Here is a 57671-nt window from a genome sequence, read left to right as displayed (position 1 = left end):
TGAAACTACTATTTATAACACTATTTTCCTTGCTTACTGTACCTACGGTATGGCTTGGTAACTTTAATGTGGCCACAAAAGAAGCCACAACATCCCATAAACTAATCTTACTTAACTTCTCAGGCTCAGACTGGTGTGGCCCCTGCATTCGTCTTCGCAAGGAGATTCTGGAATCGGAAACATTTGAAAGATATGCCTCTGATCATCTTGTATTGGTGCGTGCTGATTTTCCGAGACAAAAGAAGAACCGTCTTCCGGCAGAACAGGTGAAACTGAATGAGGCACTGGCTGAAAAATATAATAACGAAGGAAAGTTCCCCTACACCCTACTCATTGATGAACAAGGTAAGGTCTTAAAGTCATGGGATGGTTACCCCAATGAAACACCAGATAAGTTTGTGAAAGAGATTGAATCCATTCATTAAACCAGGTATGTTAGCAGAAGTATCCAGTAATCGAATTCTAAAACTCATGGGCAACCGGTTTGAATTTACAGTAATTTCTGACACGCAGGAGTCTGGTGCCAAAGCAATTGATACTGCTATTGCTGAAGTGCAAAGGATTGAAGAATTATTATCCACTTTTAAAGATACCAGTCAGACGAATTATATTAATAAAAATGCTGGAATTAAACCGGTTCAGGTAGATGAAGAAGTGATTCATTTGATTCAGAGGTCTTTAAAAATATCCGAATTGACTCAGGGGGCATTTGATATTACCTATGGATCTATAGATAAAAGTTTATGGAATTTCGATGTGAATATGACCAGTTTACCAAGCTGCGAAACAGCCCTCCAGTCTGTGAGTCTTATCAATTATCAAAATGTACTAGTTGACCTTGATCACTCGACGGTCATGCTTAAACATGCAGGTATGCGCATAGGTTTTGGTGGAATTGGTAAAGGATATGCTGCCGACCGGGCTATGTTTGTTTTAAAAAACGCAGGCATAAAAAGTGGAATAGTGAATGCCGCAGGTGATTTAATTACCTGGGGCACACAGTTAAACGGAGCCCCATGGACGATTGGTATTGCCGCCCCAGACCAATGCACACGTCCTTTTTCTTCAATAAATATCAGTAATACGGCCATTGCAACATCCGGAAATTACGAAAAGTATGCGACTATAAACGGGAAAAGGTATTCGCACACTATTGACCCTAAAACAGGCTTACCTGTAAGTGGTATTAAAAGTGTCAGCATACTTGGCCCAAGCGCCGAGTTAGCTGATGCAATGGCAACTCCGGTTGTAGTAATGGGAGTTCGGGTAGGACTCGACATGATCAACCAGCTTAAACAAGTAGCCTGTATTATTATTGATGACTTTGACCGCATGTATACTTCAAAAAACATTAATGTTAAACGCTAATATGGAATTTTCAAAAAAAGGAGTTTTCCTGTTTTGTGCAGGACTAATCATGCTTAATCTCCTAAGCGCCTGTAGTACGGTAAAGCCGTATCAAAAAAACCGATTAAATGATGCTGATATGGCTTTATCAGCGCGAAAAATACAAAAGTTCGAACAAAGTTTCCAGTTGTACCGCGAAGGCGGATCAGGTGCTAACGGAGGGAAAAGTGGTGGAGGTTGCGGCTGTAATTAACTATCTGATCTAAACATGAAAAAACTCTATCTGTGTATTGCTGCACTTTACCTCGGTATGTTCGGCACTTATGCACAAAATGTACATCAACTTCCAAGTGGTGATACTTCTCAGTATAAATCACGTAAACTTCATTTCGACGAAGCCAACTTCGTTTCAGCCTATTACCATCAGGATGGTAATAACTCCGCTGTAACCGGTGGTATTGGTACTGAAAAGTTAACCGACATTGCTAATACATTTGACTTGCAGTTGTCTAAGTACAACAAACAAGGCAAAAAAAATACCTTCCTATTTGAGTTAGGCGTAGATCATTATACCTCTGCTTCATCAGATAAAATCGATCCAAATAGTATTTCTTCTGCTTCTATGTCTGATATCCGGATCTATCCATCCGTAAACTGGACGCATTCGAATGATGAAACAGGCAATTCTTATGGTTTTACCGGCTCCTATTCTCAGGAATATGATTACCAATCCCTTGGTGCTGGATTTAATTTAACCCGTTTATCAAAAAATAAAAACACACAGTTTGACTTTAAACTGCAGGCATTTTTAGATACATGGAAAGTCATCCTGCCAGTTGAGCTCAGAACAGATGGTTATGGATCAGGATCAGAAGGCGACTCGCGAGGAGTAGGGTCAGAGCCAAGAAACTCATTCAATGCTTCATTCGGTCTCTCCCAAGTGATCAACAAGAGTCTGCAGGTAGAGTTAATTGTCGAACCCGCTTATCAGCATGGTTTACTGGCAACGAAATACCAGCGAAATTACTTTACAGATGGATCTTTACGCGCAGAAACCTTACCCGACAACCGATATAAGTTACCTATCGGAGCAAGGTTGAATTATTTCTTAGGTGATCGATTTGTAATCCGTACTTTTTACCGGTATTATATGGATAACTGGGGAATAAGGGCACATACTGCAGAAATAGAAGTACCGATTAAATTGAGTTCATTTATATCCGTAAGCCCGTTTTATCGGTATAACAATCAAAAAGGAACGCGCTACTTTGCTGCTTATGGCCAACATGATCCAACTGTACAATACTTTACTTCCGACTATGATTTATCAACTTTAAACAGTAGTTTCTACGGTACTGGGATCCGATTTGCACCCCCTAAAGGTGTCTTTGGTTGGCAACATTTGAATATGCTGGAATTAAGATATGGGCATTATAGTCGATCCACAAATTTGACATCCAATATTATTTCATTAAACTTGAAAATCAAATAATCAGATGGAACCTTTTCTTAAATTCATTTAAAAATTCAATCATGGCAATTATTGAACCTGTCCACAAGGATGTCGAAAATTTACCGCAATATATAAAGAATTCTTCCCCACTCCGATTATGGCATTGGCTTAGTGCCATTGCTATCTCAGGGTCCTTAATTACGGTATTAATCAATTCTACCTTATTTGAGGGACCAGCGATGAGAGCAACGCAGGCTGCTAAAGAGCTATCGCATGAGCTGCAAGAACGTGTTTGGGGTGTGCATATCTACTTTGGATATGCCGTTGCAACACTATTTTTATTCAGGCTTATTTTGGAGGCATTTCAGCTTAGGGATCAAAAATTTTCCATAAGTCTTAAAAAACTCTACCAGAGATTTTTTGTAGCCCGGCAACGCACCTTGTTAGTACGTCATGGATTAACGGTTAAGATTCTATATCTAGTTTTCTATCTTCTATTAACCATCATGGTAGTAACCGGTTTATCCCTCGCATTTCATAACGAACTAGGCATTCCTAAACCATTGAGCCATAGCATAAAAGAAGTGCATGGGTTTTGTATGTATCTTATAATCGCCTTCATTCTAGTACATATTGCAGGTGTGGTTATGGCGGAGAGAAAAGAGAGTAACGGAATTGTATCCGACATGATTAACGGAGGTAAAAATAGCTAATCTTTAATTTTTTAAAATTGACGTAAAAACATAAGTCCAGTATATCCTTGTTGATGTACTGGACTTATTAGTGTATTTACTTGCTTACCATGAAACATTTTCGATTTAATATAGGGATAGACCCAGTAAGAAATTTTAGTGGAAAGAATTCCGTAACCGGCACCCGCAATAACATCACTAAACCAATGCGCTTCATTATACATTCTTAAAGCTCCAGTCGCAGTAGCAGCAGTATAACCCATGATACTGTACCATGGAGATTGATCTTTATATTCCTGATGAAGAAATTCTGCAGACATAAAAGCTGTTGCGGTATGGCCAGAGGGAAAAGAATGGTAATTATCTCCATTTGGACGTAAGCGATGTGTTGCTGACTTCGTTGTGCCAACACTAACACTCATGATTGCCCCAGATAAAAGCAATAAAGCCGAACGATCTATTAAGTTGTGTTTACTTTTGATACCTGCTAAATCCAATCCATAAACCGCAACTATGGGGGCATATTGAAGATAATTATCAGCATGCAGTGCAAAGTTAGGGTGGTCTTCTCTAAGTTCGGCATTCGTACTAAAATCAAGCTGACCTAGTAATTTACTATGTAATGCTGAAAAGCCATAAGCGATAGCAACAGCAGGAACAATTAATCCTTTTAATTGTGGAGATCGATAGGGAGTAAATTCGCTTACATTTAACAGGGTATCTGTTTCTTGAGAATTTATTTTTTGTGCGTAACTAGTTGAAGTGGATAAAGCCAACCAAACTATGATTAGGCTTAATTTCATTTGAATTTGAGTCAAAATAGATATATCATTGTTTATATATCTAAGTTATGACCCAATTCTGAAGAGATTCTGAAGAGATTCTGTAGAGATTAAAATCCTACTCCCCCCTATCGACTTTTAAGTTTAAAAGGAGGATAGGAATCAATCATTAGAACATGGTTTCATTATAGACAGATTAATTAAAAAATTATTGATTATAAATTTGGAAAGGCAGAAATTGATCAGTTCGGCGACATTTGGGAAATTATAAAGTGCGCAATTTACCGTAGGAAACAGTATGGCTACCCGAACCAATTCATATTAGAAAATGACATGAAGCAAGGTAATGTTTATGTGATTTATAGTGGCAACCCGTTGTGCGGTTTAAATAGGATACAAATATGAAGGAAGTAGGGGAAAATAAGTTGTGCATATTACTGCAAAGCAGTAACTTAAGAAAAGATTCAAAGCTTTCTTATATGTACTACCTAAGAACTAATTTCGTGAAGATTCCTGATATTTGAAAATCTGCAAAGCTGATGTTTTAGTATCAGATGGGAACTTCTTCAAGTACAGGCTTTTACATAAACTCTCTGATATTGAATTAGTTGCGCTCTCTATTACCTCAGAGACATTGGGGATTGACTCTGAAAATTTGTTGTTCTCTAAGTTAAGAACTGAATACCGGGCAGATTTTCCCAATCTGATAGACCGGTCACAATATAACCGGAGGCGCAAAAGGCTGCAGGATTATATTGCCCTGGTCGCTCAGCCTATGGCAGAAGTAATCAATCCCAAAAATCATCAATTTATTATTGATTCTATTCCAATACCCATGTGTCAGAATGTGAGGATCTCAAAAACTAAAATGTGTAAAGAAGATCAGGTAAAACCATCCAGAGGACACCATGCTTCGCACAAGCTCCATTATTACGGGTTAAAATGCAACTCATTACTTCTAAAGCAGGAGTGCCTGTTTCAATGGGAATTACAGCAGCAATGTGCATGATATGAATTACTTATCTTAGCTTAAAAAGATGTAATGATCTAATTGTGAGTTAATTGCAGATATTGGATACCTATCTCATCCTTACCAGACATCATTATTTGAGAAGGATAAAATAAAGTTTATTACGCCATTAAGAAACAATATGAAGAAGCTAGTCTCACTCTGGAATCCCGGCATACAGCTATATGAGAAAACGAATTGAAACTTAGTTTTCTCAACTTTGTGATCATCTTTTTATCAAGAGGAATTATGCCAAGTCCTTAAATGGTCTTTTAATCAGAATGTGTTCCAAAATAAGTAGTGTAGCTGTTGTGCAATACATCAATTTCAAAAACAACAAACCCATTAATCATTTAAAACATGCACTGGCGTTTTAAACCGCACAAAGGGTAGTGATAGTGATATTATCGGCTATTGTGCACTTCTTAACTATCAACCTGCATACGCTGAAATATAGGGCAAGTGGTTAACGGTTAGCGATTTTCTTGTTTTTCATAGAGCCGCTATATCAGAAAAGCACCTACGTTAAGGGTTTTCTAAAGTGATAATGAGATTTATTGAATCATTAGCTGTAGGCCAATAGTGTCCTATACGTTTTAGATATTAATAAAAATCTTACCTATAATTGAATTAAGAGGCTATTGGGAGGGTTTCCAAAAAAGAATCCCCCGTAGGCTGTTATTAGGATGCACTTTTGCTGGTTCATCAAATGGTTTATCCAAGCATTTCTGAAAGTTTATTTTAACAAAAATGTTCAGCCTAATGAAGGCGATCAGATTTGATAGGTACCAGTTATACTGAGCCATAGCCTTGAGCGCTTTTAAGATGAGTATCGTAATTAGTGCGGTCCAGATCTGTATCATTACCGCATTTTCTGTTGTTCCCACGAAGGATCTAATATGCAGGTCCTGTTTAATTTCCCTTAAAAAAAAACCTCAACCTGCCAGCGGCTTTTATAAAGTTTGCTAATCGTGTTTGCTGTCCAGGTCATTTGATTGGTAATGAGCTCTATGGTCTGCTTGTTTTTCTCGTCCCAGATTGCCACCCTTCTGAGTTTCTTACCGTATTTTTTTCTTAGAGGCAGGAGTTTTGAGTTCAATCCGTTTATCTATCATGATATGCTGATGCCTGTTTTCAGGAAGGGTGATTTCGCCTTTTTGGTTCGTACTGAAGGTTTTCTTTGTGCCTGATGACAATAAATACACCCTTGCTGTCCCGGACATTCAGCAGATAGAAATCATTGTAAAAACGGTCTGCCACAATCCCTTATGAAAGGAACCTCCTATGCCCCCTTTATCATCGGCCGTTTTGCCATCTGTTATATGCACGTAAGCCGGCAGATTGATCCAATAAGGTATGCATTTTAACACCTCCTTTGGCTGTTTTGTACTTTGTCCAGTCAAATAAGGACAGGCATAGACTAATAGTTGTAGAGTCCAGCAAAAAGATTTTGGACTTGATCCTGAATTTCACCTGCTTGAACCCGGCCTGCTTTTCCAGACTTTCCAGCAGGCAGAAATAATAATCTTTAAACAGGGTATAATCGCTATGCTTGTTCTGGCAGCTGACACTTGATTTTGAAGGTGCCTTTTGTACCCATATGATTTACGTTACCTGTAGCAGAGCGAAGACCATTACCAATATCACGTACCGATTGGCTTTTCGCAAATTGGCGGAAAAAAATCAAGACCAGATGCGTCCAGCTGGTATACCCCTTATTACGCTTGTCTGTTCCTTTTACGGAAGCCAGTTTATTGAACTTTGATCAGTCTAAATGGCTATAATTTGTTAAATAATGTTATATTTATCATCGAGAAAAGAGGATTTTTTTTTAACACGAAGGTGACTTTGTGTTAAAACTTTTCCTATCTCTTTTTTGCGTTTAGGACGCTATTGATTAGATATACATGTCAGGTAAAAATTTCCCGTAGGGAATAAATATCGATAGAACATGAAAATTGCTTGAAACAATTTCCCGTAGAGGATAGACTTAGAAAATATGAATGTCCCTCGACAATTAAAATCGTTTATATATGCTTACTCTATTGATATCTAAGTTCTACGAACTGAATCGCATTAAATATAAAATTTTACATGAAAAGATGGTGAATATATTTTGAGTGTTTATAAACTATAATTCGTATAAAACAATAATACAACCAATAATGAATCAATTAAGTCGTTTTTTACTTTTAAGCATCCTGTTCACTTCATTTAAAATGCAAGCTGTAGAATATCATGTTTCAAAAGATGGTAATGATTTTACAAATAAAGGTACCCAAAGTGCACCTTTTAAAACTATTTCGAAAGCAGCACAAATTGCTTTTGCTGGCGATAAAGTGATTGTACACAAAGGTGTATATCGCGAGTGGGTGAGTCCGGCAAATGGTGGATTAAACAACTTTACCAGAATTACTTATCAGGCTGCCGATAATGAAGCTGTGTGGATAAAGGGCTCGGAAGAAATTAAAAAATGGGTCAAATACAAAGGCAATGTCTGGAAAACAGTTATTGATAATGTTATGTTTGGTAATTTTAATCCCTATCAAATAAAACTTGAAGGCGAATGGTTGCTAAATACTTACGGCATGGATCACCATTTGGGCGAAGTGTATTTAAACGACAAAGCACTGTACGAAACCGATAGTTTGTATAAAGTGATGTTGGAGAGCCCAATGGAGAGAACTGGCAACCCAGAAGCATCTAAATATAAGTGGTACTGCGAAAGCAACGAAGAATTCACCACCATTTATGCCAATTTTAAAGGCCTGAATCCAAACAAAGAATTGGTGGAGATAAATGTTCGTCCAGCAGTATTTTTTCCAAAAAATCAAGGGTTAAATTATATAACCGTTCGAGGGTTCAATATGTGCCATGCAGCAACACAGTGGGCACCGCCAACTTCCGAACAATTGGGTTTAATTGGGCCAAACTGGAGCAAGGGTTGGATTATTGAAAATAACCTTATTTATGAATCGAAATGTTCAGGTATTAGTATAGGCAAAGAAAGAGCTTCGGGGCAAGATATGTGGACAAAAGGCAAACGCAAACATGGAACTCAAACCGAGCGTGAAGTGATATTTAAAGCTTTGCAGTTGGGTTGGAGCAAAGAAATGATTGGTTCTCATATTATTCGTAACAACACAATTCGTGATTGTGGTCAGACGGGTATTGTGGGACATATGGGATGTGCTTTCAGTGAAATTAGCAACAACTTAATTTATAATATCAATACAAAGCGTCAATTTTGGGGTTACGAAACGGCAGGCATCAAACTTCACGTGGGCATTGATGTGCTTATAAAAAACAATTGTATACATGATAACAATCGCGGTATTTGGTTGGATTGGGAGGCGCAAGGTGCAAGAATTACAGGCAATGTGTTGTATAATAATACCGACGACGAAGATTTATTTATCGAGGTTTGCCATGGACCGCTGATTGTTGATAACAATTTGTTATTGTCCGAAAGATCATTGTTAAATGCCTCCGAAGGAACAGCCTTTGCACATAATTTAATCAAAGGCAGTATTCAAATGCGTGGCACAACTCGTTTTATAGCCTACCATTATCCTCATTCAACCCAAGTTATGGGTGTAATGGGTTTCCCGCAAGGCGACGATCGCTATTACAATAATATTTTTGCTGCAGAGCAGGATACTTTTCCTAAAAGTACATTCTCAGGTTTAAATGCGTACAACGAATATCCTGACGCAAGTTACAAATGGAAATTCGGTAAAGGTGCTGGTTATTATGATCATAAGCTTCCTGTTTTTATCAATGCCAATTTGTATTTAAATAAAGCGTTGGCTTCGAAAATTGATATTTCACCTATTGAAAATAAAAACTTAAAACCAGAAATAAGCATTGAGCAAGAAGGTAATAACTTTTATTTGAATATTACTTCCGACGAAACATTTACGAAACAGAATTGCCCATTGGTAACTACTGAAATGTTGGGTGCTTCCTTCCAGGCAGAATCGCTATACGAGAATGCAGATGGCTCAGCCCTGACCCTTGATAAAGATATAACTGGAGCTTGTCGAGATGCCAATAAAGCATTTGTCGGGCCAATAGAAAAACTACAGGTGGGAAAAAATAGAATAAAAGTTTGGGGAAAATAATTGAAAATAATCATTAGTGTCCGGTAAAACCGGGATTAGTATTTTCTAGTTGTCCCATTTGATTTGAAGGGTCCTTTTTTAGTTATTTTAAAAGGTAAGCCCTGTTCTATGTGAAAAGAAAATTTTGATTGCGGACCTGGTCTTCTCCTATAACATTTCTCCAGCACCCTTCCTGATCTTCCAGGAAGGGATAAATATCAATATAATTCATCAGCTGTTTGCGAATCAGTGATACCATATTAGAAAAAGCCCATGCGCGCTTTACCTTGTTTTAACCAATGTGATCAACAGATTAGCCAGCATAGCTGCCCATATTTGTATTTCAATGGCATTCTCATTATCCCCTAAGAAATATTTTAGAGGAAAATTCTGCTTTAGCTGTTTAAAAAGCAGCTCTATTTACCATCTCTTTACAACCATGAACCAACGGTCAGCATAAATTTGTGTTGAATAGAACTCTTTTGAGACAATCTCGCTATGTGTTCTTGGTCTTATCACTTTATTCAAAACTATTGTGGACTATTAGGTTCGAAATATATCAAAAACAAATAACATTGTTATTTAAATAATGCGAATCAGTAGTTGAGATTAGATACAAACTTCAGGTAATAAATAATAAGAATAATATAATGTCTCAATATTCAAGTAATTGACTGTATATCTTTATTTTGTTAACTAGTCGAGTCTTAAAATTATATTAAATATTTGATTACAAAGGGATATTTGGCAATAACATCAACATTATGCTTGCTACCGTAGATTTCATCTTTAAAAGGATGATGAACAAATGGAAATCATCTCTTTTTGACCTCTTTTTTAACTCGCTCAAGCTTGTCATATTCATCTTTAATAAATTGCTTGAAATACAAATAAAATCAGATCCAAAACAAATTAATAACTTTAAAACAAAATGGACTTTTTAAGGCTCGACTATTTAAATATAAAAAGAATATGAGAAGAATTATTGTTGTAATTGCAATTTTCGCTACTATGTCATTGCAAGCGCAACTAAAAACATCGGTTGGGAAGCCTGATTTTTCCGACTGGCAAGGAATTTCAAAAGTCAGCAAAAACGAAGCTGTTTTCAACAGCGGAGAAACTATTCAATACCGTTATCCAGAGGGTAAAACTTACAATACTGGCTTTCGTAAATTTTACGGAAATGCTTCCAACTGGAACATTTATAAAGGATTATCGTTTGAAGTTTATTTAAAATCGGCAACATCTGCCAAAATTGATATTTCTTTAAAAGTGGCGGAAGAGGATGCCGATGATTTAAATCCGATAAGTAAAGCTACGGTTCAAATTCAGGGCAAAGGCTGGCAATCGGTTTATGTGCCTTGGGAAATTCTTGATACAAACAAAGGACAAGTTGAAGGTACACTTCAAGGTATCAAAGAATTGAATATTGTTGCCAATGTAGCTAATAGTTCTAAGTTGAAAATCAGAAATGTAAATATCACAAAAGGGCAATGCATTTCATTAAGTGCGCCTATACAAGGTAAATCCGTTGTTGCCGGAGGAAAGTTAAGCTATGAGTTTGAAATAGGAAATACAACCGATCAAAAGCAAATGGTACAACTTTCTATCCCTAAAATGGGTTGGGAATCGATGAAAACAAAGTTGAATCCTGAATTTGTAGAGCTAGCACCTAACGAAGTAAAAAAGTGTCAACTGGTAGTTGAACTGGCAGCTTCAATGCCGCAAGGTTCGCGTGAAAAACTACTAATCAAAGCCATAGCTAATGGTAATGGAGCATCTGCTACTACGCTGGAATTTATATCTGCAGTTGCTGTACCCTATCCAAATATTGTTTTTAGTGCTGATAAATGGCAGGAAGTAAAAGACAAAATAGTAAAATACGATTGGGCCAAAGAAGGTTTAGCAGAATACGAAAGAAGAGCAACAAAATGGAAAGTGCCCGAAATCGCGGCAGAACTTTCCAATGCCAATGCATACATGGGTCGAAATTTATTTCGTTCGGAAGAAGGAGATGAAGTAATGAATTGTGCTATTGCTTATCAACTGACTTCTAAAAATGAATATGCCAAAAAATGTGCTTTGTTTATTCGTAGGTTGATCAATGTTGAAAATGGTTATCCAACAACTTTAAGGGCTAATAATATCAATTTTGTAAAAGAGGGGGGTTTTTTTCAGAATGTAGCCCGAGCTTATGATATGGTTTATCATAGCGGATTGTTTACCGATCAAGATAGAAAATTGGTAGAAAATACTTTTCGTTTATACATTGAAACAGCTCAAATGGGTAATGCAACCGGTGGTATTGGAAACTGGGATGTAGCCGAGCTTACTGGAGCATTGTATTGTGCTTTAGTTATTCAGGACTGGCATCTGGCAGAAAATATCCTTTATCGTCCAACCGGCATTTATGGTCAGTTTGCGCAGGGAGTAATGAGCGACGGATGGTGGTACGAATGTGCAGTCGGTTATAATATTTGGGTGGCAAGTGAGTTTTCTGAAATTGCTATTGCACTTCAACCTTGGGGAATTAACTTTAAAGATCAACAAATTCCTATTGGAACAACCAAACATTATTCCCTAATGCCAAATAGAATTAAACCGGGATTGTACGGTATGGATTTTATGAAATGGGGAACTATAAATAAAAATGCTGTTGGTGTTAAAGATATGTGGGATGCAGTGGTGCCTATGTTGGATTATCGCGGAGTATTGCCAGCTGTAAACGATGCGAAAGAGGATCAAGTTGCAGGCGAACCTTTCGAGTTGGCTTATTATTTATACCAAGATCCGGAATATGCAGTAATTATCAACCGCAGTAAAAAACGCAGTTTATTGTATGGCGTGCCTAATTTACCTGATGTAGTTTCCGAGAAAGCAAAACAATCTACATTTGCCGATAATATTGGCGTAGTGCAATTACGTACACAAACCAAAGGTCGTGAGCAACGTGAGCAAATTCAAGCTGCTTTGCATTATGGTTCGCACGGTGGTTATCACGGTCATTTCGACCGCACAAATTTCTTGAGCATGATGCGCTATGGTCGTAGTTTTTATAATCCTGAAATGTTTTGGTACGGATATTCTTCTTATTTATATAAATTTTTGGTTCAAACTTCTATCAATAAAAACATGGTGGTAGTTGATCAAAAAATGCAGGAGCCAAAGGAAAGTTTTAAAACGCTTTATTATACTGGCGATATGATGCAAGCTACTGTTGTTGAAACTAATACTCGTTGGAGCAATCCTCCTTATGGCGGTATGCGTTATGGCGATGAACAAGGAATTAGCTTTGAGCAAAAAACCATGTTGGATAATCGATCCATTTTTGTGCCGAAAAATGCTCCAAATTATGGCGAATGTACCGATTATACTGAACCTGTTTTGCAACGCCGTTTGATGGTAATGATGGATGATTATGTAGTGTTGGCCGATTATATGAAAGCCGAAAAAGAACATATTTACGATTGGTTGTTTCAAATTAAAGGCTTTAAAGAAATTACTGCCAACAAAAAAGAATTTATTCGTCATGATAATCAGATGAATACCGATCCGCTGAGTAGTGCGCAATTTATTACCGATTGTAACTGGATTAAAACGGTAGGAAATTCGCGTGCAAAATTTGAAATGTGTTGGGGTAAAGGTTGCGATATTGAAGGCGGTCGTTTGCCGTTTAGCGAAGATGGTCCGTTGAAAATAGATATTTTCAATGCATGGCCGCTGCAAAATGAGATCATGATTGGAACTGCTCCTGAAAGTTTTGGTGTAAACAAAAGACTTTGGTACACCGTAAAAGCAGACAATCAAGTATTAGTAAGCGATAGTACCGGTGCATGGATTTTGGGAAGTAAAGATATATTGTTAAATGTGAAGGGTAAAAAAGAATTGGTGCTTACCACCAAAACTAGCAAACCCGAAAACAATACCATTTTCTGGGGCGACGCTAAACTGATTTTGAGCGATGGTTCCGAAGTGTATCTTTCAACATTGCCTGTAAAATATAAAAACTTGGCTATGCCAGCTGCCAAAGGCAAAGATTATTACAATGGCCCCATAAAAATAGCAGGCGAATTGATGGAAAATTCAATGCCTGGTATGCCCGAAAAACAAAATGAACGTGCTGAAATTACCATTGATTTGAGTGGTTTAAATGCGGTAAGTTTCAAAGCAAAATTGGGTGGTGATTTCCCGTTGGGTGATGAATCGGCTCGTAGGAAAACAATAGCCGTGCGTAGTAAAGGCAAAGATGCACACTATTTGTCGGTTATTGAGCCTTATGAAACTAAATCCGTTATCAAATCGGTTACAGCAAAAAGTGCCACCGTGCTTGTTGTTGAATTATTGGATGGCAGGGTTCAAGAAATAACCCTTTCTGGTTTTGATGGCGATGGCAAAAGCATGCAAGTTTCAACAAAGGAATTTGTTAATGGATCCCTTGTAAGAGAAGAAAATACACATTAAACGATACACAATACAAAAAAAGCTGTAATGATTATCACAAAAAAAATCAAGGTAAGATCAAATCCATTAATTATTGGCATAGCATTATTGTTGATGCTTGTGTTAACCTCATCATTGGCATCTGCTCAAACCACCGTAAACGTGTCCACACTAGCCGAATTGCGTTTGGCAGTGCAATACAGCAATCAACACATCGTTATGAAGCCGGGTAAGTACACCATTACCGAATTGCCCGATCAATCCCGAAATTTCCCTTGCTCAGGGAATAATAACCTCATTGAGATGACTGGCGTTTATATTAAATTCCCAGTAGGCGATGCCAATGGAGCTTATTTTAGATTGACTGGCAACGAGATTACCCTAAGAGGTGGCGAATATGAAGATGTATATAAAAATGGTATGACTGAGGTCACTGATTTTGGCAGTTATAATCAGGATCGTGTGAATTTAGCAAAGGGTCAAAAAGGCGGTGCACTAATCATTATTCCAGGCAATAACAACAAGGTTATATGTATTAAATTGACCGCTAGAGGCTCTTTCCCTTATGGTTATGGAAATATTTACGGTATAGGGGGTGGCAATGCGGCAGGTCTGGACAAGCGATGTGGACTTTTGATCCACGGAAAAAACATAACCATCGATAGCTGCGAATTTCAACATCAGGCATTTGGACATGTCATATATATGGGAGGTGGATATGACAAGGTCTTGATTAAGAATACGCTGATTGAAGGTAGGGTCAGACCAAGTAACGATCTTTATTCTGAAACGAATGATGGTGATCTGCCCAAACGATTTGACTACAAAGTGCAGTTTGATGTTCTCAAAGGACTACCCATTCCCCACGACAAGATGTTGAATCTCACCGAAGACGGCATTAGGGCTTATCCTGGATCAGGTGATGTTACCGTAGAAAATTGCACCATTAAGAAATGCCGGTCAGGAATAAAACTTTATATGACCAGCGGAAAAGCCATAGCCAGAAATTGCACCGTACTTGATTGTATTGTTGAAGGTTATTCCATGCCCAGTGATGGTAAAGTGATCAATTGCAGAGGAAATGCCGCTTATGGACCACTGATCTACATCCACCCTGCCGATAATTTTTATCAGGTTGAAGCGGCTCATCGAAGTGTCATTGAACTTGAATTGTTACCTTCACCACATGCGGTAGGCAATCATGTGATGGCCGCCATTCGTGGAACGAATAACATTTTCAAGTTCACTCAAGCTGCTAGTCCAATTGATGCGGTTTTACGCCCCATTGTGGTGGGTTACTATTCGCAGTTTGAGTTATTAACCACCGAATTCCCGGGTGTACCCAAAGGATATAAGCAAAATTATGAAAGCAACAAAGTCGATTATGAAGCAAAAGAAAATACTATTATAAATGAAACAGAATACCCTGTTATATTGGGTGAGCATTCGGAATACAACAACGTTACAAGCTATGGCAAGATAGTTGATTATGGAAAGAACAATGTAAAATTTCGATAAAAGAGCTTCTAGTTAAAAAAGTTTTCTTAAAATGAGAGAAAACAACATGTAGAAAACACTAACAATAAGAACATGTCACATATCAAAAAAGTTGCCTTATTCGGGTTAAGCATGGCAATGCTTACTTTGGCAAGTGCGAATACAGTGAAAGACTCCCTTCAATTTGGAAATCAACAGTCCGAAAATTTGCATGGCGTTAAAGCTGAATTAAGTGAGATAATTAATGGAAAATTTAATTTATCTGCCAGAAAATTGCTTCCTCCAAAGGAAGAAGGATGGAGAGGAGGTCGGATAAGTTTTAACGTGAACGTAGATCCTGACAATCCCAATTATATAACCGCCAGGTTTTGGGGGGGCGATATAAATGAAGAACAAAGCCGCCTGATGCTATTTATCGATGGCAAACAGGTGGGGCAGCGCCATCTGGGCGAAATCGACCAACTAGATATCATGTATAACTACCCTCGAAATCCCACTAATTTCTTTTATAAAACGTTCCCCTTGCCTGAAAACATGACCAAAGGTAAAAAAAATATTGAACTGGCTATTGAAGCGCAAGGGCCAATTTGGGGGTACGGTGGTACATTTGAGAAATACCAAAAACCAATGACTCAGGCATCTCGTGGTATTTACGCTGTTTACATACATACCGAACCATACCTGGAACTTCTATATAACTCTAAAAACACGGAGGCTTGGGATGATTTACAAACACCGACTGAACCTGGAGAGGAAGTTCTTGACTATGTAAAAGAAAAAGTTAATAAGGCCATTGAAAAAGATTTAAATGGGAAGGATAAAATTGAGGTCGGAGGCATTCACTTTCTGGCTAAAGCATATCTGGTAAAATGGTCGGCAGCCTATAACAAGGCACAGGTTATCGATAAAATTGCAAAGGCAATAAGCATTCATTATGCCGAGTTTAAATCTAATCCCGATATAGTTGGAAAAACATGGGAAGGGTATGGCGCAATAGGCGATGCTATTTCGTTGTTGGCAAAGCCTTTAGAGCCTTATTTAGACAAATCAATTGAAGGCACTGGCAAAAGCACCAAAGAAGCATGGAGTGAGATGTTGCTGGCTTCACGAAATTGGCATATCCAAAACCGTCGTTCCTACACAAATCAATCCATGATTGTTGATTGGTATATATACCAATGCAACCGAGGGATTGCTGTTTTAACGCCCGAAAAAGCGTGGCCCGAAAAAAAAAATACTTCACATATTGTATGAATCCATTGGACTACAACCATGGAGTGGAAGTTGGGATAAAAATGACAATCCATCGTGGTCGAAAGGTAAAGATTTCATGCAACTTACCGACAAGGGTTTAACCAAAGAACTGGGGTATGTTGGAGCTTATGGTGAAGTAAATGACATTGTTTTGGGTATGTATAATTCCAGCAGACCAACTTCGGAAGCGGAAGGAGATCCTACGTTAAAGGCGCAGTTAATAAAAATTGCAAAGGCCAGAACCATATTTCGTTATCCCTTGGTAAATGATTACAACCAACGAACAATGGTTATTGAAAGTATCATTGGATGGAGAGATTGGTACTACCCGGGAAGTGTGGCATATGATCAACTTTCGTCTCGCGATGGTGGCCCTCTGGAAATAGCTGCCGCAACTTTAAACCCCGTTTTGCTTGGATACGGGCAACAAATATTAAACGACAAACAATATTTCAAAACGCTAAAATCAAGAGCGAATGGCAATAGATACAGCGAATTAAGCAGCTTGATGGATGCTCCCCAGGCTTATGCCAAGGTGATGGCGCAAGCTCCTCAACCAGCACGCTTGCCAATGACTCCTGGCCAGCCCGACTTTGTTTTTGCTGATCCTCAGGATGGGGTGTTGGCCTTAAAAAATGGCAACAATGTTATGTATGTATCCTTGTACTGGAGAGCGAGGTATGCCATAAACAATCTTGCCCGGGTACATTACCTGGGCCCTGATTTTGAACGAGATGCCACCATACATATTCATACTGAATTCAACAACAGTGGTTTATTATATACTCTACCCGATCTAACAGATGCACCTTTTAGCAAAGGCAGAGAAAAGGACTATAAAGATGTGGGTATGTACCTTGCAGTAGCTGGCCAACAACAACCGATAGCTAAAGTTCCTGCTGATCAAACCGATTATGAACCCGGTAAAGAGAATATTTTTGCAGGTAAGGGTAACTTTTACACCATGCAATATGGTCCTTATTTAATTGCCATGAATTGCACCAAAGATAAATCATACTCCCTTAAAATTCCAACCAAATTTAAAGGGTCTAAGGATTTGGTAGAAGCCAAAAGTATTAAAACAGACAATATAACTATTAAACCTATGCAAACTGTTGTATTATTTGTTGGATAACAGGATTATTGGGCCAACTCTGAAAAGAATGAAACCTGCATGCAGGTTTCATTTATTCGAATAAATAGTATATTATATTGTTACATTTATTACAAAAACTGAGCGTACGTAAAATGCAGTCGAATGTGTACATTAATGCGTATTCAATGTCAGGATAGGAAGAATATAAATAAAACAAACAATCGAATATGAAACGAATAGTGATACCAATTATCACTTTTTCCTGCCGTTAAGTAGTTCTCTCAAGAGAAAACAAAATGAAATGGTGGAGCGAAGCAAAGTTTGGAGTGTTTATCCACTGGGTTGTTTATTCTGTACCTGCCGGATAAAATAAAGGCCAACCAGTCAAAGCTATCGGCGAATGGATTATGAACCACGGTAAGATTCCTATAGCCGAATACCTGCAGTTTGCTAACGAATTCAATCCAACAGGCTTTCAATACCAATGATTGGGTAAAGATCTCCAAAGATGCTGGAATGATATACATTGTTATCACGGCTAAGCATCACGAAGGATTTGCCATGTGGCCTTCCAAGGTCAATAAATGGAACATTTAGAATGCGACACCATGGCACTATGATCTTTTGCAACAACTTCCAGTAGCTTGCCGTATGGCGGGCATCAAGCTTGGTTTTTATTATTCGCAAGCGCAGGACTGGAACAATGGCGGTGCTACAAATGGTGCCAAGTGGGATCCGGCGCAAGAATACATTATGGATGATTACATTGATAAGACCGCCGTGCCACAGGTAAAAAAGTTACTAATAAATTACGGTTCGAATATCCCTGCTGTGCTGTGGTGGAATACACCGAAAAACAACATCAACCACGAACAAGCCCATAAAATATTTAATACGGTGAAAAACTCCGTCCCGGTTTCCATGGCATCCACGACCGAACAATAGCTCCTGCATCTTCGTGATCCATCAATACCCATTCCTTCTCGCCATTTTTCTCTTCAATGCGCACAAAGTTGTGATCCGCATCACTCGAATTAAAATCTTTGTTGGTAAACCAACCGACAGGCTCATTTGATGTTACCGAAGCACGATTGTAACTACTTTGTTGTTTTAAATAGAATAGCGTTACTGGAAATTTCGCAATGGCATTTCTATCCACCATTTCATTTAAAAGAGATGAATACTAACTACAGGCTTTTTATCTGCCGCTTAATATTGAATATATTTACAAGTAAACAGCAATAATTAAACTTCTAAGTTGCATTTTCATTGATATTTCAAATTGATTTGTTAAAACTTGAAATCTAATATTATTTTGTGTAGATCTTAAAATCTTTATAACGAGCAGAACGTGTAAACATGTGACGTAAGCCAATTCGTCCTTCTTCAGGTGATTGACCTTCCTTCAGCTTCCATGAAAACAACTTGGATTGCTTATTGCCAACAATTTTAAAATACAAATTGGTTTTAGTTTTTATTACTGTTATTTTGTAAGTGACATTGGGCAAAAATAAACCTGTTTTAAATGCAGTTTCAGGTATTTCAGTTTCGCTAAACTTACGACCTTCACTTATTGGATATTTCCGAACCCTGATATAATCGTTTTGGGGATCTTCATTTACCATAGGGAATGCCGCTAAACTGATATGCAACGGATTCATGTAATTGTAATAAATGCCCATTTCAGGTACTTCACGAAGTTTATTCCATTTCGAAATATCTTTATCATAAGGACCCGTTCCAATGCCTTGTGCCTGGATGTAGAGAATATTGACATTCACTACAGCACTGTCGGTACGGGTGTAATAATACTCCAATTTGATATCGCCTTTGTACGATTCTTTACTCCAAAGAACGCCATGATGCGCGTCATTGCGGTTTTTGGGTCCAGCTATAAAATTCATTCCTGAATCCGATTGTTCTACTTTGGCTATCAAACCGTCTTTGAACCAATTTTTCTCCCAGTTTTTTGTGCAAGGATCATTAAGTTTCAACTTCCAATATAGTGAACGGTTCACCATATTGAAAGCTTTTTCATCCTGACTTTTTACACTTTGTAAAAACAAAGCAAGAACGAACACCAAACCAGCATTTAACATCAGCTTGATTCTACTTTTATTTTTGAATATTCATATTTCAAAATTTATAGTGAACGATTTATTTTACAGGACTTAAAACTACTCCTCGCATATTGATAGGGGCCCATTTATCCAAATCGGGTGTAAACATAAGGGTGTAAACACCAGCTTTATCAAAACTAAAAGTTCCAAGCTCCAATGGAACAAACTTACCATAATTTCCACTGGCAGGAATATCTATGCTGTTTTTCTGATTATCGACAGAAACATTAAACATTGAAGGTTTAAGTCCAGCCACTTCGGTTGTTGCTTTAAATTTACCAAGTGTTTTCACAGTGAATGTCCAATATACCATGGCCTTTTCACTTGTCCACATAGCAATGCAATTTTTATCACTTTGATATTCGGCACCTTGTGCATCTAAGTTTTTAAACTGAGCACGTTCGGCAGTTAATTCAAGAATGCCCGCATTGTTTTCTGTAAGTTCAGTTGGCATAACGGCATGAGGCATGTCATTTAAATTCAACACAATAACCGAAGCTATTGAATCTGGTGCATTGCCTTTGAGCGTCACCACAATTCCCGCATCCGTTGTTTGAACTTTAAACTTTTGTTTGGCGTTTGAAAGCAAATAACAAGATTTTGCTTTGTTTTTCAATTGTATAGTCAGTTTCCATCTTTTTTCCAGTCGAAAACATGCAAATAAAGGACAGGTTTTCCTTTAACAACTTTCATGGTAATTCTGCCCCAATCGGGGTTAGTACACGGAGCAGCTTGAGTTCCGTAAATGGCTTCACTGTTTTTTTTCATCCAAGATCCAACGCCTTTCAAGCTTGCAACTGCACCTGGCATCAAAATTCCATCGGCAGTAGGACTTACATTAAGCAAATAGTTCCCGCCTTTACTGGCAACGTCCACCAAATTTCGAACCAATTTAGAAGTTGATTGATAAATGGTGTCAGATTTTTTATATCCCCAACTTCCACTTATTGGTTGACAAATTTCCCAATACTTATCATCCGGTTTCGTCTTTGGAATGCCACGTTCAAAAGTTTTATAATCGCCTTCGTAACCTTCGCCTAAACGGTCGTTGGTAATAATTCCGGGTTGAAGCAATCCGGTGATGCGGTACAAACTATCCACCACTTCTTTGGACATTTCACGCGGCGTATCCCACCAGAAAATAGAGATGGGACCATAATCTGTCAACAATTGATTTACTTCGGGTAATGCTTTTTCGCGCACATATACATCATTGCTAACGTGTTGCATTTTTTTGTCCCATGTGTTTCCCAAACCTCCCGGATGACTCCAGTCCTGCGCTTGTGAGTAGTAAAATCCAAAACGGATTCCTTGCTTTTGACATTCCGTAGAAAGTTCTTTTAAAACATCACGTTTAAATGGCGTTGCATTCACAATATTAAATGGATTGCTTTTAGAATTGAACATGGAAAAACCATCGTGATGTTTCGAAGTTATCACGATATATTTCATACCCGCTTCTTTGGCCAAGCCAACAAAAGCTTTGGCATCAAACTGAGTTGGATTGAACTGATCAGAGAATTTTTCGTATTCACCTAGCGGAATCTCACCTTTGTTCATAATCCACTCAGCACTATTTCTCACTTCCTTGCCATGGTATTGTCCGGCAGGGACAGAATATATTCCCCAGTGAATAAACATACCGAAACGGGCTTCCTGCCACCATTCCATGCGTTCTTCTTTCGGGATTTTATTTTCTATATTTCCGGCTTGGATAAAACCGAATTGCAATAGTAAAATAACTAAAAATAACAGTTTGAAAATTTTGGTCATTGTGTATAAAATTGATTTAAAAAAAGTAGTTTGCAAGAAGTATTTAAAAGGAAATAATTAGACTAATAAATCCATAAGTTTAAACGACATCTGAATCAAAAATAAAATTAAAGCTTAACAACTTTTTTAATGCCATTAAATATAACTTTTTTAATGCTTTCGCTACCCACTTTTTGGATATTGAAAATCATTGGATTTTTAGTAAAATCAATATAATTACCATTTCCTTTGGACATTGTAATTTCATTTTCAGATTCCGAATAGATAAATTTAACCTCCGAATAAATTCCTTTTTCGTAATTATAGCTCGTATTGTCATCTAAATAAAGCGTGTATTCTGCATTTTTGCCCGAATAAATTTTAATCAACAAAGGCTCTTTAGTTGGTTCGTTGGCATATTGCACTTTTGGTCCCATTGGGATGATAGATCCACTTTTTACGTAGACAGGTAATTGATTCAATGGTGTTATAGCATTTACTTTTGCACCACTAGGAATTTTCGTTCCAGTCCAAAAGTCGAACCATTCACCTTTTGGCAAATACACTTCTTTATTTCTCACATTGTATTCAGTTATTGGACAAATCAGCATCGATTCTCCAAAGAAAAATTGATCTTTAATTCCCCAGGTATTTTTATCGTTTGGATATTGATACACCATTGGGCTTAACAACAATTTACCTTGGGTAGTTACTTTCCAGGCTTCTGAATAAGTATATGGCATTAACTGATAACGTATGTCAATAAATTTGCGAGCCATATCTTCAAATTCCTGACCATATCGCCAAATTTCTGTATTTGAAACATAACCATGAATACGAAAAACCGGGCAGAAAGCACCAAACTGGAACCAACGCGTTAATAATTCTTTGTATTCAACATTTGTATACTGATCATCATAAACTGGGTTCAATGATTTCGAATCCCTGAAAAATCCGCCTATATCTGTAGTCCAATAAGGCACACCAGCCATTACAAAATTCAATCCGGAAGCAATTTGCTCGGAGAATTGTCTCCAAGTTCCGTTTACATCACCCGACCACGAGGCCACTCCATAACGTTGTTGACCAGCATAAGCCGAACGAGTCAAATTAAACACCCTCTGGTTAGGAAACTCTTTCCGTTTTCCTTCGTACATGGATTTAGTAACCATAATAGAATACGGATTGGCAACTGCCCCAAATGGACCAACTGCTGTTTGATAATCATTCGCCGGTTTGTTTTCTGGTTCAGAACCATCTAACCAAATAGAAGTAACACCTATGTGAAACATTGAATCACTAATCATTTTGTAATATCTCTTTTGAACATCTTCGTTGTATAAATCGAGGAAGTGAGTTCCGGTCATTACCTGTTTGTCCAAATTATATTTCTTCATCATGGGTTCATTATTCACCTCAGGCCAAACCGATACCATTAATTTGTAATGCATTTTTGTTAATGAGTCGACCATGGATTTAGGGTTCGGATATTTTTCTCTGTCCCACTCCGGACCTTTTGTACCTTTAGGCCAATAAAACCAATCTTGTACAATATAATCAACAGGAATTTCTCTTTTACGATATTCGCGGGCATTTTCCAACAATTCGGCTTGGTCGTGGTATCGTTCACGACATTGCCAAAATCCTAATGCCGATTTATCGAACATAGGAGCTTTGCCAGTTAGTAGCTGATATTGGGAAATTACTTGCATAGGGTTTTCGCCATAAACAAAATAATAATCAATGGAATTTCCTGTTTCGCTGCTGAAAACTGTTTTATTATAATCGGGTTCGTTATAAAGCAAACGTCCCTGCTCTTTTGAACCAGTATTTTGGAACATTACTTTATAGCTTTTACCGGCTTCTAAGTATTTTTTACCAGAAAAACAAACCGGTGCCCAAAAAGTAGTATAGTTAATGATATTTTCACCATCTATATCTACCTGAATCACTGGCTTTTTTGTTCTTTTATTTGCACTATTTGTTTCTGCCATAAAACTATACATCCCTGTTTTTGCAGGAGTAAATGTAGCCTCACGTACGTTCTTTTTTTCGTCAGAAGTGTTTGCAAAAGCAATTTCGTGCTCCGGTAAATTAAAATCAGTCACACTGTAATTGTGCCAATAGATTCCGTAACCTTTGGTAGAAACAATAAAAGGAATGGCAATTTCCTGATTGTCTTGTTGCAAACGAATAGACGTGTTTTTCCAGTTCATTACGCCACTCTGAAACTGACCCAAACCATACAAACCTTCGTCACCTGCCACAAAAGATTGTGATACTAAATCACCTTTTGTGTTGTCTGGTTTTATATATGTTACTTCATTTGTTTCCGATAAAAGTCCTTTACCTTTTTTAGTTTCAAATTCAATAACTCCGTCATTATTCACAATTACTTTTACCAAATCAGTCTTCAGTATGGTTTGTGTTTTATTCTGAGAAACTTTAAATTTGGTTTTCTGCGGTGTTAAAACGGTTACATAATCAGGTAAACTCTGAGCCTTATCGTTATTTTTTAATTTTTTTTTCACATGTATAATGGAGTTATTCATAACTTCCAACTCAATCGTTGATTTAACAAGCTGTATTGTAACCGAATTCTCCATTATTGTAATATCCTGTTTTATATCGGAAGCCAATATCAAAATGGGCATCAACATAATTACCATACTTAGAAAAATGATTTTTTTCATTGCTTTTTTACATTATTTTTCATTTATTTTTTTCTACAGCTTTTCTGAGCTGAGTATTGCAGCAGGAAAACCTTCCTTTTCGGGATATGAGTACCAGGCATAACGTACATTTACAGGTATTGCAACTTCGCTGAAATAAACTTCAACCTCATTTTTAGAAATTATTTTTGCTTCCGCTTTTATCCATTTTCCATCATCACTGGCTATTTCAAACCATGCGAGTGATTCATTCACCGATTCTGCATCATTGGTCAGTTCTTTATGACCAACCATTAGACCCGAACCAACATGACTAAAATACACAAGCATTTTGTTGCCCAACACTATTGAATTTTTATAAAGAGGACCTGTTTGGAGTTTTTAGTTTCATTTTCCAGGTACTATCGACCTTAGCAATCCCTTCAGATTTAGCCCCCCAACTGGTAGTGATGGTAATTTTCTCGTTTGGATTAGCCCAGCCCCACACCGGATTATTACTTTCGCGTTGTACAACCATTTTATCTGCAAAAAGCCAGTTTAAACGTACTTTTGCATTTGTTTGTTGTAATGATAATACAAAAACTAAAATATAGTAATACTTTGAATTTCATAATGATAAATGTATTTTGATACAAAAACCATAGAATTGAATTTTTAATCCCCTTTAGGGGTATGGGTTTGTTTTTCTAGTTTCGTAACACAAATGAGTTGATTGATGTTGGTAGTAGTTTTACATTCAATGATTTTGCACCAACCTGAACATTCAAAGATTCTTCAGTTTCTTTGGGATTATTGATCAACAATAAAACTCTACCATCTTTTAATTTGAAAGCAATGTGATTTTCACCTGTCGACGATTTTAATAAATGATCGCCCGGTTGCACAAAATGAGAGAAGTGTTTGAACAAATAAAATTCGTCGGTATATTTTACCGTTTTTTCGTTTTTATCAATTACCACCATAGAATTTTGAGGCCATCCCCATGCGCTCATGCCATTCTCGTCCAATATCATGTTCCAATACATATATGAACTTACTCCATTGTTAAAATAATGTATCATGGTTCCCCATGATCTTTGAAGGGAGGTCCAGTTATTTTCACCCTCGCCACAAATATTCTCGGTTTGCATAAAGTTATATTGTGGATAATCTTTGCTTATTGTAGGAATGCATTTAGAACCAGCCCATTGGAATCCAACTCCCTTGATGTATTTTGCTGCTTTTTTATCATCCAAAATAGTTTTTACATAGTTTGGATTTGCATAGTTGATAGTACCCAACCAAATTTCAGTACCCAATGAATCTTTTTCCATTTGAGGACCCATAAAATCTTTAATAAAATAGGCTAAATCTTCCGGACGCCAGGTACATGCAGGCCAGTTAGGTGTATATGCTATTTCGTTTTGAGGCATTATAGCATAAACATTAACACCTTCAGCTTTATAGGCTTTTACGAATTTAGAAAAATACAAAGCATAAGCTTTCAAATAGCGTTCCTGCATTTTAAAAGCGGTGGCATTATTCAAAATTTGAGCACCATCGGTCATTCTATTACCACCTGTACGTCCATTTAAATCACCATTTCGCATTGAATAATGTTCATTCACTTTCATCCATGCCGGTGGTGTCCAGGGTGATCCCCATAATTTCATATCGGGACGAACTTTTAATGCTTCTTTAATATATGCCATTAAAATAAACTTATCCCGGTCGATATTAAAATCACGCATAACGAAATCTTCAGGTACATCATCAAAAGAATAATAGCTTAGTGCATAATCACTTGCGCCAATAGGCATACGTCCCATCGACAAATTACAACCTTCTTTTGAAAAAAGCGATTCAATTACTTTTTTAGCTTCTGCGTCAGGAATTGTTTTAAGAGATGTCCAGCCCATTTCATTGAATGCGCCACCAAAGCCATCTATTTTCTGTAATAAACTGTCAGAGTAAATAACAATATCGGCTTTTACCTGATTTTTGTTAATCGATGCAGTTGGTTTTTTAAGCTCTACCCAATGTTTAGTTGGTGTTGAATAAATTTGTTCTATATCTTGGACCTTATCTTTGACCTTATCTTTTACCTTTGATTTACTTACGCCAAAGGCACTCATACACAATAATAAGCCGCAGAATAGGGAGGCTGTTTTTAAAAGCATTGTCTTCATGTTATAATAAAATTATTTATGATTTATTTTTTTGTTATTAATTCATTTGATTCAAGATTACAGAACCTTAGTCAACTAATAATAGTAGACTAAGGTTTAGTACGTAAGAATTAGGTTTTACACTAAATATAATGAAGTCTATTCATTTCACATCAATTCAAATTTATAATAATGCGCATTTAACAATCGAGCAAATTGAACAACCTCTCATTGCTATGGCAAACCGTGTCAAAGCAATTCTCTACTTCCATATTAACGGTGTATTTATAACAATTGCTAATTTACTCTTGACAGTTTCAAAGCATCATGTACACTCAGTTTTGGACGAAATCCATAACTGGTGTTTGAGAAAAGGGATTCGTAAACCGGAGATAGTATTTGTGCTATGGATTGCTGAATAACACTATCAAAAACAGGTGGTATTACCAATTATCGTTTCTACCCTCCTTCTTCTGGTATTTCTACGCGCCTAAGAGTTTAGGTTTGTAATTTCCCCTGATTATAGATTGTAGTAATTCATCTTTGTGGATTAATAGATAGTCAAGGTCATCTACCTCCAGTCCATCAACGCCGCCGTCCATAATATCCTTGTTAATTTTGAACTGTCAAATACAATCTTCATGCTCGGCGCACTACAAAAACCCGGCAGATCAAAATGACCTGCCGGGTAAGAAAAGTATAATTTAAAAAAGGATTACCAAATTGGATTTTGTTTTAAATTAGGATTTAAAGTTATTTGATCTGAAGGAATTGGATCCAAATAGTTTTTAATTGTAAAATTACGATTGCCAGCTGGATCAAGAATTAAAGCTCCGGCTTTGGTAGTTGCAATACCACTATAACTCGATACACTTTGTTCCGATGTCGTTAAACCGTTTGAAAAACCACTAGCGAGATAAATAGGAGTTCCTGTTTTTGGATTTAATACTGTTGCGTACTCAGTACCTGCGATATAGCAGGAACATACGTTTTTATTCAATTCTTGAGGAGCTATATTCCAACGTTTTAAATCATCAAAACGGAAACCTTCACCATCTAATTCAATAGCACGTTCTCGACGTATTTCACCTAACATGTTCATATCTGGAAATGGTGCAATCAATGCATTGGTTAATGATGCCACACCGGAACGAGCTCTTATTTTATTGATAGAGAGATTAAGATCGGCATCCGAAATAGAACCATTGCCTAATTCGCAGGTTGATTCTGCATAAATGAGCATCACCTCCGCCAATCTTATTTGGGGATAATTAAACGACTCCGTAAGATCTTCCCGTAATTTATATTCCGTCACAAATTTATTTCCCATATAGCCAACACCTCTACCTCCAGTCGGAGAAGTCAATACAGGAATATAGCGATAATCATATCCTGTTCCAGCAGTTGCAAACGTTTTTGAATATTGGGCACCACCACCAGTTGTGGCAGAACCATATCCCCAATATTGTTGCAATGGAATGTTAACAAAACTCGTTAAACGAAGGTCACGGTTCGTAAACTCAGAAATCATGCTTGAATATCCCTGAAATACTGCAGAATGTTGCACAGGTAAACCATCGGTACACAAGTACATATCCATCAATTTCCGTGACGGACCAACAGGGTGAGAATGTGAAAGGTTCTTTCTAATTTGTCTTAAAGTAAAATCATAAACTGTTTGGAAAATAAATTCATGATTGTCAGCTTTAGTTAATCCTTTCGGATTAGAACCCGCATCTTCTAAGTTATACAAATAAAATAGATGACTATAATCAGTAGTTCCACCTTGAACTATGTCTGAACGATGATCCCACAAATAGAAATAAGTACCACTTATTACTGCCAATGATAACGACTTTGCTTCAGTTAACATACTCGTTACGCTTGGATAATCTGCAGGTTTTGCAGAACCAACTCCACTTGTAACCCCATCACCATCGGTAGTTGTAGCAACATATTTATCCCAAGTAGCTTCGTAAAGTAATACACGGGCTTTAAATGATTGAGCTGCAGTGATTGAAAGTTTACCTTGACCAGTAAGACCAAGCGTACTAGCAGTTGGCAAGCCAGCAATGGCCATATCCAAATCTTTCAAAATCTGTGATACTACTTCGTAGCGGCTATTTCTTTTGGCATAAACCTCTTCAGAATTTACATCGAGCGATTTGGTTACAATGGGTACACCACCAAATCGTCTCAGTAAATTATAATGATGCCATGCCCTGAAAAAGTAAGCAGTAGCTAATGGAACAGCAATCTCTGTCTGATTCCCAGGATAAATAGCAGCCTTTTCGATTAGTTGATTAACCGCCCTGAGATTACTGTAATTTTTTGTCCAGATGGCATCAGTGGTTGGAATAGCAGTTAAACCTCCCCCATATACAGGAGTTACAGATAGATTATTTGATAAATCCGACCCAGCATCTCCTTGAGTATGCTGGTCTCCATCATAATCAAAACCTAAACGGGTGTAAAAATTATTGGAAGCATTTGTAAATTGAGTTGCATTCTTATAATATACTGCTTCACTAACTACAGATTGTGGATCTTGATCCAAATATTCCTGACAACTACTCAGAAAAAGTCCTGAAAGCAAAATGGTCAGAAAAGTTATATTAAGATATTTATTTAATGTTTTCATATAATTAATATTGTTATTTATGATTAAAATGTAACGTCTACACCAAACAGCAATGTTTTAGTATAGGGCAAAATAGTTCCGTTAGTAGCGCTGCTATTCATTTCAGGATCCAGACCATCTTTCACGTTGGAAATAACAAATAAATCGTTGCCGGTAACAGAAAAACGAACCTTTTCAATCCCTGCTTTGTCTACAATATTTTTTGGAAGGGTATATCCCAACGTAAGCACTTTGGCACGCAGATAACGCGCATGGATTACATTAATATCATTGGTATTAGAATAATTCCATGTAGTGACAGCACCATTGTTTGCGTAAGTCATTATTGGATATGGAGCATTGGTGTCGGTTGTTGTCCATGTTTTGCCTAAAAAAGTAGAATTTTGGTTTGCAAACCAGGTTACAAAAGGACCTGATAAATATCCGGTTCGGACTATATTTTGCTGTCCAACTCCTTGTAAGAATGCGCTAAAATCGAATCCTTTATAGTCCAGTCCAAGGCTAATACTGAAATTGTCGTGAGGATTTGCATCACCCTGATAAACCAAGTCAGCTGTACTAATAATACCATCATTATTTACATCAACACGTTTAACACTCCCTGGAACCAGCCTATAGGCACTTGTATAAGGAGCAGCATTCAGTAGTGAATTAGATTTCAACACATTTTGATTGGATGGATCAACAAAACTATACTTATTATAATAGTCCAACACATCATTTTCCGATTGCAAATATCCGTCTGTTCTGTAGGCATAAATTGCATTCAGAGGTTTCCCTTCAACAATTGAATTAGTTCCATAAGATATGGCTGTTTTGCCGGTCATTTTGGTTACATTACTACGGCTATCCCAATACATAAATCCAATATTATATTTTAAATCGCCAATATTGTCTCTCCAATTCAAAGTAAATTCCGTACCATCATTCGTAAAGTCGCCACTATTAGTGGAAGGAGCCGTTGCACCCAATACTTGTGGGTAAGTAACATTGACCAACATTCCAATATTTTTACGATGATATAATTCAATAGTTCCACTTAAACGGTTGTGTAATACTGAAAAATCTAGCGCGTAGTTAGTGTTTGCTATACGTTCCCAGGTACGCTCGGTTGAGGTCATAGAACCAATATAGGCTGTGTTTGCCCAAGCCGGACTGGAACCAAACAATGCAGTTCCTGCACTTATATTGGATATATAGTCATACTTGCCAATGCCAGTAACAGATCCGGTTTCACCGTAAGAAGTACGAAGCTTCAAATTGTCAAAAATTTCAAGATCTTTTATAACACCCAATTCCGAAAGGCGGATACCTGCAGAAGCACTGAAAAAGTTTTTCCATCTGTAATCTGGAGCTAAACGTGATGAACCATCACGACGTCCCAAACCTTCTAATAAATAGATACCATTATAATCATAATTTACTTTACCAATGTAGGACATCAGCCCAACGGCACTTGCCCCTCCACTTGTTGTCTGTGTGGTAACATCACCGGTATTTATATCATCCAAATCATCAGATGCCATATTCTTACGGGACATAGTATATGAATTTATCTGGTCCTGTTCTGCTGTAGCACCAATCATTAAGCCTATATTGTGTTTGTCAATTGATCGATTGTAATTGGCTTGAAGAACGTGATTTTGAAAGAACTGAGTGTCCTGATCATTTTTTACACCTGAGCCTAATAAAGTGGTCGGTGTATAGGAAACAGTTCCATCCCAATCGTACATGGTTACAGAGGTTGTTCTTGTTGTAGCGATGCTATTGCGTTCACTAATATTTCCAAGGTAATTCAGCGACAATCCTTTTATATACTTGTTGAAATCTAATGTTATCTTTCCTCCTAAACGAAATATTTGATCAGTTGTCTTTGTACGGCCCCCTTGAGACAATAAAGCCAATGGGTTATTACCACCAAATATATCGTAAAATTCTCCCTGTGGGTTATACAATGGGAACATAGCCGCATCATGTACACCTGTTCCAATACCTTGAGTTGGCGAATTAATGAATCGATTGTCATACGAAACATTAAAATCAGTGCTTAACAAGTCGTTTAATTTATAAGTTATATTAGTTCGGAAATTATATTTTTTAGCACCATCATAAACATAAGCTATGGGTGATCTTTCATCCGAATATCCTAATGACGATCTGTAAGTAACCTTTTCATTACCACCTGAAAGTGAGACATCATGTCGTTGCGATGCTGTTGTCCCATATATTGCATCGTAATTACTAACATCAGCAAATCGTTGATTGATCCATGTGCCTCCGGTATATGCATTTGGTGACATTGGAAAAGTACCATCAATAATATCTAACAGATTTTGTCTTGTAAAAAAGCGATAATTTGGGGATCCTGTTTGGGCCGCACCAGTAGCATCCACATACGAAGGTGCTCCATTATCTCCTGCTTGTAACCACATCTGAGACCACTCTTTAAAGTTTGCAACCGGAAATGAATTCGGATGGTTTAGTTGATACACTCCACTATAGTTTATTTTAGGAGCACCTGTTTTCCCTTTTTTTGTAGTAATAAGGATAACTCCTCCTGCTGCTTTTGTTCCATAAATTGCTGCAGCACCATCTTTTAACACTGAGTAAGTTGCAATATCATTTGCATTTATAGTAGAAAGTTGCCAAAGTGGAATTTCTAAACCATCCAGCAAAATAAGAGGGCTCACACCATTCACAGATATATCCCCACGAATTTGGATTGCAATACCTTCATTTCCGGGGCGCGATGATGTGCGAGTAACAACCAATCCCGAAACTTCTCCCTGTAAAGCCAGGGCTGCACTTGAAGTACCTTTTCCTTTCATTACTTCATCACCGCTCACTTGAGAAACTGAACCAGTAAGTGTAGTTTTTTTTTGCGTACCAAAACCAACCACTACAACTTCATCAAGCGCTTGCTTATCATCTTTAAGTTGTACCATAATGTTGGACTTACCATTTAGTGCAATTTCTTGCGTTTGAAATCCAATGTAGGAAATCTGGATAGTTTCTTTTCCCGTTCCTTTAAGTTTAAAGGAACCGGAAACATCTGTCACAGTACCGGATTTTGTCCCCTTTACTCTGATAGTTGCCCCTATAATAGGTTCACCTATTTGATCTGTTACTTTTCCGGTAAATTCACTTTGTGCAAATGCACCAAATGAAATACACATAAAGAGTAAAAGTATCAAGTTCATTTTGAAAGAAAATGTGTCTCCTTTCTGAAATTGCAGACTGTGTTGCATCATAATAATTAGAATTTATAGTTAACGATAATTTTTGGCTTAATACGTTTAAATATTAAGACCAGTATATAGAATAAATTGATATTGACATTTCTAACGAGGCTCCAATATGTGCCAATTAATTTTTAAGGCAAATTTACGCTTATTAGGTCTATTAGTTTATTCTAAATACTTATATTCGAGTGGAATCGGAAAAAAACTGCAAGGCAACATCCCTTTTTTTATAATTGAAGTCATTGTCGAATTAATAATTTATTTTTTCGCAGTAGTATGCTTACAATTCATACTGCTGTAAATTGGTATTTCAAAGATACTAATACTAAACCGATTTAGAAAACGAATCTCCAAAAAATAATTTCACATTTCCCATTCTTTAAAGAATAATTTGATGTAAATTTTATTCAAAATTGATTAATCCGAATGATATACTTTATATAAAATTTTTATCATTTAACTCAATCGTTATTTAGAATAAATCAAAGTTTCAAAACCAAGTTGATCAGAACCAACGCTATTAGGCCCAAAATTACCACCACCACCTTCGGACCGCACTATATATGTAATGACCAATACGGCTCTCATAGGAGCATTTAATTGGAAATTACAATCTACATTGGTTTGTACTCCTATTTTAGTCCCTTTGACTTGTAGAGATGCACCTATAACAGGCAAATTATCTTTTGCATTACTAATTTTTCCCTTTACGACCTGTTGTGCATAGGCCGGTATGTTTGTCCATACCAAAAATAGAAAGAGAAAACATAAGCTTCTTTGTAAAATACTATTCATATGTAATTTGATTTATCGGTTAAAAGTAACCTTAAGTTCCTTCTAATCATTGATTTATTATATTTGATAAATGATTTTCAAATATAATAAATCATAAATCGGTTTAGTATTATTCTTAAATTTTTCCATTTTTTAATTGAATAATCCCTTCTCACCACTTAATATTTAAAAATTTTTCAGCTTTTATTGCCATTATTATATCAATTAGTAAATTATATTCTCTTCCTATTATCTTTAAATTCAGGGCAGACTCTTAAAATTTTGGCACCTTTAAGGTACCACACAAAAAAGTATGCTTAAAGGTGCAACATTTTCCGGACAGCCTGTATTCGCCCAATTGACTGGCATGATCAATAGGTCAACATTTGCCAGCCTGATACCAGAGCGTGCAGCTGACTAATACCGCAAACGTTGCAAATCTTAGGAACACTTGATGTGTATGCTTTACTGTATCATGAACAATTGCCCATCATATTTTGAAAATTCCAAAGCAAACAATTGTCAACTTTACTTTAGGCTTTCGGGAAATTGAAAAACTAAAATAGCTCAATACAATAAGCCAATTCCCTCATTTTTTTTGAATGAAACCCGCTTTCCTGGCAAAACATCCTGGCTCACCTGCTTTGATTTTACCATTTTAAAATTCAACTTAGCCTGTTCACTGAACCGCGAATCCAGACCCAGCATCAGGAGATTCCCTTTATAAAACATCACGTTGATCTTTTCTTCCCTGCCCGGATAATCAGATGGTTGCACATCAACTTTCTTTAAAGGATAATCTGATGGTTTTTCGGATTGAAACACACCTATAATTGCACAGGGACTAAAAGCTACATTATTTAACAAAATACGCTCATTAGTTTGGCTTATTGTGGAGTACAGTATCAGCGACATACTCACCAATGCTAAACAATCCTCTGGCACTGCCTCCGTAAAAGTAATAACCTGCCCTTCGAAACTTTGATACCCTTCCAGATCAACATCCTGAAAGCCCAAATTCATATAATACTCTTCCCTGAAGTTAAATGCTACCAGCATTAGCCTTAAACGGTGTTTCATATAGGCTCCACTAACTCCTTTGGGCCTTTTAATCCCTGATTGAGTGTTCAAAGAACCCAAAGTAACACGCACCAAACCTTCAAGATCTTTACTTACAGAATGGCTCATCTGCAGCACATCATGCAATTTACTATTCGCATTAAAGTCCAATCCTTCAATTAAAGACAAATCTCCATCATGAAAATCCCTTTTCCCCTTCTCTCCACTCACATTATTCAATATCGACCGGTACACCATTTGCGTACTCCTGTAAGCTGCCGTCCCATCCTTAAAGAAATAAGCCGGTTGAAATGCCGTCCTGATAACCGCTGCCGAAGAACTCGAAAGTCCAAACTCAGTAGCACTCCTTTTAGTTTTTTCAGTTTGTTTAAATGACTTTGCTTTCCCCTGGATAATGTTCTTTCCCCGGTACTCCCTGTAAATCACCGAACCTGCAGTTCCATGTACCATTCCTTTATTATCTATAGTTGCCATACTGCTTATATATTTCAGCAAAGTAACCTCTAAAGATTCATATGGAGAAAAGAAAGCCTAAATCTTCTCATATCTTCCACAATACAACATAAAACAACCAAAAAGGACAACTTAACCAGAACACCCATACAATGACTATCATTCAAAGCAAAAACAACCTATTAAAATGCCCCTATAAGTCCGACTTAAACTACCCTACTTCGGTCTCATTCTGGATTCTTATTGCATTCTTATCAGCATCATTATATGCAACTCCAGCACTCTACCATTAACTCCTAAACTAAATCCGTATATAGACACAGCGAAATTCCCCCTCCTCTTCACCTCCATTCAACCCATTTTCCTCAATCACCATTATTTTAACTATTTTCACAAAAATTATCCGATGGTTCTTCATGCAATTATTGTTGATGACGAAGAGTACAGCAGAAAATCACTGTATTTCTTAATTCAGGAACACTGTCCGGATGTTCAGGTTGACTATATTGCTCAATCCGTTCAGCAGGCTAGAGAATATATTGCCAAGCATCCTGTTAACCTTGCCTTTTTAGACATCGCTATGCCCTGCGAAAATGGCTTTGAGCTATTCTCCACACTGCATCAAGAGGATATCATGGTAATTTTCACCACTGCGTATGATCAGTATGCCTTAAAAGCTATTAAAGCAAATGCGCTGGACTATCTTTTGAAGCCCATAGATATTGATGAATTAAAGGAGTCCGTTCAGAAAGCAGTAAAACTGAATGAGCTGATTGCATTAAAGAAGACAGGAGGAACCCCTTCCCATCCTGGTTTACTTGCCGAAAACACGAAAGATATCAACTGGTCTTCTAAAATTACCATCCCTCATACCCATGGATATAATGTTATTGATATAAAAGATATCATGTACGTGGAGGCGGACAGCAACTACTCCATATTTCATTTAAAAACCAGCGAAAAAATCATCACTTCCAAGCCTCTTAAGGAATTTGTGATCTTACTGGAAGCAAATGGTTTCATGCGCATTCATAAATCAATTATCCTGAATTTTAATTTCCTGAAAGAATACTCCAATAAAAATGGCTTACAGGTGGTATTGAAAAATGATACTTATCTTCCCGTTTCCAGAAGAAAGTCGAATGAGTTTCAGGAAAAATCCAAACTTTATTTCAAGAAAAACACCTAACCATGCATCGGCTTTTTAAAGATATTGGTTTCAAAGGGTTGATCAGGTACTTATTACTTAGCCTGCTATTTTTAAGCCGTATTCCTGTTTTTGCCGAGACCCTAAATTTCAAAAACTATACGGTTAAAGATGGCTTAGCAAATTCAAATGTCTATTCTATATTTCAGGATCGGAAAGGTTTTATCTGGATCGCCACGGAAGGTGGTGTCAACCGGTTTGACGGGGAACGCTTTGAGCTTTTCACGATGGATAATGGCCTGTCGGATAATGAAGTACTTGAGATCCATCAGGATTCTAAAGGGAAAATATGGTTTTTAACCTTAAATGGCAAACTGAGCTACTACTGGAATGGTAAGTTTTATAATGCCAGTAATGATCCGGTACTAAAAAAAACTGCGGGTCGGGGCAGTTATACTTCTTTTTTTGAAGACTCGACTCATCGCCTTTGGTTTTCGACTAATCGAAATAATATCCTCTCCATAGATTCTGGTAATAAAGTCAGCTTCTTTTCTTCCACTACGCATTCCTTTGTCAATGCCTTTCTATTTGAAACACTTCAACATCAGATAGCTGCTCTTTCGGAACACTGCTTGTATTATTTGGAGAATAATAAATTCATCAAAAATCCACTGAAGGACTACCCTCTTTCATCCAAATCTATCACACACGAAAGTACATCTCAAGAAGTTTATTTTCTCTCGGCCACACTGCTTCTTAAGATCCGTGGGAAAGAAGCCATTCCTTTGGCAACGATCAAAGGCCTAAAGAATTGGGACGTGGGGAGTTTCATCCTGGATAAAAAGGAAATGTGGATTGGTACCATGGGTATGGGTTTATACCGCTACAAATCATTTGACAAGCAACCTGAACATTATTTAAACAATTATACGATATCGCATATCATTCGGGACAAGCAAGGTAATACCTGGTTTTCCACCATTGGAAACGGCATCTTTATGTTGCCTTATCATAATAACTTTACCCGGCATATTACGGAAGAAGATGGCTTGGCAGCTAATGCGATTAACCAGGTATTTAAAATTAATGACAAACTTATTCTGGGTTATAATAACGGAAATGTCGATCTCATTCAGCATAATAAAGTAAAGAAATTTGCACTGCATTCTGATCATTTATATAATCCGGTTCAGGACTTTTTCTTTGAGAAAAAAAACGGTTCGTTTTGGTATGGATCTGAAAACAGCCTGATTGAGATCCAAAAAAATGGGGAACAGCAACATTATTTAAATGATCCTAAATGGGTATCCTATGCGTTAAAATCATTTAGCCTGAGCAGTTCGAACAAAATAGCTGTTGCTTTAGCATCAGGTGTGTATATTTTAAATAAGAATTCAAAAAAAGGATCTTCCTATCCTCCTGCCAACTTGCTTAAATCAACAAGTTTTCCTAATAGGGCCTATTGTGTTTTTTACGACTCACATAACGGATTATGGTTTTCAAACATACAAGGATTACATTATTATCAGTCTGGCAAACTGGAATATGTATATAAAAAGTATCCATTGCTTCAACAGCGGATTACGGATATTGCTGAACTTCCGGGAAACATGATCGTATGTTCTACATATGGTTTTGGCGTCCTGGTTCTCAAAAACTTTAAACTGATCCACATTATTACCGCTAAAAACGGTCTTTCGAGTAACATTTGCAAAAATCTGTTTGTGGAAGGCACTGCTGCCTGGGTAGTTACGGGTAAAGGAATCAGTAAAATTAAATTTAATTCTACTAGTTATTCTATCGCAAATTACAACTCAGAAAATGGCCTTCTTTCTAACGAAATCAACGATTTATATGTGGATCATGATACTGCTTATGTGGCAAGTAACAGCGGACTGACAATTTTTAAAGAAACCAAAAGAACCAGGCAACTTTCTTTGCCTGATGTCATCATCAGGTCGATTGAGGTGAATAAAAACCAGCTTACATTAAAGGAGGCTCAGGATTTACATTACCAGCAAAACAACATTACCGTTAATTTCATCAGTCTGGATTTTACGCATCCCCTGGAGGTGATCTATAGTTATCGCCTGGATAAACGTTCCCCATGGACTGAAACTATTGAGAAAACTATCGAGTTTAGTGCGCTGGAGCCCGGTCAGTATACTTTAGAATTAAGGGCAAGGAGTATGAATACGGCCTGGACAAGGCCTACCCAGCTGGTTATATATATCAGTGGTCCCTATTATAAAACCTGGTGGTTTATAGCGGCTTTACTATTGTTAGTAACACTCATTTTATTTTTGCTAATCCGCTATTACTATCGGGTAAAACAAAATAAGGAAAAAGAGGAGCTTCTGGTGAAGTCGCACATTATGTCCTTGGAGCAGCAGGCATTACAAGCGATGATGAACCCGCACTTCATCTTCAATGTGATGAACTCGATCCAGTATTTCATTAATACCCGGGATAATGCAATGGCAAACCAGCTCTTAACGGGTTTTGCCAGACTGATCAGAAAAAATCTGGATATCTGTACCAAAAGCTATATCAGTGTGGAAGAAGAACTCTCCTATCTGAAGTTATATCTTTCATTGGAAAAGCTTCGATTTGGTGAAAAAATGAGCTACAACATCCAGGTGAATACAGATATCGATCTGCAGGAGACTTATATCCCTTCTATGCTGTTGCAACCCTATGTGGAAAATGCAATTTGGCATGGATTGATGCCTATGGACAACCCCGGGGAGATTAATGTAACGTTGACGAATAATAAGCAAGAGCTTCTTTTAATTATACGGGATAATGGCGTGGGAATTGATAACTCCATCAATTCAAAAAGCAGTGATCACGTAAGTAGGGGCATGAAATTGACTCAGCAACGCATCAGTTTGTTGAATAAGTTCAATCAGGATAGTATCTCTATTTCCGTGGCTCAAATGGATTCAGGGGGTACAATAGTGCGGGTTAAAATTTCTTTAAAACCGTTTACTCAATCATAATGACCGATTACTCATTGAGAAATAAAAATTTAATGGTCAGACTTTATACTTGTGCTGTTCATCGCAGGATGTAAAGAAATTTAAGATATTTTTATCTAAGTGTGTGTTTAGCGGTTGAAGCTTCCCAAAAGTTTCACCGCTTTTTTATTTATAGCCTACTCCGTTTTTTCTTTTTCGTACCTTTGTTTGCTTTGGAAGAACTAATTTTACATGTTGAAGCTTTGATATTCGCCTCTGAGCAAAGTATTTCTGCGAAGGATATTTGCCCTATACTGCTGGAGGTTCATGAGCAAGTACTTTCAGAGCAGGAGGTTGAAAGCATGATCGCCCAAATTAAGCAAAAATATGATCAGCCTGAATTTGCCCTGACACTTGTCGCTTTAAATGGTGGTTACCAGTTCTTAACCAAACCCACCTATTATAAAAGTATCAATCAGCTCCAGGTAAACCGGTCTAAAAGAAAATTAAGTCAGGCTGCAATGGAAACGCTCTCTATAATTGCTTACCGGCAGCCGGTTACTAAATTGGAGATTGAACAGATCAGAGGCGTAAATTGTGATTATACCATTCAAAAACTGCTCGAGAAAGACCTGATATCGATTACCGGAAAGGCTGAAAGTGTAGGAAAACCAATTTTGTATGGCACCAGTACCCTATTTATGGATTACTTTGGCATCAACACATTTGCCGACCTTCCGCAATTAAAAGACTTACCTACAGAGATTAACGAGATTGGAAACTACAAGGATGACTGATGCCCCTCTACCCTTATTATAGAAAGGTTTTATTTAATTCAACGATAACAACAAAACGAATATAATTTATTGATTTATTGCTATTTTTATGTGAAGCAACAAGGCTTGAACTTATTGATTACTCCATTCAAAATTTAGAGCAAAGAGCATTATGAAAAATTCAGCAATTGACCCCCAAAAATTAGATAACGAACTTTTTACCGATGACGATGATGATTTTGAGACCTCTATTGACGACATTGGGGGATTGGATGATTTTAGCGACTTCGATGAGGAGGATGATTTTTAAACATTGAAATTTATTACGCATCGTCTTCATTCAGGATCTGCAAACCGATGCATGCAGAGGATACACCTGACAACCTGTTAAATATGATTATTACTGAAGTAAAAGAAAAAAACGCAAAGAAGCAATTTTTAGATGTAGCGAGAATCATATACAAAGACTGTAAAGTGTGGGTGTCCCCTCTTGATAATGACATTGAGGCTGTTTTTGATCCGAAGAAGAACAATTTTCATAAGCATGGCAGAATCACCAGATGGGTTTTAAAAAACGCATCTGGTGATTCTATAGGGCGCATTGCTGCCTTTATTAATGAAGAAAAAGCCTTTACTTATGCACAGCCTACGGGTGGAATTGGTTTTTTTGAATGTATTGATGACCAGCTTGCGGCCGATCTTCTGTTTGACACAGCAAAAGCCTGGCTAATCGAAAATGGTATGCAAGCCATGGATGGACCAATTAATTTTGGTGAGAATGATACATTTTGGGGTTTGCTCGTGGAAGGCTTTACTCAACCTTCATACGGAATGAATTACCACCATCCTTATTATAAGAATTTGTTTACTCATTACGGCTTTGAAGCGCTTTATGAGCAAATAACGAATCATCTGGACTTGAGTAAACCTTTTCCTGAACGTTTTACAAAAATTGCCAATTGGGTGATTAAAAAGCCGGGGTATACGTTCAAGCCTTTAGATCCTAAAAAATTAGATGAGTTCGCTTTGGATTTCATGGAGATTTATAATGATGCCTGGAAAAACTTTGATAGTTTCGTACCGATTAAAAACTCTACGATCATGGAGACTTTCAATCAGATGAAGATCATCATGGAGCCTAATCTGATTTGGTTTGCTTACGTCAACAATGAGCCTGCATCATTCGTGGTTATTCTGCCTGATGCGAACCAGATTATTAAATCTTTTAAGGGAAAGCTTGGAATTATTGAAAAATTGAAATTTCTCTATTTCAGATGGAGAGGGGTGTCGCGTATGCGTGCGATTGTGATGGGAACAAAACAGGCCTATCAGAAACATGGGCTGGAATCAGCCTTGTTTATTAAACTTGGTGAATATGTTTTGCCTCGCAACCAATATCATGAACTGGAACTGTCCTGGGTAGGTGACTTTAACGATAAAATGCTTTCGTTGCATGAAGCCACTGGTGCTTCTTTTGGAAAAAGACATGTAACTATGCGTAAAATATTTTAAATAATGTTCCCGATAATATTATCGGGAACATTATTAAGACAATACTTTAGATTGTCTTAGTTCATCGAATAGATCAATGATCTTTTTTTGTAAGGCAATAATTTCAGATTCTCGCTCCCTTAATTTTTTATTACTGGTTTCCAGGTCAGAAATATACTTTTCCTGTTCTTCAGTATCGTTATAAGTAAGTAATTGAATAATTGACAAGTTAAATAACTTGGCAATTTGTTCGAGTCTGGATAAATTGATATCTGTTATTCCCGTTTCAATTTTTGAAAATGCAGGAATTGAAATATCCAACCGCTTCGCCACATCCTCCTGACTCCAGCCATTCTGGTGGCGCAGAAGTCTGATTTTCTTTCCTAAAGTGTTCATGTTTGTATATTATATTGTTTTGCCTGAGCAATGGTACGTTGGGCGATCCGATCTAAATCCAATCCACCAAAATTACCAGAACTCATAAGAAGCAAGTTTTTCCCTTTATAATTAATACAACTCAAAAACTCGTCCAATATTTCACAATTGTTAAAAAATAGTAACTTATTATTACCAAAAGCTTCTTTAACGACTGATTCGTCGTATGGTTCCAACTGTTTTTCTTCGAAAGTTTTTTTATTTATAAACACAACAGGCAAATCGGCACGATCCATACTGCCCTTATATTCGGCCAGAAAATTCTTGTTTAAACTACTAAAAGTATGTAATTCGATCACAGCCACTAATTCGCGGTCTTCAAACTGATCCTTTACGGCCTGTATGGTTGCTTTAAGTTTTGAAGGGGAATGTGCAAAATCTTTATATACTGCAGTGTTTCCACTACTGGCTAAAAGTTCCAATCTCCGCGATGCTCCTTTAAAGGTCCCTATAGCCTGATAGAACTGGTCGTCGGAAATCTCAAGCGCTTTGCAAACGGAATGAGCAGCTTCCATATTGTACAGATTGTGAGCACCAAATACAGATAAAGGAACTTCTTTTCCTTTGTAATTGAGGTAAGTGATGCCTTTTCGGGTGACACTTTCAATAGCGGTGTATCCTTTTTTGGTTAACGGTGACTCATCTTTGTCTATAACAGATTGTACCGTTTCATCATCCTGGTTATAGAAAACTGTTCCGCCGGGCTCCATCGTTTTAAGGAACAAACTAAACTGCTCTACATAATTTTCAAACGTAGGGAAAACATTAATGTGATCCCAGGCTATTCCACTTAAAACGGCAATATCGGCATGGTATAAATGAAACTTAGGTCTTCTGTCTATTGGTGAGGACAGATACTCGTCCCCTTCAATAATAATTAAAGGGGCATCTGTAATTCGCACCATCGTCTCGAATCCGGCAAGCTGAGCGCCTACGAGGTAATCAAAATCGGTTCCACATGCATGTAATACATGCAGGATCATGGACGTAATAGTAGTTTTTCCGTGACTTCCACCAATAACAACACGCTTTTTATTCCGCGATTGTTCAAAGATGTATTCCGGATATGAATATACTTTAACTCCCAGCTCCTGTGCTTTTAACAGCTCAGGGTTATCTGGACGCGCATGCATCCCCAAAATAACAGCCTTTAAACCAGGATCAATCCGGTCGGGATCCCAACCCAACTTAGCGGGATAAATACCATGCTTTTTTAGTCTGGATGCAGAGGGTTCTTCAATGGTATCGTCTGAACCGGTTACATGGTAACCTTTTAATTTAAGTGCAATAGCAAGATTATGCATTGCACTACCTCCGATTGCAATAAAATGTACGCGCATAAAAATTAAATTTATCCTTTTACTAATTTCAGGGAAGCCCAATCATCGGTCAGTTTCTGATCGGATAGAACAAGCGAATGTTTCCCGGCTTCCTGAAGGAGCATTTCGCAGTCGGCTTTAAAAAATCCACTCAGGATCAATATTCCTCCTTTTACCAGAGCTTCCGAATAACGCTCCATCTGGTCTAATAAGATATTCCGGTTGATGTTGGCCAATAAATAGTCATATTGAACCGCTGGAATGGCTTCTTTTGACCCTAACAGGACCTTAATGAAACCTGCACCATTATGACTTGTATTCTCTAGTGTACTGTCATAACAAAGCTCATCATAATCAATGGCGGTCAGATCTGTCGCTCCTCTTTTTGCAGCCAGTATAGCCAGAATACCAGTTCCACAACCCATATCCAATACGCTTTTACCTACGAAATCCATTTCTAAGATAAACTCCATGACCATGGCAGTGGTTTGATGATGCCCTGTACCGAAAGCCATCTTAGGATCGATTATGATCTCGTAGGGGTATTCGGGATGCGGCTCATGAAAGGTAGCACGAATGTAGCAGGCATCTTTGATTGTTAAAGGTTCAAAGTTACTTTCCCATACTTCATTCCAGTTTTTTCCCGGGATCAGATTTTTCTCGTAAGAGAAGTCAAATTGCTCCTTAAAGGGGGATAAAACTTCGTCCATGTTCAGACTTTTAGCTTGTTCAAGGGAAATGTAGGCCTTAAATCCGGTTTCCGACTCTTCAAAAGTGTCAAAACCTGCTTCTCCTAATGAATGGATAAGCAGGTCCTGATGTACTTCGTCTGTTGGTTTTACTGTGAATACAAACTCGTAATAATCCAATTTTTATTTATTAAAGACTTTAGCAATATCGGTAAAATCACGTGATTTAAGTGCAGCTCCACCAATTAATCCACCGTCAATATCTTTCTGAGAGAAAAGCTCAGCAGCATTTTTAGGGTTACAACTTCCACCGTATAAAATTGTAGTGTCTTCAGCTACAGCATCACCATATCTGGCTTCAATTTCTTTACGGATGAATGCGTGAATTTCCTGTGCTTGTTCCGGACTAGCTGTTACACCTGTACCGATAGCCCAAATTGGTTCGTAAGCCAATACCAGGGTAGAAAAATCACCTGCTGACAAGTCAAATACACCATCAGTAAGTTGTCTTTTGATGACATCGAAATGGCTGTTGGCATTTCTTTCCTGCAAAGTTTCACCGATACAAAAGATTGGTTTTAATCCGGTTTTGATAACCGCTTTTACTTTTTCAGCTAATAACTGATCCGTTTCGCCAAAATACTGGCGACGTTCTGAATGGCCTAAGATGACATATTCGGCACCTACAGATTTTACCATAGAAGCGGAGATTTCACCTGTATACGCTCCTGATTCTGCCTGGTGACAGTTTTGTGCGCCAACACTTACGTTAGTAGATTGGTTAGCCATTTGGCTCAAGCTATAAACATAAAGACTTGGAGGACAAACTACTAACAGTTGATCGCCGATAATTTCATCCTTAGCCATGTTAAGCACTTCAGAGAACAAACTAAGTCCTGCTGAATAATCAAGGTTCATTTTCCAGTTTCCTGCAACAATTTTCTTTCTCATAATTTTAATTAAAATTTCTATAATGTTTAGTTAAGTCAAATACTTCGGACAATATTTTCCTGTCTATATCGTCCAGGTCTTTATTCCTGCGGTCAAATACACGCTCTATAGTTTCCATGGCTTTATCGAGCTGGTATTCTATACTATGTTTTCCTCCGCCCCATGAAAAGTCAGGTACAAAGTTAGCAGGAAATCCAGCACCGAAGACATTAGCGCAAATCCCGACTACTGTTCCGGTATTAAACATGGTATTTATACTACACTTTGCGTGGTCGCCCATCACCAAACCACAGAACTGTAAGCCAGTGTTTCGATAGTGACCTGTGGAATAATTCCACAATTTGACGTCAGTGTAGTTATTTTTAAGATTTGAGTTATTGGTATCTGCTCCCATGTTACACCATTCACCGATGACGGAATTTCCAAGATATCCTTCGTGACCTTTGGAAGAGTTGCCCAGGATCACTGCGTTATTCACTTCCCCTCCTATCCGGCAAAAAGGGCCGATGGTGGTTTTGGGATAGATCTTCGTGCCCATTTTGAGTTGCGACCCTTCGCATAAAGCAAAAGCTCCCCTAACCATACTGCCTTCCCAGATCTGTGCGTTTTTACCAAGATAAATAGGGCCGTTCAGGGTATTTAAAATGCTGCATTCGACCACTACACCTTCTTCTACGAAAATATTATCTCCAAGAATGGTGTTTGTACCGCTTAAAGGAGCAGAACTTCGGTTGCTGGTCAGCAATTTAAAGTCGCGGATAATTTCTTGACCGTTATTGATGAAGATATGTTCAGGATAAACGAGACGGGTAATAGAAAGCGGGTAATGGATGAGTTTAAAGCCATCCAGATTCAGATCGGGAATACCACTTTGTGCTACCCCGTTTTTTACGGCGATTAAGACTTCCTGTGTATATAGCGCATCTCCGTCTTTCAGCGCAGTTATGGCTTCCAGGAGTGCGTCATCCGGACAGACAGATCCATTAATAAATATATTATCGGGTGTAGGGTTAAACGGGAATTTTTCCTGGAGATAGGGCACCGTCAGATAAGCTGTATCACTTTTAAGATATTTAGCCCATTTTTCAGCTATTGTAAGTATGCCAACCCTTAATAGTGCTATTGGCCGCGTGTATGTTAAAGGTAACAGACTATCGCGTGCAGAATCATCAAATAAGATAATGGTCATTAGGGCAAAAATAAAAAAAGTCCCGGCTGTATACCGGGACTTTTAAAAAATATTTTGATAAATATTACTTTTTAGGATAACGTGTACGGAATTTATCGATACGACCGGCAGTATCTACCAGCTTCATCTTACCTGTATAAAACGGGTGAGAGGTATGAGAAATTTCCAATTTAATAAGAGGGTAATCATTACCGTCTTCCCATTTAATGGATTCTTTTGTGTCAATACAAGATTTTGTAATGAAAGAATAGTCGTTTGACATATCTTTAAAAACAACTAATCTATAATTTTTTGGATGCAAATCAGCCTTCATGATCTAAACTTTTTCAGGGCGCAAATATGAAATAAATTTTCATTACATCAAAATGTAATTGCCATTTATTTAAATTGTTTACCGGTTTAAGTTGCAAATATAGAATAATCATTCATTATGTCAAACTTATGACCCCTTTATGCGTCATTAAAATGACTAAAGCATTTGTTTTGTTAACTTTGTGTTGGTTTAAACTTGTACTATACACTATGAATCTTCCTGTTTATCTGGATAACAATGCGACTACACCGATGGATCCTGAGGTGCTTGAAACGATGTTGCCTTATTTTATGCAGAAGTTCGGTAATGCTGCCAGTAAGAATCATTCATTTGGCTGGATTGCCGAAGAGGCTGTAGATCATGCACGGAAACAAATTGCGGCTCTGATTAACGCGCAGGAAACTGAACTGGTGTTTACTTCCGGGGCGACAGAGGCTGTAAACCTGGCCATAAAAGGAGTTTATGAAATGTACAAAGGCAAGGGTAATCATATTATCACCTGTGTTACGGAGCATAAAGCGGTGTTGGATACTTGCAAGCATCTTGAGCAATCTGGCGGCAACATCACTTATCTCCCGGTAGATGAAGATGGATTAATCATTCCTGAGGAATTGGAAAAGGCGATTACTCCTCAAACTATACTGATTGCGATCATGTATGCGAATAACGAAACGGGAGTTATTCAACCCATAAAAGAGATTGCTAAAATTGCGAAAAAGAATGATTTGTTATTTTTTTGTGATGCTACACAGGCTGTAGGTAAAGTACCTGTAGATGTGCTGAGTGATGGGATCCACCTGATGGCCTGTTCAGCTCATAAACTGTATGGTCCTAAAGGAGTTGGCATCTTATATGTACGCAGGAAAAATCCGAGAGTTAAAATCACGGCGCAGATTGATGGTGGTGGTCACGAAAGAGGAATGCGTTCCGGAACTTTGAATGTCCCGGGTATTGTAGGCTTGGGTAAAGCCGCTGAACTCTGCTCGCAAAAATCAGATTCCGAGACGTTGCGGATTACTTTTTTAAGGGATAAACTGGAAAGGGCTCTTTTGCAGATTGAAGCTACTTTTGTAAATGGAAGCAGGACATCGCGGTTACCTGGTGTATTGAATATATCATTTCAGCATGTAAACGGACAGGCGCTGATGATGGCACTAAAAAACATTGCGGTATCATCGGGTTCAGCATGTACATCTGCTTCACTGGAGCCTTCTTACGTGTTAAAAAGTCTGGGATTATCGGACGATCTTGCACATTCGGCTATTCGATTAGGAATTGGCCGTTTCAATACTGAAGAAGAGATTGATTATACGATTGAACAAATGACAAAGGCAGTAAATCATTTAAGAGCAATTTCTCCACTTTGGCAGATGTACAAAGATGAAAATGAGTTAAATAAAGTATAATTTTTTGTAAATTTGTAAACATACAGAATAGCTAAACGGATACATCCGTTTTTATTCTGCACATATTAAAAAGCAAATAAAAGAGTATGATAACAGTAACAGAGAAAGCAAAAGCTAGAATCGACGATTTGATTAAAACATCGAATTATGATGAGTCTTACTTCCTACGGGTTTCTGTTCAGGGTGGCGGATGCTCAGGATTATCTTATAAGATGGATTTTGATAACATAGCGAAATCTGATGATCAGTTTTTCGAGGATAAAGGTTTAAAAATCGCCTTGGATATGAAATCGTTCCTTTACCTTGCCGGTACAGAGTTGGATTTCACAGATGGGTTAAATGGTAAAGGTTTTAATTTTATTAACCCGAATGCAACCCGTACATGCGGTTGTGGGGAAAGTTTTTCCGTTTAAAAATACCAAATTTCACATATAAAGGGGCTTTATGCCCCTTTTCGTATATAAGGCATAATTTATGTACCTTGTATTACTAACCTATTATACGTAGATGCATTTAAAAAGCAAATATAATACTGTACCTTCCCTATTGCGTAATGTAGTAGCAAATATCCATCCTGAAACTAACACCTTCCTGATGGATAAGGTGGCTGATAAATGGCTTAACATCAGCTATAAGGAAACACTTGATCGGGCAGATGCGGTATCTTCCTATTTTTTGGGAATGGGAATCTCAAAGGGAGATCGTTTGGGTTTGATTCTGGAAAACTCGCCTGCTTATGTGTATTACGATCAGGGACTTCAGCAAATTGGCGGGGTAAATGTATCCATCTATCCTACCCTTTCGGAAAGTGAAATTGAATACATCATCAATGATGCAGGATTAAAAACCATCATTGTCGGTACTCCTTTTCTGCTTAAAAAAATCTTAAAAATTGCTAATAATTGTCCTGGATTGGAACGTATTATTCCAACCTTTGACGATTTCGATAAACATACTGTAGATCTGAATATCACTGCGGGAGTAATTGGCTTTAATCAGTTAATAAAGGAAGGAAAGGCCTGCCTGAATGACCGGAAACAACAGATTGATGCCTGCAGGGAAGCGATACTGCCTACTGACTTATCTGCGCTGATCTATACCTCCGGAACGACAGGAATTCCTAAGGGAGTTATGCTGACTCACGGCAATTTTGTCGAAAATGCAAGGGTATGTCTGGAAATGATTACCATAGTAGACAAAGATGATTTGTTTTTATCCTTTTTACCCCTCTCCCATGTGTTTGAACGTACGTGTAGCTACCTGATCTGTTGTACAAAGGGCTGTAAAATTGCTTTTGCACAAAGTTTGGAACTGCTGGCGCGGAATATGGAAGAAGTGAAACCTACGATTATGGCTTGTGTGCCCCGACTTTTGGAGCGGATCCACGACAAGTCCATTAAAACAGGAACGCAAGATGGCGGTATTAAGGAAAAAATTTTCAATTGGGCCCTGCAGATTGGAGAAGAATTCAGAAAAGCGAAAGCAACCGATAGTAAGCCGGGTATGTTGCTGAATATGCAACAATCAATTGCTAATAAACTGGTGTTCAGCAAAATAAAAGAAAAGACAGGGGGACGGTTAAAGTTCTTTATATCCGGAGGGGCTGCTTTACCTAAAAATATAGGTGAATTTTTCGGTAATCTGGATATTGTGGTACTGGAGGGTTTCGGGTTAACGGAAACATCACCGGTAATGTCAGTTACCGAATTTGACCGTCAGATCTATGGTACAGTTGGCCGGATTATACCGGGTATTGAGGTGGGAATTCAAAACGTAGACAGCAAGAAGATCTATACTATACAAACGTATCTTACTTTCAACAAAGACTTTGTATCTCCGGAAGGAGAAATTATTGTAAGGGGTCATTGTGTAATGAAAGGATATTGGAACAAACCGGAAGAAACTTCGATTGTGATTGATCAGGATGGCTGGTTTCATACCGGTGATGTAGGTCAGTTTTATGAGGGAAATCTGAAGATCACCGATCGGATAAAAAACATACTGGTCAACTCTTACGGGAAGAATATCTACCCTACTCCTGTAGAAAACACCTATTTGAAAAGCACTAAAATTGAACAGATTTTCCTGATTGGAGATAAACGGGAATATATTACGGCGATTGTTGTTCCTTCAAGAGAGGCTTTGCAGGAAACTTTTGGCTATAAGGATGAATTTTTCCAGGAGCCTGAACTGTTTATAGAAGATGAAGCAGTGGTTTCCTGGATTGCTCAGGATATTAAAAGGCTTTCCAATGAGCTTGCTAAATTTGAGCGAATTAAACAGTTTAAAGTGAAACGGAACCCGTTTTCTATTGAAGCTGGTGAGATGACTCCATCCTTAAAAGCAAAGCGAAAAATTATAGAGAAAAAATATGCAGAGGACATCGACACACTCTATATGGAGGAAAGTTTCGGTGAGTAATGCTTATACATGAATTTTACATAAGTTTGCAAAAATTACAACATAATGAGTATTGGTTTGTCCGAACAGGAAATTATACGCCGTGAGGCTTTACAACAGCTCCGCAATCTAGGGATCAATCCTTATCCTGCTGAAGCTTATGAAGTTAATGTTACTACTGAAGAAATCCTTAAAAATTACCCTGAGGATAAAACTTTATATCAGGACATTAGCTTTGCCGGTCGGATCATGAGTCGCCGTATTATGGGAAGTGCTTCATTTGCAGAGCTTCAGGATTCTACCGGAAGAATGCAGGTGTACATTAAACGGGATGAAATATGCCTGGGAGAAGATAAAACACTTTACAATACGGTATTTAAGAAACTATTGGATATTGGAGATTTTGTTGGTGTGAAGGGATATGTTTTTACTACCCAGACTGGTGAAATTTCCATTCATGTATTAGAACTCAAGTTATTATCTAAATCGCTTAAACCACTACCTATTGTAAAACGCGATGAGGAAGGAAATATATTTGATGGATTTACTGATCCTGAAATGCGGTACCGTCAGCGTTATGTCGATCTTACGGTGAATCCTGATCTGAAACAAATTTTCATCAATCGCTCCAAAGTGATTAGTACCATGCGTAATTATTTTGACGCACAGGGATGGATGGAAGTGGAGACGCCTATTTTGCAACCCATTCATGGTGGTGCAGCTGCAAGACCTTTTAAAACGCATCACAATACGCTGGACATGCCTTTGTATCTTCGTATTGCGAATGAGCTGTATTTAAAACGTCTGATTGTTGCCGGATTTGATGGTGTATATGAATTTGGTAAAATGTTCCGGAATGAAGGAATGGACCGGACGCATAATCCTGAGTATACCGGCATGGAGATTTATGTAGCCTACAAGGATTATATCTGGATGATGGGCATGGTAGAAGAGTGCCTGGAGAAAGTAGCCTTAGCTATTCATGGTTCCACTAAAGTAACGGTGGGTACATATGAAATTGACTTCGCTGGTCCTTATGAAAAGCTGACCATGTTTGAGTCTATTAAGAAATATACAGGTGTCGACGTTTCAGCACTGGATGAGACAGGCTTACGACAGGTTTGTATTGATTTGAAGCTTGAAACAGATCCATCTATGGGTAAAGGCAAGCTGATTGATGAGATCTTTGGTGAGAAAGTGGAAGGAAATTTGATTCAGCCTACTTTTATCACTGATTATCCTTTGGAGATGACTCCTTTAGCAAAGAAACATAGAAGTAAAGATGGCCTTGTTGAACGGTTCGAAATATTTGTAAACGGCAAGGAAATCGGTAACGCTTATTCCGAGTTAAATGACCCTATTGATCAGCGTGAACGGTTTGAAGATCAGCTGTTGTTGGCCACTCGCGGGGACGAGGAAGCAATGGCAACGGATGAGGACTTCCTGAGAGCATTGGAATATGGAATGCCGCCAACTGCTGGATTAGGATTTGGAATTGACCGCCTGGTGATGCTGATGACCAATCAGAGCACGATACAAGAGGTACTCTTCTTTCCTCAGATGCGCGCAGAGAAAAAAATGAAAGTAGCTTCTGTAGCTGATTATGAAGCTTTGGGTGTTCCAACCGAATGGGTCCCGGTATTATTAAAAATGGGATTCAATACTGTGGAAGAGCTGAAAGCGGCAAATCCGAATAAAGTATTCAATGATTTAGGGGGAATGCGTAAGAAACTAAAACTGGATATCGCTATTCCTTCGAAGGAAGCGGTGCTGGAATGGTTTGAATAACTAAAAGAATTTAACTTAAACTTAAAGGCCTGTAAACACTAAGTTTACAGGCCTTTCTTATTATTGTTATATAAAATATATAACATGAATTTATCAAGCATTGAAATAACAGAAAATGAATACCTGATTAAACTAAACAAAAGTGATTTTGATCTTTCTTTGATCAGCACACTTTTAAAACGAATTCAGGCAGAACACTTTTTCTCATATAAAAGATATGATGACGAAGAAGATATCATCAGCAAAAGAGTGAACTCTCCAAGAGTGAATTACTTTGACCATTTAGATGATAAATAAGCAGAGCTATCTGCTTATTTATCTTATTATCTTTTATTCCCTCTTTATTATCTTGGTCTGAATCCTCTGGTTTGAACCTGTTGTTTGTCCATCTGTACCATCTGATCCTTCATCATTTTTATCTGTTCCGCTAAAAGCTTATTTTTATCGGCTTTTTTAGCTTCCTGCAGATACATGGTTGCTTCTCTCTTATTGCGCTTTGCCATGGCTATTCCTGCCAGGCTTAATTTTGCTAAAGCAATATTATGATCCATGGTCATGCCTAAAGTCAGCGCTTTCTTAAAGTATTTTTCGGACTGTAAAGGAGCTTTACGAGATTCTATTAATCCAACCAGCAGATGGAAATAACCATGCTGCGCTTTCAAAAGTTCAGATTCATAATTTTTAATCATCTTAAGCCACTTTCCGGCACCTTCCATATTTTCCTTGCGCAGGTAGAATTGAGCGATCAGCATCTTTTCGTTGAAGAAGAAGGTAACAAAAACAAGAATAGACAACAATAGCACAAGAACTCCCGTTCCCCAGAAACTAAAGAACATTAAAGCAACAGTTGCACCTAATAAGGCAAAACCTATTATTAATCTAACAAAATTCGGCATATATTTATTTCTTTGATGATTGAATGCAAATATCTGCTTTTATTTAGCATCTAAAGCAATAAATATAGAATTATGACAGTACAAATTGAGGATTCCTGGAAAGAGGCACTTGCCGAGGAATTTGAAAAGGATTATATGAAACAATTGAAAAACTTTCTGGTCGAAGAAAGAAAGAGCGGCAAAGTGATATTCCCTCCCGGAGCACTCATCTTTAATGCTTTCTATCAAACTCCTTTTAAGTCCGTCAAAGTAGTTATTCTGGGTCAGGATCCCTATCATGGAGAAGGGCAAGCGCATGGCCTCTCTTTTTCAGTTTTAAAGGGTATAGGGATACCTCCCTCCTTACGGAGTATCTATAAGGAATTAAAAACGGATATACCTGGATTTGAGATTCCCGTTCATGGAGAATTGACACATTGGGCAGAGCAAGGTGTTTTACTTTTAAATGCCACATTAACGGTCCGAAAAGGGGAACCTGCATCACACCATAAAAAAGGATGGGAAATCTTCACGGATCAGGCTATTAAAGCCCTATCTGAAAATCGTAAAGGACTCGTTTTCCTTCTTTGGGGGAAAAATGCACAGGCTAAAATACCGCTGATAGATGAAACTAAACACAGTATTTTAACGGCAGCACATCCATCCCCCTATTCCGCATACAATGGATTTTTTGGTTGCAAGCATTTTTCTAAAGCAAATGAGCTTTTAGAAGCACAAGGTTTAACAAAAATTGACTGGCAGATTTAATAGTTGAAAGGCAAAACAGCTTCTTTCTTACTTGTAGAAAGGATCATCATCGTCTGAAATGTCTTCACAACCTGAATTTTTCCAATCTTTTCCATAATTAGCTTCTCATAGGATTTAATATCTTTAACATATACTTTTAAAATGAAATCACAGCCACCGGTTACATGATGACATTCTGTGATTTCATCTATTTTTTTCACTTCATCGATAAAGGTTTGAATGGTATTATTATGATGAAAATCAAGTTGGATCTGTATAAATGTTTTAATGCCTAAACCGAGTTCCTCTTCATCTACAACCGCATGATAACTTTTAATAATACCTGAATTCTCTAATTTCCTTACTCGTTCCAGCGTGGGTGCTGGTGAAAGTCCAATTTCATTGGAGAGCTGTAAGTTGGTTATTCGTCCACTTTCCTGGAGTCTTTTGATGATTTGTAAGTCTGTTTTATCCGGTTGAAATGACATAAGCGTAATTTATGAAGCGAATTTAAAACAAATTAAAAAGAAAGTATATATTAGATTAATCTAATTCATTTTATTAGATTTGCAAAACATGGAAAAAGGTAGTACAATATGAACGAATCTTTAGGGGAAGTACATTCTACAGTAACAACTGCTGGTAAAACAGGTTGGCGTAAATTACTTTCATTCCTTGGTCCCGCTTATCTCGTTAGCGTGGGCTATATGGATCCGGGAAACTGGGCAACCGATTTAGCTGGAGGAAGCCAGTTCGGTTATCAATTAATTTGGGTACTGCTGATGTCCAACTTAATAGCACTGCTACTTCAATCTTTAAGTGCGCGACTTGGAATTGTTCAGGGACTCGATTTAGCTCAGGCATCGAGAAATGCTTATCCGCGCTGGGCAAATTTACCCTTATATATTTTAGCTCAAATAGCAATAGTTGCCTGTGATCTTGCCGAAATAATCGGTATGGCTATCGGTTTGAACCTTTTATTTGGCTTACCGCTGATCTGGGGAATTTCCATCACTATTCTGGATACCGTATTACTTCTTTTTTTACTCAACAAGGGGATGCAGGCCATGGAAAGTTTCATTCTTTCGATGGTATTCATTGTAGGCATTGCCTTTTTAACGGAGATGTTTATTGTTGAGCCATCTCTAAACGATATATTTAAGGGACTGCAACCTTCCGTTCTGGAGGGAAATGCCCTTTATATCGCAATAGGAATACTTGGGGCAACGGTGATGCCTCATAATCTGTATTTGCATTCTTCGCTGGTACAGACCAGAAAAATTGAGCGGACAAAAAAAGGCATTCAAGAATCACTTAAGTACAACCTGATTGATACAGTAGTGGCATTGAACCTTGCATTTTTTGTTAATGCGGCTATACTTATCCTTGCAGCCACTGCCTTTTATAAAAACGGCTATTTTGAAATCGCTGAAATACAAGATGCGTATAAACTTCTTGAAAACATATTCGGATCACTTGCTCCTGCATTATTTGCGATAGCCTTAATTGCTGCAGGACAAAGTTCAACAGTTACCGGAACACTGGCGGGACAGATTATCATGGAGGGGCATTTAAAGCTCCGGATTCAACCGTGGCTAAGGCGACTAATCACCAGACTGCTTGCTATTATTCCTGCGTTTTTCACTATAGTTTATTATGGAGAAGATTACCTGGGTGCTTTATTGATCCTTAGTCAGGTCGTGCTCAGTTTACAGCTTGGCTTTGCCGTGATTCCATTGATCCATTTCACTTCTGATAAGAAGCTAATGGGTGACTTCGCCATCAAACCATGGGTGAAAATTCTTGCCTGGTTTAGTGCCCTGATCATTGTATCGTTGAATATTAAACTAGTTTATGAATTCCTTCGTACCTGGTTAAGTGGAGATAATAACTGGTGGGTAATCGCTATTCTGATTCCCGTTATACTGGCAATTATCTTCCTCTTGTTGTATGTATCCTTCCATCCTTTATTTAAGAAGAGCAGTATTATACCATCAAATGTTCCACATGGTAAAGCATTGGAAATTCCTGAAGTAGAAACAGTATTGTATACAGCAGTAGGGATTCCGGTTGACTTTTCTTCACATGACAAAGCAACTATCCGGCATGCATTATTACAGGGTGGTAAACTTGCCCATTATTATCTGATCCATATTGTTGAAACTGCGGGTGCACGTTATTACGGGGATAAAGTGTTGGATTTTGAAACAAGAAGTGACGAGGATAACCTGGAAATTTATCGCTTAAATCTGGAAAAACTCGGCTACCACTCCACTGTTTTAATCGGTTATGGAAATACAGCGAGAGCAATAGCCAAGCTGACGAATAAAAACAATCTGGACCTATTGGTGATGGGTGCTCACGGACATAAGACACTGAAGGATATGATCTTTGGAAGTACCCTTAACTCGGTACGGCATCGTGTTAAAATTCCAATATTAATTGTTCGCTAAATAAAGAGCGTTATTACTCTATTTAAGATAGGGTAATAATTCTTTATTGCTAAGAACTTTCTTAATATCAATATAGCCGGGGTATTCTACTTTTTTATCAGCCACGATAATATTTGGTTTTATCTTAACAATGATCGTGACTGTAGTATCTTTCGAAGACGAAAAAAAACTTGATATTATTTTTTGATTCTCCGGCTTAGACATGACAGGATAAATGTCGGTATCGATTTTAAAGGGTACAATAACGTCACCACCATTACCTGGAACCTTAATCGCCTGATTGTAAAGGCCCTTCATTAATTCCTGATCGGCAATCATAACAATATATTCAAATGCATTAATACCTGCATCTTCAGAACCTGGATTGGTAATTCCTAAATTTATTCTCGCTTTTAAAGGCAGTTTTTGTTGAAGCATGGAGAAAGCAAGACTCGGTGCCCTGGAAAGGTCTAAGCCATTTTTATTATACAATTTTTCTATAGGCGTATTGGCCAAATAAATACTGTCTACTGTTTTTACTTTAAAAACGCAGCTTTTCAGGGCTTCCAACTGACTAACTTGTGTTTTAACACCACAAGAAGCCAGAGTACCCATAAAAAATAGTGTAATTATAATTTTAATATATTTCATAGTTTCAATTTTAACACGCTGCTCAGATGACTGAATCAAGGTTGTTGCGTTGGGGAGTGCTGTCCATACCAGCCCTATATTGTGATGGTGTAAAAGTAGTAATCCGTTTAAATTGTGAAGACAAATGAGCCACACTGCTATAATCCAGCTGCCAGGCAATCTCTTTTAAGCTAAGCTCTTTATAAGAAATGAGCTCCTTTGCCCGCTCTATTTTTTGCCTGATAATATATTGTTCAATTGTAGTTCCTTCTGATGATGAAAATAAGGCGCTTAAATAATTATAATCGTGCGACAGTTCTTGCGCAATCAGATCAGACCAATTCAATTGAAGAGCTTCGCCTGACTGATAGAATATTTTGTTAATGATACATGTCTTGATTTTCTCCACCAGCTTTTCCTTTGAATCGTCTAACAGTTCGAAACCTAGAGACTTTATTTCTGTCCGTAACTTTTCAATTTTCTGTGTGTCAATAAGATCCACTTTTAGGCGTACATAGCCTAGTTTGACTTCTTCAAATTCCAGGCTCTGCTGTTCAAGTACCTGCTCAATGGCAAATACACAACGGGGACAAACCATATTTTTAATATAAAGCTCTTTCATCTTAATGATCTTAAAGGATTAACTTTTCCGGATCATTTTAATATGATCAATACCATCTTCATCGTAGATCTCACTACTCTTGACAAAGCCAAATTTCTCATAGAATTTCTGTGCCCAAACCTGAGCACCTATACGGAGAGGCTGGGCGCCAAGCAATTCCTCTACATCAGAGAGAATCATGTCCATCATTCTAATTCCTACCCCTGTCCCTCTGACGGAAAGATGGGTGATGATACGCCCAATTGAAGCCTCTTCATACACCACACCAGCAGGTACAATACGGGCATAAGCAATTAGTTTACCATCTCCGTACAACATAAAATGATGGCATTGCTGATCGATATGATCAATATCCTGGAAGGCACAATTTTGCTCCACGATAAAAACCTCATTTCGGAGGTGCAGTATCTGGTATAATTGCTCCAGACTTAAATCCTGAAAACGTTTTGTTATTTTAATATAGGACATTTAAATATATTTCTACTGTTACTCTTAAAACCTGCAAGCCAAGATTTTCGTATTATGTAACGGAGTAAATATACGCATCCTCCGGGTTTAGAACGATGCAATATGATGGACGATTGTGTTACTGAAGTAAAGAATTATTCAGAATAAGGATTGAATTTACTCTAATCGATGTAAAAAGATAGGTCTGCTCAGGTAAGAGATTGATAAAAATGGTTTAACCATTATAATCCGTTATCCGTTTTAAAAGTGGAAGAAAAGCTTTGATTAAAGCAAGTTCCTCATTAGAATACACTTCGGACATGGCACCCGCAAGCCATTCCTCTTTTATCCGGCGAGTCTCCATTAATTTGTTGAGACCACTGTCAGTTAAGGAAATCACCACTTTCCGTTTATCTGTTTCAATAATTTCGCGGCGAACATATCCAGCATCAAACAGCCGGTTGATCACTTGAGAAATAGCTTGTTTGGAGACTCTTTCC

52 protein-coding genes and 1 pseudogene (1 of these 53 running past the window's edge) are annotated in these 57671 nt (G+C 37.7%); 26 read left to right on the top strand and 27 right to left on the bottom strand.

Features of this window, described 5'->3' with window-relative positions:
* The 5 genes in view from ADIARSV_RS13695 to ADIARSV_RS13675 are tightly spaced (at most 41 nt apart) and all read left to right on the top strand, a layout consistent with a single transcriptional unit that may run on beyond the window.
* A protein-coding gene (locus tag ADIARSV_RS13695) for a thioredoxin family protein (protein ID WP_016196164.1) crosses the window boundary here: on the top strand, positions 1-425 show its 3' portion. It extends 1 nt beyond the left edge of the window; only the last 425 of its 426 coding nucleotides appear in the window; the start codon is cut by the window's left edge — 2 of its three bases fall inside, at positions 1-2; the stop codon is at positions 423-425.
* A gap of 7 nt (positions 426-432) precedes the next feature.
* Complete coding sequence (locus ADIARSV_RS13690) at positions 433-1368, top strand: FAD:protein FMN transferase (RefSeq protein WP_016196163.1); 936 nt, start codon at positions 433-435, stop codon at positions 1366-1368.
* 1 nt (position 1369) lies between these two features.
* Positions 1370-1600 (top strand): DUF4266 domain-containing protein, encoded by a 231-nt coding sequence (locus tag ADIARSV_RS13685; RefSeq protein WP_016196162.1) that lies wholly within the window; start codon positions 1370-1372, stop codon positions 1598-1600.
* 15 nt (positions 1601-1615) lie between these two features.
* Complete coding sequence (locus ADIARSV_RS13680; RefSeq protein ID WP_040300109.1) at positions 1616-2839, top strand: DUF3570 domain-containing protein; 1224 nt, start codon at positions 1616-1618, stop codon at positions 2837-2839.
* A 41-nt stretch (positions 2840-2880) separates the two neighbouring features.
* On the top strand, positions 2881-3513 hold the full coding sequence (locus ADIARSV_RS13675) for a cytochrome b/b6 domain-containing protein (protein ID WP_016196160.1): 633 nt from the start codon (positions 2881-2883) through the stop codon (positions 3511-3513).
* Positions 3514-3524: 11 nt separating this feature from the next.
* On the opposite strand, the gene ADIARSV_RS13670 is transcribed toward ADIARSV_RS13675, so the two are convergent.
* Positions 3525-4295, bottom strand: coding sequence for a phosphatase PAP2 family protein (locus ADIARSV_RS13670; protein WP_016196159.1), 771 nt, complete (start codon positions 4293-4295; stop codon positions 3525-3527).
* Positions 4296-4794: 499 nt separating this feature from the next.
* On the opposite strand from ADIARSV_RS13670, the gene ADIARSV_RS20690 reads away from it, so the two are divergent.
* Positions 4795-5283: a hypothetical protein gene (locus tag ADIARSV_RS20690; RefSeq protein WP_052017024.1), complete on the top strand. Its 489-nt coding sequence runs from the start codon at positions 4795-4797 to the stop codon at positions 5281-5283.
* A 1058-nt stretch (positions 5284-6341) separates the two neighbouring features.
* Here ADIARSV_RS20690 and ADIARSV_RS22195 read toward each other — a convergent pair.
* Positions 6342-6506, bottom strand: coding sequence for a hypothetical protein (locus tag ADIARSV_RS22195; RefSeq protein ID WP_016196155.1), 165 nt, complete (start codon positions 6504-6506; stop codon positions 6342-6344).
* A 323-nt stretch (positions 6507-6829) separates the two neighbouring features.
* On the bottom strand, positions 6830-7033 hold the full coding sequence (locus ADIARSV_RS23230) for a DUF4372 domain-containing protein (RefSeq protein ID WP_200864757.1): 204 nt from the start codon (positions 7031-7033) through the stop codon (positions 6830-6832).
* Positions 7034-7448: 415 nt separating this feature from the next.
* On the opposite strand from ADIARSV_RS23230, the gene ADIARSV_RS13655 reads away from it, so the two are divergent.
* The 7 genes and pseudogenes from ADIARSV_RS13655 to ADIARSV_RS23220 all read left to right on the top strand — a co-directional run bounded on the left by ADIARSV_RS13655 (position 7449) and on the right by ADIARSV_RS23220 (position 18618).
* Positions 7449-9407, top strand: a complete 1959-nt coding sequence (locus tag ADIARSV_RS13655; RefSeq protein WP_016196154.1) for a right-handed parallel beta-helix repeat-containing protein — start codon at positions 7449-7451, stop codon at positions 9405-9407.
* A 951-nt stretch (positions 9408-10358) separates the two neighbouring features.
* Positions 10359-13847 (top strand): hypothetical protein, encoded by a 3489-nt coding sequence (locus ADIARSV_RS13645; protein WP_016196151.1) that lies wholly within the window; start codon positions 10359-10361, stop codon positions 13845-13847.
* Between the two features lie 27 nt (positions 13848-13874).
* On the top strand, positions 13875-15344 hold the full coding sequence (locus ADIARSV_RS13640) for a right-handed parallel beta-helix repeat-containing protein (RefSeq protein ID WP_016196150.1): 1470 nt from the start codon (positions 13875-13877) through the stop codon (positions 15342-15344).
* A gap of 72 nt (positions 15345-15416) precedes the next feature.
* Positions 15417-16577, top strand: a complete 1161-nt coding sequence (locus tag ADIARSV_RS13635; protein ID WP_016196149.1) for a hypothetical protein — start codon at positions 15417-15419, stop codon at positions 16575-16577.
* Positions 16570-17712: a hypothetical protein gene (locus ADIARSV_RS13630; RefSeq protein WP_016196148.1), complete on the top strand. Its 1143-nt coding sequence runs from the start codon at positions 16570-16572 to the stop codon at positions 17710-17712. The genes ADIARSV_RS13635 and ADIARSV_RS13630 overlap by 8 nt, the downstream gene beginning before the upstream one ends.
* Positions 17713-17969: 257 nt before the next feature.
* Positions 17970-18041, top strand: a complete 72-nt coding sequence (locus tag ADIARSV_RS23225; protein ID WP_152439890.1) for an alpha-L-fucosidase — start codon at positions 17970-17972, stop codon at positions 18039-18041.
* A gap of 148 nt (positions 18042-18189) precedes the next feature.
* Positions 18190-18618: pseudogene (locus ADIARSV_RS23220) on the top strand (alpha-L-fucosidase).
* Here the strand turns inward: ADIARSV_RS23220 and ADIARSV_RS21555 are convergent.
* The 8 genes from ADIARSV_RS21555 to ADIARSV_RS13600 all read right to left on the bottom strand — a co-directional run bounded on the left by ADIARSV_RS21555 (position 18563) and on the right by ADIARSV_RS13600 (position 26385).
* Positions 18563-18835 carry a hypothetical protein gene (locus ADIARSV_RS21555; RefSeq protein ID WP_016196146.1) on the bottom strand — a complete coding sequence of 91 codons (273 nt, stop codon included), beginning with the start codon at positions 18833-18835 and terminating at the stop codon, positions 18563-18565. The pseudogene ADIARSV_RS23220 and the gene ADIARSV_RS21555 sit on opposite strands and share 56 nt — an antisense overlap.
* Positions 18836-18983: 148 nt before the next feature.
* On the bottom strand, positions 18984-19772 hold the full coding sequence (locus ADIARSV_RS13620) for a hypothetical protein (RefSeq protein ID WP_016196145.1): 789 nt from the start codon (positions 19770-19772) through the stop codon (positions 18984-18986).
* 58 nt (positions 19773-19830) lie between these two features.
* Complete coding sequence (locus tag ADIARSV_RS22185) at positions 19831-20409, bottom strand: hypothetical protein (protein WP_200864756.1); 579 nt, start codon at positions 20407-20409, stop codon at positions 19831-19833.
* Positions 20410-20417: 8 nt separating this feature from the next.
* Positions 20418-21566 (bottom strand): alpha-L-fucosidase, encoded by a 1149-nt coding sequence (locus tag ADIARSV_RS13615; protein WP_016196143.1) that lies wholly within the window; start codon positions 21564-21566, stop codon positions 20418-20420.
* Between the two features lie 107 nt (positions 21567-21673).
* The gene (locus tag ADIARSV_RS13610) at positions 21674-24238 is read right to left on the bottom strand and encodes a glycoside hydrolase family 31 protein (protein WP_083936589.1); all 2565 of its coding nucleotides are present in this window, start codon (positions 24236-24238) and stop codon (positions 21674-21676) included.
* Between the two features lie 33 nt (positions 24239-24271).
* Positions 24272-24562 carry a hypothetical protein gene (locus tag ADIARSV_RS13605; RefSeq protein ID WP_152439888.1) on the bottom strand — a complete coding sequence of 97 codons (291 nt, stop codon included), beginning with the start codon at positions 24560-24562 and terminating at the stop codon, positions 24272-24274.
* Positions 24563-24572: 10 nt separating this feature from the next.
* Complete coding sequence (locus tag ADIARSV_RS21915) at positions 24573-24734, bottom strand: hypothetical protein (protein WP_016196140.1); 162 nt, start codon at positions 24732-24734, stop codon at positions 24573-24575.
* A 169-nt stretch (positions 24735-24903) separates the two neighbouring features.
* On the bottom strand, positions 24904-26385 hold the full coding sequence (locus ADIARSV_RS13600) for a glycoside hydrolase family 30 protein (protein ID WP_200864755.1): 1482 nt from the start codon (positions 26383-26385) through the stop codon (positions 24904-24906).
* Between the two features lie 131 nt (positions 26386-26516).
* Here ADIARSV_RS13600 and ADIARSV_RS13595 point away from each other — a divergent pair, with 131 nt between their 5' ends.
* Entirely contained in the window at positions 26517-26786 is a 270-nt protein-coding gene (locus tag ADIARSV_RS13595) for a hypothetical protein (protein WP_040300098.1), read from the top strand.
* A 293-nt stretch (positions 26787-27079) separates the two neighbouring features.
* On the opposite strand, the gene ADIARSV_RS13590 is transcribed toward ADIARSV_RS13595, so the two are convergent.
* The 4 genes from ADIARSV_RS13590 to ADIARSV_RS13575 form a co-directional block, all read right to left on the bottom strand.
* Complete coding sequence (locus ADIARSV_RS13590; RefSeq protein ID WP_016196136.1) at positions 27080-29005, bottom strand: RagB/SusD family nutrient uptake outer membrane protein; 1926 nt, start codon at positions 29003-29005, stop codon at positions 27080-27082.
* A 23-nt stretch (positions 29006-29028) separates the two neighbouring features.
* Complete coding sequence (locus ADIARSV_RS13585; protein ID WP_152439887.1) at positions 29029-32256, bottom strand: SusC/RagA family TonB-linked outer membrane protein; 3228 nt, start codon at positions 32254-32256, stop codon at positions 29029-29031.
* A 459-nt stretch (positions 32257-32715) separates the two neighbouring features.
* Complete coding sequence (locus ADIARSV_RS13580; protein WP_040300097.1) at positions 32716-33042, bottom strand: carboxypeptidase-like regulatory domain-containing protein; 327 nt, start codon at positions 33040-33042, stop codon at positions 32716-32718.
* Between the two features lie 546 nt (positions 33043-33588).
* Entirely contained in the window at positions 33589-34575 is a 987-nt protein-coding gene (locus ADIARSV_RS13575) for a hypothetical protein (protein WP_016196133.1), read from the bottom strand.
* 385 nt (positions 34576-34960) lie between these two features.
* Here ADIARSV_RS13575 and ADIARSV_RS13570 point away from each other — a divergent pair, with 385 nt between their 5' ends.
* From ADIARSV_RS13570 to ADIARSV_RS13555, 5 genes are all read left to right on the top strand, one after another.
* Positions 34961-35743, top strand: a complete 783-nt coding sequence (locus ADIARSV_RS13570; RefSeq protein ID WP_016196132.1) for a LytR/AlgR family response regulator transcription factor — start codon at positions 34961-34963, stop codon at positions 35741-35743.
* A 2-nt stretch (positions 35744-35745) separates the two neighbouring features.
* A complete protein-coding gene (locus ADIARSV_RS13565; RefSeq protein WP_016196131.1) occupies positions 35746-38703 on the top strand; it encodes a ligand-binding sensor domain-containing protein in 2958 nt (985 codons plus the stop codon).
* A gap of 191 nt (positions 38704-38894) precedes the next feature.
* On the top strand, positions 38895-39458 hold the full coding sequence (gene scpB, locus ADIARSV_RS13560) for an SMC-Scp complex subunit ScpB (protein ID WP_040300113.1): 564 nt from the start codon (positions 38895-38897) through the stop codon (positions 39456-39458).
* A 151-nt stretch (positions 39459-39609) separates the two neighbouring features.
* Positions 39610-39747, top strand: coding sequence for a hypothetical protein (locus tag ADIARSV_RS21910; protein ID WP_016196129.1), 138 nt, complete (start codon positions 39610-39612; stop codon positions 39745-39747).
* Positions 39748-39830: 83 nt separating this feature from the next.
* Positions 39831-40949, top strand: coding sequence for a hypothetical protein (locus tag ADIARSV_RS13555; protein WP_040300112.1), 1119 nt, complete (start codon positions 39831-39833; stop codon positions 40947-40949).
* Between the two features lie 33 nt (positions 40950-40982).
* Here ADIARSV_RS13555 and ADIARSV_RS13550 read toward each other — a convergent pair whose 3' ends face one another.
* The 6 genes from ADIARSV_RS13550 to ADIARSV_RS13525 all read right to left on the bottom strand — a co-directional run bounded on the left by ADIARSV_RS13550 (position 40983) and on the right by ADIARSV_RS13525 (position 45824).
* Positions 40983-41324: a helix-turn-helix domain-containing protein gene (locus ADIARSV_RS13550; RefSeq protein ID WP_016196127.1), complete on the bottom strand. Its 342-nt coding sequence runs from the start codon at positions 41322-41324 to the stop codon at positions 40983-40985.
* Positions 41321-42703 (bottom strand): UDP-N-acetylmuramate--L-alanine ligase, encoded by a 1383-nt coding sequence (locus tag ADIARSV_RS13545; protein ID WP_016196126.1) that lies wholly within the window; start codon positions 42701-42703, stop codon positions 41321-41323. The genes ADIARSV_RS13550 and ADIARSV_RS13545 overlap by 4 nt, the downstream gene beginning before the upstream one ends.
* An 11-nt stretch (positions 42704-42714) precedes the next feature.
* A complete protein-coding gene (gene prmA, locus ADIARSV_RS13540) occupies positions 42715-43551 on the bottom strand; it encodes a 50S ribosomal protein L11 methyltransferase (protein ID WP_016196125.1) in 837 nt (278 codons plus the stop codon).
* A 3-nt stretch (positions 43552-43554) separates the two neighbouring features.
* Complete coding sequence (tpiA, locus tag ADIARSV_RS13535) at positions 43555-44322, bottom strand: triose-phosphate isomerase (protein WP_016196124.1); 768 nt, start codon at positions 44320-44322, stop codon at positions 43555-43557.
* A 4-nt stretch (positions 44323-44326) separates the two neighbouring features.
* Positions 44327-45511, bottom strand: a complete 1185-nt coding sequence (locus tag ADIARSV_RS13530) for a putative sugar nucleotidyl transferase (RefSeq protein ID WP_016196123.1) — start codon at positions 45509-45511, stop codon at positions 44327-44329.
* A 64-nt stretch (positions 45512-45575) separates the two neighbouring features.
* Entirely contained in the window at positions 45576-45824 is a 249-nt protein-coding gene (locus ADIARSV_RS13525; protein WP_040300094.1) for a type B 50S ribosomal protein L31, read from the bottom strand.
* Between the two features lie 209 nt (positions 45825-46033).
* On the opposite strand from ADIARSV_RS13525, the gene ADIARSV_RS13520 reads away from it, so the two are divergent.
* From ADIARSV_RS13520 to ADIARSV_RS13500, 5 genes are all read left to right on the top strand, one after another.
* Positions 46034-47230: an IscS subfamily cysteine desulfurase gene (locus tag ADIARSV_RS13520; RefSeq protein ID WP_016196121.1), complete on the top strand. Its 1197-nt coding sequence runs from the start codon at positions 46034-46036 to the stop codon at positions 47228-47230.
* Positions 47231-47316: 86 nt separating this feature from the next.
* Positions 47317-47643: a HesB/IscA family protein gene (locus ADIARSV_RS13515; protein WP_016196120.1), complete on the top strand. Its 327-nt coding sequence runs from the start codon at positions 47317-47319 to the stop codon at positions 47641-47643.
* A 94-nt stretch (positions 47644-47737) separates the two neighbouring features.
* A complete protein-coding gene (locus ADIARSV_RS13510; RefSeq protein WP_016196119.1) occupies positions 47738-49651 on the top strand; it encodes an AMP-dependent synthetase/ligase in 1914 nt (637 codons plus the stop codon).
* 45 nt (positions 49652-49696) lie between these two features.
* Complete coding sequence (lysS, locus tag ADIARSV_RS13505; RefSeq protein WP_016196118.1) at positions 49697-51418, top strand: lysine--tRNA ligase; 1722 nt, start codon at positions 49697-49699, stop codon at positions 51416-51418.
* Between the two features lie 84 nt (positions 51419-51502).
* Complete coding sequence (locus ADIARSV_RS13500; protein WP_016196117.1) at positions 51503-51715, top strand: hypothetical protein; 213 nt, start codon at positions 51503-51505, stop codon at positions 51713-51715.
* 47 nt (positions 51716-51762) lie between these two features.
* On the opposite strand, the gene ADIARSV_RS13495 is transcribed toward ADIARSV_RS13500, so the two are convergent.
* Positions 51763-52314: a tetratricopeptide repeat protein gene (locus ADIARSV_RS13495; protein ID WP_016196116.1), complete on the bottom strand. Its 552-nt coding sequence runs from the start codon at positions 52312-52314 to the stop codon at positions 51763-51765.
* A 72-nt stretch (positions 52315-52386) separates the two neighbouring features.
* Here ADIARSV_RS13495 and ung point away from each other — a divergent pair, with 72 nt between their 5' ends.
* On the top strand, positions 52387-53061 hold the full coding sequence (gene ung, locus ADIARSV_RS13490; RefSeq protein ID WP_016196115.1) for a uracil-DNA glycosylase: 675 nt from the start codon (positions 52387-52389) through the stop codon (positions 53059-53061).
* On the opposite strand, the gene ADIARSV_RS13485 is transcribed toward ung, so the two are convergent.
* Positions 53058-53528: an Lrp/AsnC family transcriptional regulator gene (locus ADIARSV_RS13485; protein ID WP_016196114.1), complete on the bottom strand. Its 471-nt coding sequence runs from the start codon at positions 53526-53528 to the stop codon at positions 53058-53060. The two genes, ung and ADIARSV_RS13485, sit on opposite strands and share 4 nt — an antisense overlap.
* 108 nt (positions 53529-53636) lie before the next feature.
* On the opposite strand from ADIARSV_RS13485, the gene ADIARSV_RS13480 reads away from it, so the two are divergent.
* Positions 53637-55493, top strand: coding sequence for an Nramp family divalent metal transporter (locus ADIARSV_RS13480; protein ID WP_016196113.1), 1857 nt, complete (start codon positions 53637-53639; stop codon positions 55491-55493).
* Positions 55494-55511: 18 nt separating this feature from the next.
* On the opposite strand, the gene ADIARSV_RS13475 is transcribed toward ADIARSV_RS13480, so the two are convergent.
* The 4 genes from ADIARSV_RS13475 to ADIARSV_RS13460 all read right to left on the bottom strand — a co-directional run.
* Positions 55512-56123, bottom strand: coding sequence for a hypothetical protein (locus tag ADIARSV_RS13475; protein ID WP_040300093.1), 612 nt, complete (start codon positions 56121-56123; stop codon positions 55512-55514).
* 22 nt (positions 56124-56145) lie between these two features.
* The gene (locus ADIARSV_RS13470; protein ID WP_016196111.1) at positions 56146-56724 is read right to left on the bottom strand and encodes a helix-turn-helix domain-containing protein; all 579 of its coding nucleotides are present in this window, start codon (positions 56722-56724) and stop codon (positions 56146-56148) included.
* A gap of 18 nt (positions 56725-56742) precedes the next feature.
* The gene (locus tag ADIARSV_RS13465; protein ID WP_016196110.1) at positions 56743-57192 is read right to left on the bottom strand and encodes a GNAT family N-acetyltransferase; all 450 of its coding nucleotides are present in this window, start codon (positions 57190-57192) and stop codon (positions 56743-56745) included.
* A gap of 214 nt (positions 57193-57406) precedes the next feature.
* On the bottom strand, positions 57407-57671 hold a 265-nt coding region (locus tag ADIARSV_RS13460; RefSeq protein ID WP_040300091.1), incomplete at its 5' end, for a MarR family winged helix-turn-helix transcriptional regulator.

The sequence above is a fragment of the Arcticibacter svalbardensis MN12-7 genome (assembly GCF_000403135.1).
GTDB classification, from domain to species: Bacteria; Bacteroidota; Bacteroidia; order Sphingobacteriales; family Sphingobacteriaceae; genus Arcticibacter; species Arcticibacter svalbardensis.
The sequence above is the reverse complement of the archived record's forward strand: the minus strand, read 5'-3'. Positions and strand labels throughout refer to the sequence as shown.

Coding starts and splice junctions, on each gene's coding strand:
- ADIARSV_RS13690 (WP_016196163.1), top strand. CDS start 433: ATGTTAGCAGAAGTATCCAGTAATCGAATTCTAAAACTCATGGGCAAC.
- ADIARSV_RS13685 (WP_016196162.1), top strand. CDS start 1,370: ATGGAATTTTCAAAAAAAGGAGTTTTCCTGTTTTGTGCAGGACTAATC.
- ADIARSV_RS13680 (WP_040300109.1), top strand. CDS start 1,616: ATGAAAAAACTCTATCTGTGTATTGCTGCACTTTACCTCGGTATGTTC.
- ADIARSV_RS13675 (WP_016196160.1), top strand. CDS start 2,881: ATGGCAATTATTGAACCTGTCCACAAGGATGTCGAAAATTTACCGCAA.
- ADIARSV_RS13670 (WP_016196159.1), bottom strand. CDS start 4,295: ATGAAATTAAGCCTAATCATAGTTTGGTTGGCTTTATCCACTTCAACT.
- ADIARSV_RS22195 (WP_016196155.1), bottom strand. CDS start 6,506: ATGTCCGGGACAGCAAGGGTGTATTTATTGTCATCAGGCACAAAGAAA.
- ADIARSV_RS13655 (WP_016196154.1), top strand. CDS start 7,449: ATGAATCAATTAAGTCGTTTTTTACTTTTAAGCATCCTGTTCACTTCA.
- ADIARSV_RS13645 (WP_016196151.1), top strand. CDS start 10,359: ATGAGAAGAATTATTGTTGTAATTGCAATTTTCGCTACTATGTCATTG.
- ADIARSV_RS13640 (WP_016196150.1), top strand. CDS start 13,875: ATGATTATCACAAAAAAAATCAAGGTAAGATCAAATCCATTAATTATT.
- ADIARSV_RS13635 (WP_016196149.1), top strand. CDS start 15,417: ATGTCACATATCAAAAAAGTTGCCTTATTCGGGTTAAGCATGGCAATG.
- ADIARSV_RS21555 (WP_016196146.1), bottom strand. CDS start 18,835: ATGGTGGATAGAAATGCCATTGCGAAATTTCCAGTAACGCTATTCTAT.
- ADIARSV_RS13620 (WP_016196145.1), bottom strand. CDS start 19,772: ATGTTAAATGCTGGTTTGGTGTTCGTTCTTGCTTTGTTTTTACAAAGT.
- ADIARSV_RS13615 (WP_016196143.1), bottom strand. CDS start 21,566: ATGACCAAAATTTTCAAACTGTTATTTTTAGTTATTTTACTATTGCAA.
- ADIARSV_RS13610 (WP_083936589.1), bottom strand. CDS start 24,238: ATGAAAAAAATCATTTTTCTAAGTATGGTAATTATGTTGATGCCCATT.
- ADIARSV_RS21915 (WP_016196140.1), bottom strand. CDS start 24,734: ATGGTTGTACAACGCGAAAGTAATAATCCGGTGTGGGGCTGGGCTAAT.
- ADIARSV_RS13600 (WP_200864755.1), bottom strand. CDS start 26,385: ATGAAGACAATGCTTTTAAAAACAGCCTCCCTATTCTGCGGCTTATTA.
- ADIARSV_RS13595 (WP_040300098.1), top strand. CDS start 26,517: ATGAAGTCTATTCATTTCACATCAATTCAAATTTATAATAATGCGCAT.
- ADIARSV_RS13590 (WP_016196136.1), bottom strand. CDS start 29,005: ATGAAAACATTAAATAAATATCTTAATATAACTTTTCTGACCATTTTG.
- ADIARSV_RS13585 (WP_152439887.1), bottom strand. CDS start 32,256: ATGATGCAACACAGTCTGCAATTTCAGAAAGGAGACACATTTTCTTTC.
- ADIARSV_RS13580 (WP_040300097.1), bottom strand. CDS start 33,042: ATGAATAGTATTTTACAAAGAAGCTTATGTTTTCTCTTTCTATTTTTG.
- ADIARSV_RS13575 (WP_016196133.1), bottom strand. CDS start 34,575: ATGGCAACTATAGATAATAAAGGAATGGTACATGGAACTGCAGGTTCG.
- ADIARSV_RS13570 (WP_016196132.1), top strand. CDS start 34,961: ATGGTTCTTCATGCAATTATTGTTGATGACGAAGAGTACAGCAGAAAA.
- ADIARSV_RS13565 (WP_016196131.1), top strand. CDS start 35,746: ATGCATCGGCTTTTTAAAGATATTGGTTTCAAAGGGTTGATCAGGTAC.
- ADIARSV_RS21910 (WP_016196129.1), top strand. CDS start 39,610: ATGAAAAATTCAGCAATTGACCCCCAAAAATTAGATAACGAACTTTTT.
- ADIARSV_RS13555 (WP_040300112.1), top strand. CDS start 39,831: ATGATTATTACTGAAGTAAAAGAAAAAAACGCAAAGAAGCAATTTTTA.
- ADIARSV_RS13550 (WP_016196127.1), bottom strand. CDS start 41,324: ATGAACACTTTAGGAAAGAAAATCAGACTTCTGCGCCACCAGAATGGC.
- ADIARSV_RS13545 (WP_016196126.1), bottom strand. CDS start 42,703: ATGCGCGTACATTTTATTGCAATCGGAGGTAGTGCAATGCATAATCTT.
- tpiA (WP_016196124.1), bottom strand. CDS start 44,322: ATGAGAAAGAAAATTGTTGCAGGAAACTGGAAAATGAACCTTGATTAT.
- ADIARSV_RS13530 (WP_016196123.1), bottom strand. CDS start 45,511: ATGACCATTATCTTATTTGATGATTCTGCACGCGATAGTCTGTTACCT.
- ADIARSV_RS13525 (WP_040300094.1), bottom strand. CDS start 45,824: ATGAAGGCTGATTTGCATCCAAAAAATTATAGATTAGTTGTTTTTAAA.
- ADIARSV_RS13520 (WP_016196121.1), top strand. CDS start 46,034: ATGAATCTTCCTGTTTATCTGGATAACAATGCGACTACACCGATGGAT.
- ADIARSV_RS13515 (WP_016196120.1), top strand. CDS start 47,317: ATGATAACAGTAACAGAGAAAGCAAAAGCTAGAATCGACGATTTGATT.
- ADIARSV_RS13510 (WP_016196119.1), top strand. CDS start 47,738: ATGCATTTAAAAAGCAAATATAATACTGTACCTTCCCTATTGCGTAAT.
- lysS (WP_016196118.1), top strand. CDS start 49,697: ATGAGTATTGGTTTGTCCGAACAGGAAATTATACGCCGTGAGGCTTTA.
- ADIARSV_RS13500 (WP_016196117.1), top strand. CDS start 51,503: ATGAATTTATCAAGCATTGAAATAACAGAAAATGAATACCTGATTAAA.
- ADIARSV_RS13495 (WP_016196116.1), bottom strand. CDS start 52,314: ATGCCGAATTTTGTTAGATTAATAATAGGTTTTGCCTTATTAGGTGCA.
- ung (WP_016196115.1), top strand. CDS start 52,387: ATGACAGTACAAATTGAGGATTCCTGGAAAGAGGCACTTGCCGAGGAA.
- ADIARSV_RS13485 (WP_016196114.1), bottom strand. CDS start 53,528: ATGTCATTTCAACCGGATAAAACAGACTTACAAATCATCAAAAGACTC.
- ADIARSV_RS13480 (WP_016196113.1), top strand. CDS start 53,637: ATGAACGAATCTTTAGGGGAAGTACATTCTACAGTAACAACTGCTGGT.
- ADIARSV_RS13475 (WP_040300093.1), bottom strand. CDS start 56,123: ATGAAATATATTAAAATTATAATTACACTATTTTTTATGGGTACTCTG.
- ADIARSV_RS13470 (WP_016196111.1), bottom strand. CDS start 56,724: ATGAAAGAGCTTTATATTAAAAATATGGTTTGTCCCCGTTGTGTATTT.
- ADIARSV_RS13465 (WP_016196110.1), bottom strand. CDS start 57,192: ATGTCCTATATTAAAATAACAAAACGTTTTCAGGATTTAAGTCTGGAG.